The 57,671-nt window shown below is 67.6% G+C and carries 38 protein-coding genes and 1 tRNA gene (2 of these 39 cut by a window edge); 23 read left to right on the top strand and 16 right to left on the bottom strand.

Features of this window, described 5'->3' with window-relative positions; genetic code table 11:
* The 6 genes from glyS to FHW78_RS11110 form a co-directional block, all read left to right on the top strand.
* A protein-coding gene (gene glyS / locus FHW78_RS11135; RefSeq protein ID WP_183640176.1) for a glycine--tRNA ligase subunit beta crosses the window boundary here: on the top strand, positions 1 to 2,008 show its 3' portion. 68 nt of this gene lie to the left of the window's left edge; only the last 2,008 of its 2,076 coding nucleotides appear in the window; the start codon falls outside the window, past its left edge; it ends in the stop codon at positions 2,006 to 2,008.
* Between the two features lie 219 nt (positions 2,009 to 2,227).
* On the top strand, positions 2,228 to 4,012 hold the full coding sequence (locus tag FHW78_RS11130; RefSeq protein ID WP_183640174.1) for an autotransporter assembly complex family protein: 1,785 nt from the start codon (positions 2,228 to 2,230) through the stop codon (positions 4,010 to 4,012).
* Complete coding sequence (locus FHW78_RS11125) at positions 4,009 to 7,812, top strand: translocation/assembly module TamB domain-containing protein (RefSeq protein ID WP_343205556.1); 3,804 nt, start codon at positions 4,009 to 4,011, stop codon at positions 7,810 to 7,812. The genes FHW78_RS11130 and FHW78_RS11125 overlap by 4 nt, the downstream gene beginning before the upstream one ends.
* 36 nt (positions 7,813 to 7,848) lie before the next feature.
* Entirely contained in the window at positions 7,849 to 8,553 is a 705-nt protein-coding gene (locus tag FHW78_RS11120) for an SIMPL domain-containing protein (protein WP_183640171.1), read from the top strand.
* Between the two features lies 1 nt (position 8,554).
* Positions 8,555 to 9,640 carry a winged helix DNA-binding domain-containing protein gene (locus FHW78_RS11115; protein ID WP_183640169.1) on the top strand — a complete coding sequence of 362 codons (1,086 nt, stop codon included), beginning with the start codon at positions 8,555 to 8,557 and terminating at the stop codon, positions 9,638 to 9,640.
* A gap of 82 nt (positions 9,641 to 9,722) precedes the next feature.
* Positions 9,723 to 11,885 carry a S46 family peptidase gene (locus FHW78_RS11110; RefSeq protein ID WP_183640166.1) on the top strand — a complete coding sequence of 721 codons (2,163 nt, stop codon included), beginning with the start codon at positions 9,723 to 9,725 and terminating at the stop codon, positions 11,883 to 11,885.
* A 38-nt stretch (positions 11,886 to 11,923) separates the two neighbouring features.
* Here the strand turns inward: FHW78_RS11110 and FHW78_RS11105 are convergent, their stop codons facing one another.
* The 3 genes from FHW78_RS11105 to FHW78_RS11095 form a co-directional block, all read right to left on the bottom strand.
* Positions 11,924 to 12,754: a nucleotidyltransferase domain-containing protein gene (locus FHW78_RS11105; protein ID WP_183640163.1), complete on the bottom strand. Its 831-nt coding sequence runs from the start codon at positions 12,752 to 12,754 to the stop codon at positions 11,924 to 11,926.
* 43 nt (positions 12,755 to 12,797) lie between these two features.
* Positions 12,798 to 14,687: a tRNA uridine-5-carboxymethylaminomethyl(34) synthesis enzyme MnmG gene (mnmG, locus tag FHW78_RS11100; RefSeq protein WP_183640161.1), complete on the bottom strand. Its 1,890-nt coding sequence runs from the start codon at positions 14,685 to 14,687 to the stop codon at positions 12,798 to 12,800.
* Between the two features lie 415 nt (positions 14,688 to 15,102).
* Entirely contained in the window at positions 15,103 to 15,678 is a 576-nt protein-coding gene (locus tag FHW78_RS11095) for a hypothetical protein (protein ID WP_181444180.1), read from the bottom strand.
* A 149-nt stretch (positions 15,679 to 15,827) separates the two neighbouring features.
* Between FHW78_RS11095 and FHW78_RS11090 the strand changes: the two genes are divergently transcribed.
* The 3 genes from FHW78_RS11090 to FHW78_RS11080 are packed head-to-tail and all read left to right on the top strand — an operon-like array spanning position 15,828 to position 17,891.
* Positions 15,828 to 16,787 carry a pyridoxal-phosphate dependent enzyme gene (locus FHW78_RS11090; protein ID WP_183640158.1) on the top strand — a complete coding sequence of 320 codons (960 nt, stop codon included), beginning with the start codon at positions 15,828 to 15,830 and terminating at the stop codon, positions 16,785 to 16,787.
* Positions 16,772 to 17,404, top strand: a complete 633-nt coding sequence (locus FHW78_RS11085) for a YdcF family protein (protein ID WP_183641350.1) — start codon at positions 16,772 to 16,774, stop codon at positions 17,402 to 17,404. Before FHW78_RS11090 ends, FHW78_RS11085 begins: the two co-directional genes overlap by 16 nt.
* A gap of 58 nt (positions 17,405 to 17,462) precedes the next feature.
* Entirely contained in the window at positions 17,463 to 17,891 is a 429-nt protein-coding gene (locus FHW78_RS11080; protein ID WP_183640155.1) for a ketosteroid isomerase-related protein, read from the top strand.
* Positions 17,892 to 18,174: 283 nt separating this feature from the next.
* Here the strand turns inward: FHW78_RS11080 and bioC are convergent, their stop codons facing one another.
* From bioC to bioB, 4 genes are all read right to left on the bottom strand, one after another.
* Positions 18,175 to 19,059, bottom strand: a complete 885-nt coding sequence (gene bioC / locus FHW78_RS11075) for a malonyl-ACP O-methyltransferase BioC (RefSeq protein WP_183640153.1) — start codon at positions 19,057 to 19,059, stop codon at positions 18,175 to 18,177.
* A gap of 40 nt (positions 19,060 to 19,099) precedes the next feature.
* Positions 19,100 to 19,885: a pimeloyl-ACP methyl ester esterase BioH gene (gene bioH, locus FHW78_RS11070; protein WP_183640150.1), complete on the bottom strand. Its 786-nt coding sequence runs from the start codon at positions 19,883 to 19,885 to the stop codon at positions 19,100 to 19,102.
* 100 nt (positions 19,886 to 19,985) lie between these two features.
* Entirely contained in the window at positions 19,986 to 21,185 is a 1,200-nt protein-coding gene (gene bioF, locus FHW78_RS11065; protein WP_183640147.1) for an 8-amino-7-oxononanoate synthase, read from the bottom strand.
* 134 nt (positions 21,186 to 21,319) lie between these two features.
* The gene (gene bioB, locus FHW78_RS11060) at positions 21,320 to 22,390 is read right to left on the bottom strand and encodes a biotin synthase BioB (RefSeq protein WP_183640145.1); all 1,071 of its coding nucleotides are present in this window, start codon (positions 22,388 to 22,390) and stop codon (positions 21,320 to 21,322) included.
* A 69-nt stretch (positions 22,391 to 22,459) separates the two neighbouring features.
* Here bioB and FHW78_RS11055 point away from each other — a divergent pair, with 69 nt between their 5' ends.
* From FHW78_RS11055 to FHW78_RS11045, 3 genes are all read left to right on the top strand, one after another.
* On the top strand, positions 22,460 to 23,155 hold the full coding sequence (locus FHW78_RS11055; RefSeq protein ID WP_183640142.1) for a ComF family protein: 696 nt from the start codon (positions 22,460 to 22,462) through the stop codon (positions 23,153 to 23,155).
* Positions 23,156 to 23,228: 73 nt separating this feature from the next.
* On the top strand, positions 23,229 to 23,693 hold the full coding sequence (locus FHW78_RS11050; RefSeq protein WP_183640140.1) for a nuclear transport factor 2 family protein: 465 nt from the start codon (positions 23,229 to 23,231) through the stop codon (positions 23,691 to 23,693).
* Between the two features lie 106 nt (positions 23,694 to 23,799).
* On the top strand, positions 23,800 to 24,351 hold the full coding sequence (locus tag FHW78_RS11045; RefSeq protein WP_183640137.1) for an HdeD family acid-resistance protein: 552 nt from the start codon (positions 23,800 to 23,802) through the stop codon (positions 24,349 to 24,351).
* 49 nt (positions 24,352 to 24,400) lie between these two features.
* Here FHW78_RS11045 and ubiA read toward each other — a convergent pair whose 3' ends face one another.
* The gene (gene ubiA, locus FHW78_RS11040) at positions 24,401 to 25,303 is read right to left on the bottom strand and encodes a 4-hydroxybenzoate octaprenyltransferase (protein ID WP_183640135.1); all 903 of its coding nucleotides are present in this window, start codon (positions 25,301 to 25,303) and stop codon (positions 24,401 to 24,403) included.
* Positions 25,304 to 25,487: 184 nt separating this feature from the next.
* Between ubiA and FHW78_RS11035 the strand changes: the two genes are divergently transcribed.
* Positions 25,488 to 25,564: transfer RNA gene (locus FHW78_RS11035), tRNA-Arg, on the top strand.
* Positions 25,565 to 25,756: 192 nt separating this feature from the next.
* Complete coding sequence (locus tag FHW78_RS11030) at positions 25,757 to 27,433, top strand: tetratricopeptide repeat protein (protein ID WP_183640132.1); 1,677 nt, start codon at positions 25,757 to 25,759, stop codon at positions 27,431 to 27,433.
* 49 nt (positions 27,434 to 27,482) lie between these two features.
* On the opposite strand, the gene FHW78_RS11025 is transcribed toward FHW78_RS11030, so the two are convergent.
* The 3 genes from FHW78_RS11025 to smeD are packed head-to-tail and all read right to left on the bottom strand — an operon-like array spanning position 27,483 to position 33,267.
* Positions 27,483 to 28,913 carry an efflux transporter outer membrane subunit gene (locus FHW78_RS11025; RefSeq protein WP_183640130.1) on the bottom strand — a complete coding sequence of 477 codons (1,431 nt, stop codon included), beginning with the start codon at positions 28,911 to 28,913 and terminating at the stop codon, positions 27,483 to 27,485.
* A complete protein-coding gene (gene smeE / locus FHW78_RS11020; RefSeq protein ID WP_183640127.1) occupies positions 28,906 to 32,070 on the bottom strand; it encodes a multidrug efflux RND transporter permease subunit SmeE in 3,165 nt (1,054 codons plus the stop codon). The genes FHW78_RS11025 and smeE overlap by 8 nt, the downstream gene beginning before the upstream one ends.
* Positions 32,071 to 32,082: 12 nt before the next feature.
* The gene (smeD, locus tag FHW78_RS11015; RefSeq protein WP_183640124.1) at positions 32,083 to 33,267 is read right to left on the bottom strand and encodes a multidrug efflux RND transporter periplasmic adaptor subunit SmeD; all 1,185 of its coding nucleotides are present in this window, start codon (positions 33,265 to 33,267) and stop codon (positions 32,083 to 32,085) included.
* 225 nt (positions 33,268 to 33,492) lie between these two features.
* Here smeD and FHW78_RS11010 point away from each other — a divergent pair, with 225 nt between their 5' ends.
* Both FHW78_RS11010 and FHW78_RS11005 read left to right on the top strand, forming a co-directional pair.
* A complete protein-coding gene (locus FHW78_RS11010; RefSeq protein ID WP_183640122.1) occupies positions 33,493 to 34,161 on the top strand; it encodes a TetR family transcriptional regulator in 669 nt (222 codons plus the stop codon).
* A gap of 77 nt (positions 34,162 to 34,238) precedes the next feature.
* The gene (locus FHW78_RS11005) at positions 34,239 to 35,033 is read left to right on the top strand and encodes a transporter (protein WP_183640120.1); all 795 of its coding nucleotides are present in this window, start codon (positions 34,239 to 34,241) and stop codon (positions 35,031 to 35,033) included.
* Between the two features lie 167 nt (positions 35,034 to 35,200).
* On the opposite strand, the gene FHW78_RS11000 is transcribed toward FHW78_RS11005, so the two are convergent.
* The 3 genes from FHW78_RS11000 to FHW78_RS10990 all read right to left on the bottom strand — a co-directional run bounded on the left by FHW78_RS11000 (position 35,201) and on the right by FHW78_RS10990 (position 43,040).
* Positions 35,201 to 36,556 (bottom strand): Gfo/Idh/MocA family oxidoreductase, encoded by a 1,356-nt coding sequence (locus tag FHW78_RS11000; RefSeq protein WP_183640118.1) that lies wholly within the window; start codon positions 36,554 to 36,556, stop codon positions 35,201 to 35,203.
* 53 nt (positions 36,557 to 36,609) lie between these two features.
* Positions 36,610 to 39,588: a TonB-dependent receptor gene (locus FHW78_RS10995; RefSeq protein ID WP_183640115.1), complete on the bottom strand. Its 2,979-nt coding sequence runs from the start codon at positions 39,586 to 39,588 to the stop codon at positions 36,610 to 36,612.
* A 146-nt stretch (positions 39,589 to 39,734) separates the two neighbouring features.
* On the bottom strand, positions 39,735 to 43,040 hold the full coding sequence (locus FHW78_RS10990; RefSeq protein WP_183641348.1) for a TIM-barrel domain-containing protein: 3,306 nt from the start codon (positions 43,038 to 43,040) through the stop codon (positions 39,735 to 39,737).
* A gap of 381 nt (positions 43,041 to 43,421) precedes the next feature.
* Between FHW78_RS10990 and FHW78_RS10985 the strand changes: the two genes are divergently transcribed.
* The 6 genes from FHW78_RS10985 to FHW78_RS10960 all read left to right on the top strand — a co-directional run bounded on the left by FHW78_RS10985 (position 43,422) and on the right by FHW78_RS10960 (position 50,722).
* Positions 43,422 to 44,582 (top strand): SIS domain-containing protein, encoded by a 1,161-nt coding sequence (locus FHW78_RS10985; RefSeq protein ID WP_183640113.1) that lies wholly within the window; start codon positions 43,422 to 43,424, stop codon positions 44,580 to 44,582.
* Between the two features lie 13 nt (positions 44,583 to 44,595).
* Positions 44,596 to 45,519 carry an ROK family protein gene (locus tag FHW78_RS10980; protein ID WP_183640111.1) on the top strand — a complete coding sequence of 308 codons (924 nt, stop codon included), beginning with the start codon at positions 44,596 to 44,598 and terminating at the stop codon, positions 45,517 to 45,519.
* Between the two features lie 20 nt (positions 45,520 to 45,539).
* Positions 45,540 to 46,874 (top strand): D-tagatose-bisphosphate aldolase, class II, non-catalytic subunit, encoded by a 1,335-nt coding sequence (locus FHW78_RS10975; RefSeq protein WP_183640109.1) that lies wholly within the window; start codon positions 45,540 to 45,542, stop codon positions 46,872 to 46,874.
* Between the two features lie 37 nt (positions 46,875 to 46,911).
* A complete protein-coding gene (locus FHW78_RS10970) occupies positions 46,912 to 47,691 on the top strand; it encodes a DeoR family transcriptional regulator (RefSeq protein ID WP_183640106.1) in 780 nt (259 codons plus the stop codon).
* Positions 47,688 to 48,803 (top strand): N-acetylglucosamine-6-phosphate deacetylase, encoded by a 1,116-nt coding sequence (gene nagA, locus FHW78_RS10965; RefSeq protein WP_183640104.1) that lies wholly within the window; start codon positions 47,688 to 47,690, stop codon positions 48,801 to 48,803. The genes FHW78_RS10970 and nagA overlap by 4 nt, the downstream gene beginning before the upstream one ends.
* An 83-nt stretch (positions 48,804 to 48,886) precedes the next feature.
* Positions 48,887 to 50,722 carry an MFS transporter gene (locus tag FHW78_RS10960; RefSeq protein WP_183640102.1) on the top strand — a complete coding sequence of 612 codons (1,836 nt, stop codon included), beginning with the start codon at positions 48,887 to 48,889 and terminating at the stop codon, positions 50,720 to 50,722.
* A gap of 218 nt (positions 50,723 to 50,940) precedes the next feature.
* Here the strand turns inward: FHW78_RS10960 and FHW78_RS10955 are convergent, their stop codons facing one another.
* Both FHW78_RS10955 and FHW78_RS10950 read right to left on the bottom strand, forming a co-directional pair.
* On the bottom strand, positions 50,941 to 53,499 hold the full coding sequence (locus FHW78_RS10955) for an exo 1,3/1,4-beta-D-glucan glucohydrolase (RefSeq protein ID WP_343205555.1): 2,559 nt from the start codon (positions 53,497 to 53,499) through the stop codon (positions 50,941 to 50,943).
* A 106-nt stretch (positions 53,500 to 53,605) separates the two neighbouring features.
* Positions 53,606 to 56,368: a TonB-dependent receptor gene (locus FHW78_RS10950; RefSeq protein ID WP_183640100.1), complete on the bottom strand. Its 2,763-nt coding sequence runs from the start codon at positions 56,366 to 56,368 to the stop codon at positions 53,606 to 53,608.
* A gap of 204 nt (positions 56,369 to 56,572) precedes the next feature.
* Here FHW78_RS10950 and FHW78_RS10945 point away from each other — a divergent pair, with 204 nt between their 5' ends.
* Positions 56,573 to 57,671, top strand: partial view of a glycoside hydrolase family 30 beta sandwich domain-containing protein gene (locus tag FHW78_RS10945; RefSeq protein WP_255443193.1) — the 5' portion only. The gene runs 350 nt beyond the window's last position; the window shows 1,099 of its 1,449 coding nt (coding positions 1-1,099); its start codon is at positions 56,573 to 56,575; its stop codon lies off the right edge, out of view.

The raw sequence follows: 57,671 nt of genomic DNA, 5'->3' as shown, positions 1-57,671 counted from the left end.
ACTGGCGCAGGCCTTCTTCGACGGCGTGCTCGGCGCGCTGGAAAAGCGCGGCATCGACTTCCAGCGCGGCGACGCCAAGCCGCTGTACACGCCGCGCCGCCTGGCCGTGCTGCTGCCGGGCGTGGCGGTGGAGCAGCCGGAACAGAAATCGGAAGTGCTGGGGCCGTATCTCAACATCGCGCTGGACGCCAACGGCGAACCCACCAAGGCGCTGCAGGGCTTCGCCGCCAAGGCCGGGCTCGACTGGACCCAACTGGAACGCACCACCGACGGCAAGGGCGAGCGCTTCGTCCATCGCGCGATCAAGCCGGGCGTGAAGACCGCCGGCCTGCTGCCGGACATCGTGCGCGAAGCCATCGCCGCCATGCCCATTCCCAAGCCGATGCGCTGGAGCGATCACGACTACGCCTTCGCCCGCCCGGTGCACTGGCTGGTGCTGCTGCTCGGGGGCGACGTGGTCGACGCCGAAGTGCTGGGCGTGAAGGCCGACCGCATGAGCCGCGGCCACCGCTTCGAGCATGACAAGCCGGTCTGGATCGGCCAGCCGGGCGACTTCGTGGACGCGCTGCGCGCGGCGCGGGTGCTGGTCGACGCCGGCGAGCGCCGCCAGCGCATCGTCGCCGAGGTGGAAGCGGCGGCGCACCAGGCCGGTGGCGTGGCCCGCGTCACCGACGACAACCTGGAACAGGTGGTCTGCCTGACCGAATGGCCGACCGCGGTGCTGTGCAGCTTCGAACCGGCGTTCCTGGCGGTGCCGCAGGAAGCGCTGATCGAAACCATGGAGATCAACCAGAAGTTCTTCCCGGTGCTCGGCGAGACCGGCAAGCTGACCGAACACTTCATCGGCATCGCCAACATCGAATCGCGCAATCCCGCCGAAGTCCGCAAGGGCTACGAACGCGTGATCCGTCCGCGCTTCTCCGATGCCAGGTTCTTCTTCGACGAGGATCTCAGGCAGGGCCTGGCGTCGATGGGCGAGGGCCTGAAGACGGTCACCTACCAGGCCAAGCTGGGCAGCGTGGCGGACAAGGCCGCGCGCGTGGCGGCGCTGGCCGAGGCGATTGCCCCGCAGGTGGGCGCCGATCCGGCCGAAGCGCGTCGCGCCGCCGGACTGTGCAAGAACGATCTGCAGTCGCGCATGGTCAACGAATTCCCGGAACTGCAGGGCATCGCCGGCCGCCACTATGCGCTGGCGGCGGGTGAACCGAAGGAGATCGCGCTGGCGATCGACGAGGCCTACCAGCCGCGCTTCGCCGGCGACGACATCGCGCTCTCGCCGCTGGGCAAGGTGCTGGCCATCGCCGAGCGCCTGGACACCCTGGCCGGCGGTTTCGCCGCGGGCCTGAAGCCGACCGGCAACAAGGACCCGTTCGCCCTGCGGCGCAATGCGCTGGGCCTGGCGCGCACGGTGATCGAATCCGGCTTCAATCTTGATCTGCCCAGACTGCTCACCCATGCCAACCAGGCATTGGCCGCGCGCGGCGTGCAGGCCGACACATCCGAACTCTATGACTTCATCCTCGATCGCCTGCGCGGCTACTACGCCGACAAGGGCGTGCCGGCCGCGCACTTCAACGCGGTCGCCGAACTGAAGCCTGCCTCGCTGTACGACTTCGACACCCGCCTGGATGCGATCGGCACCTTCGCCAGCCTGCCGGAAGCCGAAGCGCTGGCCGCCGCCAACAAGCGCATCAACAACATCCTGAAGAAGGCCGACATCGCGATTCCGGCGATGGAGGATCGCGCGCTGTTGAAGGAGCCGGCGGAAAGCGCGCTGGCCGAAGCGGTGGAGGCCGCGCTGGGCGACACCGACGACGCCCTGCACCATCACGACTACGTCAGCGTGCTGAACCGGCTGGCGCGCCTGCGTCCGCAGGTGGACGCATTCTTCGACAACGTGATGGTCAATGCGGACGATCCGGCCATCCGCGCCAATCGCCTGGCCCTGCTCAAGCGCCTGGCCGATCGTTTCCGCGCGGTCGCCGCGATCGAACATCTCTCGGTCTGATCCGACGGCCTCCCCGCGCCCGCGGGGAGGCCTGGCATCGCCGCCATGCACGGGCGGCCCTCGATGCAACCGCCGGTGGCGAAGCTTCCCTGATCCACGGCCATCGCCCTTCGCGACGGGCTCCATCATTCAGCATCGGCCCGGACCATGCATCGAGGTCCGAACGAGCCCCTCATGTTCCTTTAACCCGAAAATCCCTTCGCCGGTTATCCTGCCCGCATGCGACGAATCGTCCCCCTCGCCACCCTGATCGCCTTGCTTGCCGCCAGTGGCTCCGCCTGGGCCGCGGCCACCATCGACAAGGTCCGCATCGAAGGGGTCGAGGACGAGGCGATGGTCGAGAACATCAACGTCGCCCTGTCGCTGAACGACACGATCGGCAAGCGCCTGGGCGAATCGCGGCTGGAGTACCTGCTGAACGAAGCCGTGGCGCAGACGCGCGAGGCGCTGGAACCCTTCGGCTACTACTCGCCCGACATCCAGGTGCAGGCCAACCGTACCGGCGATGGAGAAAACGAACGGGTCGAGGTGGTCATCCGCGTATCCAAGGGCGAGCCGGTGCGGGTCCGGCGTTCGAGCCTGAGCATCGACGGCGAAGGCGGCGACGATCGCTACCTGAAGGAGGATCTGGCCGCGTTCGCGCCGCGCACGGGCGAGATTTTCGATCACACCACCTACGAAGCCAGCAAGCTCAAGATCGTGCGGCGCCTGGCCGATCGCGGCTACTTCGACGCCGACTTCACCCAGCGCCGGGTGGAAGTCACCCGCGCCGAGCATGCGGCCGACATCGACCTGGCCTGGGTCAGCGGCATCCGCTACGACATGGGGCCCACCACCTTCCACCAGAGCAAGTTCGAACCCGGACTGCTGGACAAGCTGGTGTACTGGGAGGAAGGCAGCTATTTCCACCAGGGCAAGCTGGATCGCCTGCGCGAGTCGCTGGTGGGGCTCGACTACTTCAGCAACATCGATATCCAGGCCAATCCGGACAAGGCGGAAAACGGCCGCGTGCCGATCGACGTCAACCTCAGCCTGGCCAAGCGCACCATCTACACCGCCGGCGTGAGCTATGGTTCGGAGAGCGGCGCCGGTATCCGCATGGGCGTGGATCGGCGCTACCTCAACTCGCGCGGACACAAGCTGTCCACCCAGCTGGACTACGCGCAGAACCGCAAGACCCTGCTCACCCAGTACCGCATTCCCGCCTTCAAGTGGCTGGACGGCTGGTACACCCTCGCGGTGCAGGCCAGCGACGAGCAGACCGACTACATCGATCTGCGCCACATCGAATTCATCGGTAGCCGCAGCGGCCAGATCAACGAGGACTGGACCGCCGTCGCCTCGATCCACGCGCTGCGCGAGCGCTGGGCGTATTACGAGGACGAGGACGGCAACGATCTTGAATCGCCGGAATACCGCTACGCCACGTTCACCTATCCCTCGCTGCAGGCCGATTACCTCAACGCGCCGGTGGGTTCCAACCGCCCCGACCGTCTGGCCGGCTCGGTCCTGCTGCGCGGCGGCGTGGAAGGCGCCGGCTCCGATGCCAGCTTCCTGCAGGCGCACATCCGCGCGCGCTGGTCGCGCGAGTTCGGCCGCAACAGCGCGCTGATTTTCCGTGGCGAGTATGGCCACACTTTCACCAGCAGCCTGGTCGGGATGCCGCCCTCGCTGCGCTTCTTCGCCGGTGGCGACCGCAGCATCCGCGGCTATGCCTGGCGCGAAGTCGGCCCGCGCATCGGCAAGTACGCGCTGGGCGCCAAGAACGTGGTCACCGCCAGCGCCGAGTACGAGTACTACCCCGGCGGCGGTCCGTGGGGCGGCGCGGTGTTCGTCGATACCGGCAGCGCCTTCGACGGCGGCATGCCGGACCTGAGCACCGGCGTGGGCGTCGGCTTCCGCTGGCGTTCGCCGATCGGCCCGGTGCGGCTGGATCTGGCGCACGGCCTGAACGACCCGGATTCGCAATTCCAGATCTACCTCAACATCGGAACCGACCTGTGAGCCGGCCCGCCGACGACATCACCCCGGAAGAGCGCGAAGCCCGCATCGCCGAACTGCGGGCGCGACGCCGGGCGCGCATGCGCGTGCTCGCCATCCGCAGCGCGATCGGCACCGGCGTGCTGGTCCTGCTGCTGTGCTTCGGCCTGTACTGGTTGCTGCAGACCGTGGCCGGCCGCGATGTGCTGCTGGCGCAGGTGGTGGCACGGCTGCCGGCCAACTCCTCGCTGACCTGGAAGAAGGTCGAAGGTCCGCTGGCCGGACCGCTGACCCTGCACGGTGTCGACTTCCGCTGGGACAAGATCCATTTCACCGCCGAGCGCGTGTACCTGGATCCGGATCTGCGTCCGCTGCTGGGCAAGCGCCTGCGGCTGGACGCGCTGGAGATCCGCAATGCGACCCTGGACGTGCCGGAAAGCGACGAACCGTTCGAACTGCCACGCTGGCCCGAATCGCTGCCGCAGATCCAGATGCCGCTGGCGATCCAGGCCGACACCCTGGTCATCGACGGGTTCAGGATTTCCCAGGCCGGCGAACCGGTGATCGACATCCGTCGCGGGCGTGGCGGCATCGATATCGGCAACGGCTACTTCACCGCCGAGAAGCTCGCGCTCGACACCGACCGCGGCCGCTTCAACGCGAACGGCAGCTATGCACCGGGCAAGGGCTACCGCACCGACCTGATCGCGACCGGCGTGTTCCCCGCACCGGCCGGCAAGGCCCCGGCTCGATTGGGCCTGGTCGCGCGCGGCGACATCAACAAGATGGAGATGGCGCTCGCCGGCAACGCACCCGCGCCGGTGCGGGTGCTGCTCACCCTGCAGGGCGCCGAGAATCCGACCTGGCATTTCACCGGCAAGACCGATCTGCTGGATCTGGCGTCGTTGGCCGTCACCGAGGACAGCCTGCCGCTCGCCTTCGATCTGAAGGCCGATGGCGCGGGCGGCAAGGCAACACTGCAGGGCCGCGTGGTCCAGGATCAGACCACGCTGGTGATCGATCCCTCGCAGGTGGCCATCGCCGACGAGGTACTGACGGTGGAACCGCTGGTCGTGCGCGCGTTCGAAGGCATCACCACCCTGCGCGGGCGCGCCGACTTCAAGGATCCGGCCAATCCGCAATTCCGGTTCGCGGTCAACGCGCGCGGCCTGCGCTGGGGCGACAGCGCCGAGACCGCCATCGGCGCCAACGCCGATCTGGGCGTGGCCGGCCAACTGGAGAATTGGGCGGCGGTCGGCAAGGCCGGCTTCACCCGCGCCGGCGAGAAGGCGCAGGTCGAATTCGATGCGGCCGGCAACGGCGAGCGCGCCACGGTGAAGACGCTGCGCGCGAAGATGCCGACCGGCCAATTGGATGCCGATGGCGAAGTGGCGTGGACGCCGGTCCTGAAGTGGGACATGAAAGCGAAGCTGGCCGGCTTCGATCCCGGCTATTTCCTGGCCGACTGGGACGGCAACCTGTCCGGTGAATTCAGCAGCCAGGGCCAGGCGCGCGAGGCCGGCGGCTTCGACGCCACCCTGGATCTGCCCAAACTGGCGGGCCGGCTGCGTGGGCGGCCGCTGGATGCGCGTGGCAAGTTCGCGCTGCACGGCGAGGACGGCGAGGGCCAGTTGGCGATGACGCTGGGCGGCAGCCGCGTGCAGGCCAAGGGCAAGGTCGGCGATCGGCTCGCGATGGATGCTTCGCTGTCGCCGCTGCACCTGGCCGATCTGCTGCCCACCGGCAGCGGTACCCTGCAGGGCACGGTCAAGCTGACCGGCGCGCGCACGGCGCCGGACATCGAGGCCGATCTGTCCGGCAACCAGCTGCGCTGGAACGACTGGAGCGCCGATACCGTCAGCCTGCGCGGACGTCTGCCCTGGCGCAGCGGCAACGGCGAACTGGCGGTGCGCGCGAACGCGGTGAACGTCGGCATGGTGCTGGACGAGCTGCGCCTGGATGCGCGCGGCGCGGTGGAGGACCTGCGGGTGGACGCCGATGCCCGCAATCCGATGGGCGCGATCGCCCTGACGGGCAGCGCGCAGCGGCGCGGCGAAAACTGGCAGGGCGGACTGGATGCCTTGCGCATCGCTCCGTCCAAGGGCAGCGCATGGCAGTTGCAGCAGCCGGCCCGGTTCGCCCAGCGCGGCGCCAACTGGACGCTGGGCAGTACCTGCCTGGTTTCGAACGACGGTGGCGCGCTGTGCGCCGAGGCCGACTGGCCGCGCCAGGGATTGAGCCTGCATTCGGATTCGCTGCCGCTCACGCTGGTGCATCCGTGGCTGCCGCAGAACAGCGGCCGCCCGCTGGTCCTGCGCGGCAACCTGGCCCTCGACGCCAGCCTGCGGCCACGCGGCAACGCCTGGGAAGGCAAGGTCCACCTGGCTTCGCTGGAAGGCGGCATGAAGCTGGGCAACAACGCGCGCGGCGAGCTGATCAGCTACGACAACTTCACCTTCGACGCCGACTTCAACCCGCAGCGCATCCAGGCGCGGCTGGGCAGCGGCTTCAAGGGCAACGGTTACGTCGACGCGACCGTCAACACCGGCTGGGACGAGTTCTCGCCGCTGCGTGGCGATCTGTATTTCCACAACTCGCGGCTGTTCTGGCTGGAACTGTTCTCGCCGGACCTGGTACGCCCGCGCGGCAAGCTGGCCGGCCACATCGGCCTGGCCGGCACCCGTGGCCGCCCGGCGCTCACCGGCGAAGCGGATTTGACCGAGTTCACCGGCGAACTGCCCGCGCTGGGCATCACCCTCACCGACGGCACCGCCCGCCTGGTCGCGCTGGCCGACGGCAGCGCGCGCATCGACGGCAGCGTGAAGTCCGGCGAAGGCGTGCTGCGGGTCGACGGCAGCCTGGGCTGGAACAACGACACCACGCCGCTGCAATTCAACGTGCGTGGCGACAACGTGCTGGTGTCCGACACCACCGATCTGCGCGCCATCGCCTCGCCCGATATCCAGGTCGGCTTCGCCGACAACACCATCCAGGTACGCGGTGACGTCACCGTGCCGTCGGCAAGCATCGACGTCGAAAAACTCGACGATGGCGTTTCCGCATCCGAGGACGTGGTGGTGCTGGATCCGGCGGATCCGGAACGCACGCCGAGTTCGCGGCTGGATCTGGATCTGGGCATCACCCTCGGCGACAAGGTCGCGCTGAAGGGCTACGGGCTGGAAGGCACGCTGGGCGGCAACATGCGGGTGCGCTCGCGCCTGGGCCGCGAGATGGTCGCGACGGGCCGGCTGGACGTGGACGGACGCTACGAGGCCTACGGACAGAAACTGCAGATCACCCGCGGCGAGCTGACCTGGAGCAACAATGCGGTGAGTGATCCGCGCATCAACATCCGCGCCCAGCGCGAGGTGATCAGCGCGGGTGTCACCGCCGGTATCGACGTCACCGGCCGCGCCAGCCAACCGCGTGCGAAGGTGTGGTCGGATCCGGCCAGCTCCGAATCCGAGGCACTGTCTTACCTGGTGCTGGGTCGCTCGCTCAACAGCGCCAGCAGCGACGAAAGCCAGCGCATCAACGCCGCCTCCTCGGCGCTGTCGGCGGGCGCCGGCCTGCTGGCCTCGCAGCTGGGCGCCAAGATTGGCCTGGACGACGCCGGCGTGCTGGAATCGCGCACGCTGGGCGGTTCGGTGTTCGGCGTCGGCAAGTACCTTTCGCCGCGGCTGTATGTCAGCTACGGCGTTTCGATGGTCGGCTCGGGTTCCGCGGTGACGCTGAAGTACCTGCTGCGCAAGGGCTTCGATATCGAAATCGAGTCCAGCACGATCGAGAGCCGTGGCTCGATCAACTGGCGCAAGGAAAAATAGAACGGGTTCATCCACTTCGCTGGAAAGGGAGATTGCATGCGTCAGGTTTTTCTTGCCCTGTTGTTCGTCCTTGCCGCTCCCACCTTCGCCGGTACTCCGCTTCCCGACACGCCGCACATCGTGGTGTCGGGCGCGGGCGAGGTCACTGCCAAACCCGACAGCGCTCGCCTGAGTTTCCAATTCGAATCCCGTGCCGCGCAGCCGCTCCCCGCCAAAAAGGCCGTGGACCAAGGGGTCAACCGGTTGCTTGAAGCGCTTTCCCGCTTCGGCATCGCGGACGGAGACATCGAGGCGGGAAGCCTGCAGGCTTCCGAGGACGTGGACTACACCGACTCCGGAAAGCGGGTTTCCAATGGTTACGAGGCCAGCCGGACCGTCACCGTGCTGCTGACGCGGATCGACCAGCTCAATGATCTGATTGACACGGGACTCGCTGCGGGTGCCACGAATTTCCGCAACCTTCAGTTCGAGTCCTCGCGTGCGGCCGAGTTTCGCGCCGAGGCCAAGCGCAAGGCCATCCAGAATGCGCACGCGCAGGCACGCGACACTTCCGTAGCGTTCGGTGCTGCACTCGGCCCCATCTACAGTATCGACAGCATCACTTCACAGGTGGAATTCGGATACCAGGGAGGAACGCTGGACACGGTCGTGGTCACCGGAAGCAGCGCATCCGGGCGCTACGTCCAGCCCACCGTGGAATACCGCGAGAACGTCCGGGCGGTCTTCGAGCTCAAGCGCTGAGATGGAAGGCCCTCCCTCGGTTGCCGGATGGCGGCTTCACCGGCAAGGCATCAGCACGCCGCTGGGCGACGATCCCGCCGACACGGTCCGCCACCTGCTGGCGGTGCAGGCGCAGGATTATTATGGGTCGTTGTGGGCGGTGGGCCTGCGCACCAAGGGTGCGCGCGAGGTTGATGTCGAACGGGCCATCGCCGAGCGCCGCATCGTGCGCACCTGGCCGATGCGCGGGACGCTGCACCTGGTGGCGCCGGAGGATGCACGCTGGATGCTGTCGCTCATGGCAATTCGTGCACTCGACCGCGACCGTGCGCGCCAGGAGCGCGAGTTCGGCCTGGATGCGCGCACGACGGGCCGGTGTGCCGAGGTGGTCACGCGACTGCTCGAAGGCGGCAGGCAGCTGACCCGTGGCGCGCTCTACGAAGCATTGGCCGAACGGAAAGTCGACACCGAAGGGCAACGCGGCCTGCACATCCTGGGTCGACTCGCCCATGAGGGCCTGATCTGCCAGGGGCCACGCGAGGGCAAGCAGCCGACGTTCGTGCTGCTGGACGAATGGATTCCACGCACCGCGATCCTCGACCGCGATGCGGCGCTGGCGGAACTGGCGCGGCGCTACTTCGCCGGACACGGTCCGGCCACCGTGCACGATCTGGCCTGGTGGTCGGGCCTGACCGTGCGCGATGCACAGGCGGCGGTGGATGGCGCAAAGCCGACCCTTTCGCACCATGATTACGACGGCGTCCGGCATTGGTTCACCGAATCGCCGTCGGCGCCCGCGCGAGCGGTCCCGGCGGTGCACCTGCTGCCGCCGTTCGACGAATACCTGGTCGGCTACAAGGACCGCAGCGCCGCGCTGGACGCCGCGCACAACCGGCAGGTGGTCGGCATCAACGGGCTGGTCAACCCCAGCCTGATCGTCGACGGGCGCGTCAATGCACTCTGGAAGCGCACGCTGGACCGGCAGGGCGCCACGCTCTCGCTGACGCCGTTGCGGCCCCTGCGCAAGGCGGACCGGCCTGCGCTCGCGCGGGCCGCCAGACGCTACGGGAAGTTCATCGGCCAGCCGGTGGTGCTCGCCGCGGACTGAGGCGCCCATGCGGCGATCGCAATTGCCCCGCGCGGCGCGGGCCGCTATCGTCGCAGGCTGTCTTTTCCGAGGATTCCCGCCCATGAGCGCACGCACGCCCTTCACCGCCCTGGCCCTGGGCATAGCCCTGGCCCTGCCCGCGCAGGCCAACGAGGGCATGTGGATGCCCTCGCAGCTGCCGCAGCTGGCCGCGCCGCTGCGCCAGGCGGGTTTCGAGGGCGATCCGGCCGCGCTGGCCGACCTGACCCGGCCGCCGCTCAACGCGGTGGTCAAGGTCGGCGGCGCCACCGGCGCGTTCGTCTCCGCCGATGGCCTGGTGCTGACCAACCACCACGTCGCCTACGGCGTGATCCAGTACAACTCCAGGCCGGAGAAGAACCTGATCGATCAGGGCTACATCGCCGGCGATCGCGCCGCCGAGCTTCCGGCCAATCCCGACTACCGGGTGTTGGTGACCGTCGGTTTCGATCGCGTGACCGATGACGTGATGCGCGATGCCGCCGGCAAGACCGGTCGCGAGTACTACGACGCGGTGGATCGCGCCAACAAGCGCATCGTCAGCGAGTGCGAGCGCGAGGCGGGCATGCGCTGCAGCGTCGCCACCATGTACTACGGCGCCGATTTCTACCGTATCAAGCAGCTGGAACTGCGCGATATCCGCCTCGTGTACGCACCGCCACGCGCGATCGGCAACTACGGCGACGAGATCGACAACTTCATGTGGCCGCGCCATACCGGCGACTTCACCCTGCTGCGCGCCTACGTCGGCAAGGATGGCAAGCCGGCGGCGTACAGCCCGGACAACGTGCCCTACCGCGCACCCGCGCACCTGCAGGTCGCGCTCGATGGCCCGAAGGAAGGCGATTTCGCGATGCTCGCCGGCTATCCCGGCATCACCTACCGCCACCGCTTCGCCAGCGAATTCAAGGAGCGCATCGAATGGGGCCTGCCGGCCAACGTCGAAGTGCTGGATGCGCTGATCGGCATCGTCCAGCAGCGCGGCAAGGCGGATCCGGAAGCCGGCGTGAAGTACGCCAGCCAGCTGTCCGGCCTGAAGAACAGCAGCAAGCGCTTCAGCGGTGAACTGGAAGGCCTGCGCCGCAGCAACGCCATCCAGGTCCGCGCCGACGCCGAGAAGGCGATGTATGCGTGGCTGGCGAAGTCGGGCGGCGACGCCACGTCGACGCGCGCGCGCATCGATCAGGCGCAGGCGCTGCTCGACCAGGCCAGCGCCATGCGCGAGCGCGACACGCTGGTCGGCATGATCGACGGCCGCACCCAGCTGCTGCGCAGCGCGATTACCCTGCAGCGGCTGGCGCTGGAACGCGGCAAGGCCGACGCGGATCGCGAAGGCGGCTACCAGGATCGCGACCTCGCCCTCATCGAGGGCCAATTGAAGCAGGTCCAGCGCCGCTACGACGCCGGCATGGAGCGTGCCTTCCTGACCGAGCTGGTCGGCCGCTACCAGAAGCTGCCCGATGCGCAGCGCCTGCCGGAATTCGACGCGGCCTTCGGTCGCGACGCCGCCAGCCTGGAAGCCACCCTCGCGCGTGTCTACGGTGGCACCGCGCTGGGCGAGGAAGCAACCCGCGTCGGCCTGCTGAAAGCCGAACCGGCCGCGATCACCGGCTCGACTGATCCGTTGCTGGCGCTCGCCGCGCAGCTGCAGCCGGCGCTGCTGCGCATCGAGAACGAGCGCAAGCAGCGCGACGGCGATCTGCTGCGCCTGCGCCCGGCCTACATGCAGGCGCTGACCGGCTGGTACCGCAGCCAGGGACGTTCGGTCTACCCGGACGCCAACAGCACCCTGCGGGTCAGCTACGGCAAGGTGGAATCGCTGCATCCGCGCGACAGCGTCACCTACTCGCCGGTGACCACCGTGGCCGGCATCGTCGAGAAGAACACCGACACGGTACCGTTCGATGCGCCCAAGCCACTGCTGGCGGCGATCGCCAAGGGCGACTTCGGCAGCACCGCCGATCCCGCGCTGAAGACCCAGACGGTCAACTTCCTGACCAACCTGGACACCACCGGCGGCAACTCGGGCTCACCCGTGCTCAACGCGCGCGGCCAGCTGATCGGCCTGAACTTCGACAGCAACTGGGAGTCGGTCAGCGCCAGCTGGATGTTCGATCCGCGCTACAAGCGCGCCGTGCACGTGGACATGCGCTACATGCGCTGGTTGATGTCCAAGGTCTACGCGGCCCCGCACCTGCTGAAGGAAATGGGGCTGCCGGCGGAGTAAGCCGGCAATGGCGGGTTCGGCCCCGGCCGAGCCCGCCACTAGCGCGCGGAGAAGCCGATTGCCTGGCGGAAAAACCTGTCGAGTGGCTCTTCATCCGCCTCGCGCACGGGCAGGTGCACAGCATCCCGCCCCATTCGTTCCAGTTGCATTTCGATGAAGTCGCTGATCGCCGGAACGCGCGGCCCATCGGCAATCTCGCCGCTGGTCCGCTTCACCACCAACAGCGCATCAATGGCCTCGCGTACCGGCCCATGCGGCAACAGCTGATCCAGCAAGGTCTCGAAGGCCATCGGCGGCGGTTGCTCCGACTTCTCGATCCACAGGCAGGCCAGGATCGGGCGCAGGACGTACAGATACTTCTTCGTGCGGATGCGATCGCCGCTCAAATGGCTACGGAAAGTGGTCTTCGCCATGCTGTGATAGTGATGCCACGCCGCAAGCCGTGAATAGTGGCTCTGCGCCAGTTCGCGGAGTCCTCCGACGATCTTTCCGTCCTCAAGATAGACGATCGGCGAACGCAGCCATTCGGACAGCGTGGGATTGCATTTGGACAGCAGGCGCAGTGCCTTGCGCAGATCCCAGCCGCTGACGTCCAGTTCACCGTCAATCGGAAGCTCGATCACATCCCGCTGGGGAGCCCCCGGACGCGTCCGCTCGTTCACGGTCAGGTACCACTCCGCGCGATGCACATAGATGAAACGCGCGTCGTAGTCGCTGTCCGGCGACGAAAACCCCCAGCCACGGCTGCCGGATTCGCAGGCGAACACGACCCGGACATCGTGTTCTCGTTCGATGTCCGCCAGGGCTGCGAGGATGGCGGCCCGTTTCTCCGGCGCAATGGGGTGGATGTCCGTTTCCGTTTGCGTCACGTGGTTTCCTGTTCGATATCGGCTTGCGTTCAAGCCTCGTGCTTCACGCCACCTGCGCGCGCCGCGCGCGGGTGAGATGCACCAGCAGCAGCGAGATCGCGGCGGGGGTCATGCCGGGGATGCGCTGGGCCTGGCCGACGGTCTGCGGCTGCACGCGCGCCAGTTTCTGCTGCACCTCGGCCGACAGGCCGTGCACGCCGGCGAAGTCGAAACCGGCCGGAATCGGGGTGGACTCGTTGCGCTGCTGGCGTTCGATTTCCTCGCGCTGGCGGTCCAGGTATCCGGCGTACTTGACGCCGATTTCCACTTGCTCGGCGACCTTGGCGTCGTCGACCGCCGGTCCCAGCGCGGGTACCCGCATCAGCTTGGCGTAGTCCAGTTCGGGACGCTTGATCAGATCCAGCGCGTTGGTCTCGCGGCTCACCGCCACGCCCAGCACCGCTTCCAGCTCGCGCCCCAGCGCGTTGTTCGGCGTGGCCCATAGCGCGCGCAGGCGCGCGGTCTCGCGCTCGACCGCTTCCTGCTTGGCGCTGAAGCGCGCCCAGCGCGCGTCGTCGACCAGGCCCAGTTCGCGGCCGACGCCGGTCAGCCGCTGGTCGGCGTTGTCCTCGCGCAGCTGCAGCCGGTATTCGGCGCGGCTGGTGAACATGCGGTAGGGCTCGTTGGTGCCGTGGGTGATCAGATCGTCGATCAGCACGCCGATATAGGCTTCGTCGCGGCGCGGCGACCACGCCTCCCGCTGCTGCACGAAACGGGCGGCATTGAGGCCGGCGATCAGGCCCTGCGCGGCGGCTTCCTCGTAACCGGTGGTGCCGTTGATCTGGCCGGCGAAGAACAGGCCGGCGACGGCCTTGGTCTCCAGCGAGGACTTCAGCCCGCGCGGGTCGAAGAAGTCGTATTCGATGGCATAACCGGCCCGGGTGATGTGGGCCTGCTCGAAGCCACGGATGCTGCGCACCAGATCCAGCTGCACGTCGAACGGCAGCGAGGTGGAAATACCGTTGGGGTAGATCTCCACGACGTCCAGGCCCTCCGGCTCGACGAAGATCTGGTGGCTGGCCTTCTCGGCGAAACGCACCACCTTGTCTTCGATGGACGGGCAGTAGCGCGGACCGATGCCCTCGATCTGGCCGGTGTACAGCGGCGAGCGGTGCAGCGCGTTGCGGATGATCTCGTGGGTGCGCTCGCTGGTGTGGGTGATCCAGCACGACACCTGCGCGGGATGATCGGCGACGTCGCCGATGAAGGACATCACCGGCATCGGATCGTCACCCGGCTGTTCCTCCATCACCGCGTAGTCCAGCGTGCGGCCATCGATGCGCGGCGGCGTGCCGGTCTTCAGCCGATCGACGACGAAGCGGCCTTCGCGCAGCTTGTGCGCCAGCGCGGTGGCCGGCGGGTCGCCGGCGCGGCCGGCGGCGTACTGGGTCTCGCCGACGTGGATCTTGCCGGCCAGGAAGGTGCCGGCGGTCAGCACCACCGCGGGTGCATGGAAACGCAGCCCGGTCTGGGTGACCGCACCCCGCACGCTTTCGTTCTCGATGATCAAATCATCCACCGCCGCCTGGAACACGGTCAGGTTGGGCTGGGCCTCCACCGCGCTGCGGATGGCGCGACGGTACAGCGCGCGGTCGGCCTGGCAGCGGGTCGCCCGCACCGCCGGACCCTTGGACGCGTTGAGGGTGCGCCACTGGATGCCGGCACGGTCGGCGGCCCATGCCATCACCCCGCCCAGCGCGTCGATTTCCTTGACCAGGTGACCCTTGCCGATGCCGCCGATGGCCGGATTGCAGCTCATCGCGCCGACGGTCTCGACGTTGTGGGTCAGCAACAGCGTGCGCGCGCCGGCGCGGGCCGCGGCAAGCGCGGCCTCGGTGCCGGCGTGGCCGCCGCCGATGATGATGACGTCGTAGCGGTAGAAATCGTGGTTCATGGTTCGTGTTCAGCCTGGGAGGCCGGCGTTCGCGGTGGAGTCGCCGGGCCGGGTGGTGCCGGATTGGCACGCTTCCTGCGAAATACCCGTGGCACCCGATGTGGCAAGCGACAGGGGCGTGGGCTGGGATTGGAACAGGGGCCAGCCATGCGCACAGCGGGGATGCCGGGGGCCGGTAGTCGGGGGACTGCCGGCCCTTTTTTGTGCGCGAAGGATACCGCGTCGGCCAATGAAAAACCCGGCCGGAGCCGGGTTTGAAGGGGCGCCGACGCCCGGCAGGGACCGGAACAGGGGGGATCCAGAACTCCCCACCGGACGTCGACATGGAACCTTTATCGCCTGTGACGTCAGAAAGCGACGCAACCGGTCAACTTCGGTTCCAACGGCCCGACGGCCGGCGGCCTGCCCCCCTGGATCAGTTCTCGATGACCCGGACCCGTCCGCCGCGGGGCTGGATTCGCGGCGCCCCGGCCGGACGCTCGTTGATGCTGCGCGGCATCGACTGCGGCCGCGACGGCGCGCCCGGCGAGACCCGGGGCGGAGCCCCTGGCGAGACCCTCGGCGGCATGCCGGGACTCACCCGTCGGGGCGGCTGGCCCGGGACCGCCGGCTGCTGGCCGTGCTCGCGCCAGGCGCCCCGGGTCGGATCGCGCCAAGGCGCCGGACGGTTGCCGCCCGGACCGCTGCCCGGCGGCGGCCGGTAGCCGCCGTGGTCATGGCCCGGACGCGGACGATGCACCGGCGGCGGGTAATAGGGGTAGTACGGACCGTAATAGCCGTAATACGGCTGACGGCCGTAGTAGGAGGGCCGGTTGTAGTAACCGCCGTAATAGCCGCCGTATACCGGATAGCCGTAGGCGTCGTAATAACGGACCACCGGGCGGCCCTGGTAATAGCCTCCGGCCGCGCTGGCGCCGACATGGTCGTACGTCGCGCAACCGCTCAGTGCGGCCGCGGCGAGCGCAGCGATGATCAGCAGTCTTGGTTTCATGTGCGGCCCCTGACTTTTCCAGCGACTGCCAGCATCGGGCCGGCGGATTGAATCCGTGCTTAACCCTGGCCATCGCGGGCCGGGGGCTTTACCTGCCGTTGCCCGTTCCCTCCATCCAGCCGGGCCGGGCGGTGCGTTAACCTGTTGCCATGCCGCACACCCTGCCCACGTTCGACGACATCCTGGCCGCCGCCGCGCGCATCGCGCCCCACGCCCACACCACGCCGGTCCTGCACTCGCGCGAACTCGACGAACTGGCCGGCTGCTCCCTGTTCTTCAAGGCCGAACCGTTGCAGCGCAGCGGCGCGTTCAAGTTCCGCGGCGCCTGCAATGCCGTGTGGTCGCTGCCCGAAGCCGACGCCCGGCGCGGTGTGGTCACCCATTCTTCCGGCAACCACGGCGGCGCCCTCGCGCTGGCCGCGCGCACCCGCGGCATCCCCTGCCATGTGGTCGTGCCCGAGGGCGCCGTGGCCGCCAAGCTGGCTTCCATCCAGCGCTATGGCGCGACCATCCATCGCTGCGCGCCCACCCAGGCCGCGCGCGAGGCGGCCTGCGCGCGGGTGCAGGCCGAAACCGGCGCACAGCTGATCCATCCGTTCACCCATCCGGCGGTGATTGCGGGGCAGGGCACCGCCATCCTGGAATTGCACAACAGCCACGGCGCGTTCGACGCGGTGATGACTCCGGTGGGCGGCGGCGGCCTGAGCACCGGCACCGCGATCGCCACCGCGCGGGTCGCACCGGATTGCCGGATCTATGCGGCCGAACCGACCGGCGCCGACGACACCGCGCGCTCGCTGGTGGCCGGTCGGCGCGTGGACGCTTTCACGCCGGACACCATCTGCGACGGCCTGCGCACCCTCGTCGGCGAACCCAATTTCGCCGCCCTGCGCCAGCACGGGGTGCAGGTGCTGGTGGCCGACGATGCGGAAACGATCTCGGCGATGCGCCTGCTCTGGCAGTGTCTCAAGCTGGTCGTCGAACCCTCCTCGGCGCTGGTCTTGGCGGCGCTGCTGAAACATCGCGGACGCTTCGCCGGGCAACGGGTCGGGCTGGTGTTGTCCGGCGGCAATGTCGATCTCGACGCCCTGCCCTGGGGGCCGGCGTGAGCATGGGCGGGGCGCGCCGCAAGCGGCGCAGGGGATTCTGGGGCTGGACGTGGCGCCTGCTGATGTTGCTGCTGCTGTGGCTGGCCGGCGTGGCCGGCTACATCAGCTGGGTGGGCCAGCGCGATCAGGCCGCCCCGGCCGACGCCATCATCGTGCTGGGCGCGGCCGCCTACGACGCCAAGCCTTCTCCGGTGTTCGAAGAGCGCATCCGCCACGGCATCGATCTGTACAAGCGGGGCATGGCCAGGACCCTAATCTTCACCGGCGGCTACGGCGGCTCCGGTGCGCGTTTTTCCGAATCGCAGGTCGGTCGCCGCTACGCCATTCGCCAGGGCGTGCCGGCCAGGGCCATCCTGATCGAATCGGTGTCCCGCAATACCCATGAGAACCTGCGCCAGGCCGCGGCGCTGATGCAGACCCATGATCTGCGCAGCGCGATCGTGGTCAGCGATCCGCTGCACATGGCGCGCGCTTTGCGCATCAGCCACGAACAGGGCATCGACGCGCTGGGATCGCCCACGCCGACCACCCGCTTCCGCAGCTTCACCACCCGCTGGCGTTTCCTGCTGGCCGAGGTGTACTTCTTCCACCGCGATCGGCTGCCGCAATCACGATGAGCGCCGTGGACGCATGCCGGGAGTATCATCCGGGTTTGCTCCGGACGAGGCCACGCCCATGAAGATCGACGGCAACCGCAGGCAGGATCGCGCCACCGAACTGGTGCTGACTTACTACGCGGCCTTCAACCGGGGCGACTGGGACGGCATGCTGGCGCTGCTTGCCGACGATGTCGTGCACGACCTCAACCAGGGCGCGCGCGAAACCGGACGCGAAGCCTTCGCGGCGTTCCTGGGCCGGATGAACGCCAGCTACCGCGAGAAGTTACGCGACATCGTGGTACTTGCTTCGCTGGACGGCGATCGTGCCGCCGCCGAGTACGTGGTGCATGGCGAATACCTCAACACCGACGAAGGCCTGCCACCGGCCAAGGGACAGGCCTACGTGCTGCCCGGCGGCGCGTTCTTCGATATCCGCGATGACCGGATTGCCCGGGTCACCAATTACTACAACCTGCAGGACTGGATAGCGCAGGTGAGCCGGTAGTACGCGGCTGGTTTCGGCGAGAGCGAACAGCAAATCCCCCTCGGTCCCCCTTCGCAGAAGGGGGAGGAACGGCGGGTACTTCGGTTCGGACGCAATCTTGGAGAGCCCCCTTGATCAGCCATTCGGCTGTTGAAAGCAAAAAAGGGGGCGGGCGCCCGCGCCAGCGGGCGACGGGGATTTGCGCGGGATCAGGGAAGGCGCCGCATCTCCATGCCGTGCATGACGGCAAAAACCGGCATCCGCCATGCGCCTCACCCGACACCGTGGGCGCAATCCGCCAGCGCTACTCCCCGCGTCGGCGGATCGGAATCCGCGACACCGGCACGCTGGCGATTTCCTCGCCCTGCCCGCGGATCGGCGCTCCGGGTTCCGGTGCCCAGGCGTGGGCGTAGATGACTTCCCAGGTGCTGGGCAGCTTGCCGTCGGCGCCACGCAGCGGTTCGTACGCCGCGCTGGCGGCGGCGAAGCGGCGGCGGCCGGTCAGGGTGTGGCGGCGCGCACTCATCGCGTTGGTCGCGCCCATCGCGCGCAGTTCGCGCATCAACGCCGGCAGGTCCGCATAGGTCAGGGTGAAGCGATCCCGATCCAGCACCGGATCGCGGAAGCCCGACATCATCAAGGCGTCACCGAACTGCGCGATCGGGGTGAAGCGGCTGACGTGCGGCGTGTCGTCGGCGTGGGCGAAGGCGTCGCGCAGTTCCTGCAACGTATCCGGACCGAACGTCGAGCACAACAGCAACCCGCCCGGCCTGAGCACGCGGCGGAATCCGGCGAACACCGCCGGCAGATCCTCCACCCATTGCAGGCACAGGTTGGAGAACAGCACGTCGACGCTGCCCTCGGCCAGCGGCAGCGCGCGCGCGTCGGCGCATACGCGCGCGAAAGGTTTCCACCAGCCCGCCTGCTTCTTCGCCTCGCGCAGCATCGGCAGCGCCAGGTCCAGTGCCACCACCTGCGCCTTCGGCCAGCGCTTGTGCATCGCCGCGGCAGCATGGCCCGGCCCACTGCCCACGTCGACCGCCAGCTTCGGCGCGCGCTCGCCCAGATAGTCCAGCGATTCCAGCAGGCGTTTCTCGACTTCGTGCTGGAGCACGGCGACGGCGTCGTAGCCGGCGGCCGAGCGCGAGAAGGCGCGACGGATGTGGCGGTGATCGAACTGGGAACTCATCTTCGGATTGTAATCGGGTGCGGGGAATGACCTGGACGGGTCATGTCCTGGAGCCGGCGGACGCGTGGCCGACGGCGGAGAGGAAGTCGATCAACTCGCGGGCGACCTGATCGGCATGGCCGAGGAAGGGCGCATGCCCCCCACCGGCGATGTCCACGTGCAGGCCCCACGGCGCCAGCGCCGCGGCGTCGCGCATGCCCGCCGCCGACACCAGCCGGTCGCGGCGGCCGGAGATCCACAGGCTGGGCATCGCCAGGCCGGCAAGCGCATCGCGCAGATCGACCTGTTCGAGCAACCGCAGGCCCTGCTGCAACGCTTCCGGCGCGGGCTCGCCGCGCGCGTACAAGGTCTGCTTGAGCGTGCGCAGTTCCTCGCGCGCATGTTCGGAACCGATCGTGTCCAGCGCCAGGAAGCGTTCCAGCGTGCCGCGATAGTCGCGCCGCAGTTCCTCGCCGAACTGGTGGAACACCGTGGACTCGACCGCGTGCGGCCAGTCCGCGTCACGCACGAAGCGCGGGGTCGCGGCGATCAGCGCCAGCCCCAGCACCTGCGGCGACGATACCGCCGCCTGCATCGCGAACAGGCCACCCAGCGACCAGCCCAGCCAGATCGCCGGCGGCGTGCGCGCGAGGATTTCCGTCGCGCATGCCTGCAGTTCCAGCGGCGTGGCCGACTCCCGGCTGTGGCCGTGGCCCGGCAGATCGACCAGATGCAGGGTGCAGCGATCCGCCAGGCGTTCGACCAGCGGCGCGAACACGCCGCCGTGCAGGGCCCAGCCATGAATCAGAACCAGCGAAGGGCCGTGGCCCACGACTTCGATATGCATGCGTTACGGAGCTGGAAGCCGCCGGCGCAACCGACGGGAAAAGACGGCGCCCATTGTCGCCGATTCGGGAACGGCGGCCGCGCGGGCGGCCACCGCGGGTTCAGGTGCCGACGTTGCGGATGCGGCGCACCGCTTCCCACGAACGCGCCAGCACATCGACCAGTTGGTCCACGTCCTGCGGCGCGTGCAGCGCCGACAGGGTGACACGCAAGCGCGCCTTGCCTTCCGGCACGGTCGGCGGCCGGATCGCCGGCACCCAGAAGCCGGCGCTTTCCAGCGCCGAGGACAGTGCCAGCGCATTGGCCTCGTTGCCGCACAGCACCGGCTGGATCGGCGTGTCCGAAGCCATCAGCTCCAGCCCGCGCCCCTGCGCGGCGGTGCGGAAACGGTCCACCAGGCCTTGCAGCTTCTCCCGGCGCCAGTGATCCCGGCGCGCATGCCGCACCGCCACCCGGGCGGCGGCGGCCAGCGCCGGCGGCAGCGCCGTGGTGTAGATGTACGGTCGCGCGGTTTCCGCGAGGTGCTGGATCAACGTTTCGCTGCCCACCACCACCGCGCCGTAGCCGCCCAGCGCCTTGCCCAGCGTCACCAGTTGCAGCGGCACCTCGTCCACGCCCATCCGCGCCTCGGCGACGCTGCCGCGCCCATCCGGGCCGCGCACGCCCACGCCGTGCGCGTCGTCCACGTACAGCAGGGCCTGCTGCATCCGCGCCACCAAACTCAATGCGCGCAGCGGTGCGACATCGCCATCCATGCTGAAGACGCCATCGGTAACCAGCATCGCCGCGCCTTCCGGCGCCTGCCGCAGCTGGCGCATCGCGCCTTCCGGATCCAGGTGCGGGTAGCGGCGCAGCTTGCAGCCCGCCAGGCGGGTCGCGTCGATCAGGCTGGCGTGGTTGAGCCGGTCCTGCACGCACACGTCACCATCCTCCAACAAGGCCTGCTGGACGGCGAGGTTGGCCAGGAAGCCGCTGCCGAACAGCAATCCGCGCGGATAGCCCAGCCAGTCGGCGACGTCCTGTTCCAGTGCCTCGTGGGCGAGGTGGTGCCCGGTGATCAGATGGGAAGCACCGGCGCCCGCGCCTTCGCGGCCGGCCGCGTCCTGCAGTGCGCTCTGCACCTCGAACTGCCGCGACAGGCCCAGATAGTCGTTGCCGGCGAATTCGGTCAGCCAGCGGCCATTGACCTCCACCCGCACGCCGTCGCGGCGGGTGACGGTACGGCGCACGCGCGAGCGTCCCTGCGCGGCGCGGAGCTTGCGCTGGTTCTGGACGCGTTCAAGCAGATCGGGACGGGTCATGGCGGACGGCAGCCTGGCATCGGAGCGGCGAAGGGATTTCCTCAATTGCGCCGCACGGCCGGAAACACGACGCACGCCGACGACGCCGTTGCGGCGCCGTGCCTGTTTGCCAGATTCCCCCTGAGCACAACCGACTACGCCGCGTGGTCGCAGCAGGCGGCCGGCGCGGTGATGTCGGCGTGCACCGTAGCGCCGCCGGTAACATTACTTCTGTGACTGTCGTCAAAATTTTCCACCTGTACCGCCATCGGCCGCAGGCCCAGCCGGGCAAACAGGGCAAGGTCGCGCTCCGTATCGGGGTTGCCGGTGGTCAGCAGTTTCTCGCCGTAGAAGATCGAGTTGGCGCCAGCGCTGAAGCACAGCGCCTGCAACTCGTCGCTCATCGCCTCGCGACCCGCCGACAGCCGCACCATCGAACGCGGCATCACGATGCGCGCGACCGCGATCGTGCGCACGAACTCGAACGGGTCCAGTTCCGCCGTGCCGTGCAGCGGCGTACCCGCCACCTGCACCAGCCGGTTGATAGGCACCGAATCCGGATGCGCCGGCAGGTTGGCCAGCGCCTGCAGCAGGCCGGCGCGCTGGTCGCGCGATTCGCCCATGCCGACGATGCCGCCGCAGCAGGTCTTCATGCCGGCATCGCGCACGTGCGCCAGGGTGTCCAGGCGATCCTGGTATTCGCGGGTGCGGATGATGTCGCCGTAGAACTCCGGCGCGGTATCCAGGTTGTGGTTGTAGTAGTCCAGCCCGGCGTCCCTCAGCGCGCTGGCCTGCGGGCCGCTGAGCATGCCCAGGGTCGCGCAGGTCTCCAGTCCCAGCGCTTTCACCTCGCGGATCATCTCGGCGACCTTCGGGATGTCGCGATCCTTCGGCGAACGCCAGGCCGCGCCCATGCAGAACCGCGAGGCGCCGGCGGCCTTGGCCTGGCGCGCCCTGGCCAGCACCTCATCGGTTTCCATCAGCTTCTGCGCGTTCACGCCGGTGTCGTAGCGCTGCGCCTGCGGACAGTAGGCGCAGTCCTCCGGGCAACCGCCGGTCTTCACCGACAGCAGGGTCGAGACCTGCACCTCGGCCGGGTCGAAATGGGCGCGATGCGCCGTCGCCGCCCGGAACAGCAATTCCGGAAAGGGCAGATCGAACAGGGCCAGCAGCTCCTCGCGCTGCCAGTCATGGCGGAGTTCGGGCGTTTCAATGTGAGCGGACATCGCAGGCTCGCGGGGATAAAGTCGGTCAGTCTGGAAATCCCGCCCCACCCTGTCAACCGCAAGGACGCGATGAAAGTTGACAACTGGCTGACCTCGCTGGGCCATGCCCTGCTCCCTCCTCGCTGCCTCGTTTGCCGCGAAAATGGCGGCAACGGCGTTGATTTGTGCCCCATCTGCCTCGATTCCCTTCCATGGAACCAAACCGCCTGCGACCGTTGCGCGCTGCCGCTGCCGACACCCGGCCGGTGCGGCCAATGCCTGCGTCGGCCACCGCCGCTGGAAGCGACCCACGCGGTATTCCTGTACGCGGCTCCGCTCGACCGGCTGCTGCCCCGGCTGAAATTCCACCGCGATCTGGCGGCGGGGCGACTGCTGGCCGGGCTGATGGCCGCGTCGCTGGCCGCACAGCCCAGGCCGGACGCGCTGGTGCCGGTGCCACTGCACCGCGATCGCCTGCGCCAACGGGGCTATGACCAGGCGCTGGAGCTGGCCCGGCCGCTGGCGCGGCGGCTGGATCTGCCGCTGCTGCCCGGAGCGCTGCGGCGGGTTCGCAATACCGCGCCGCAGTCCGAATTGGATGTCCACGGACGTTGCCGCAACCTGCGCGGGGCCTTCCAGGCGGCAGACGCCGCGAAGCTGCCGGACCACGTGGCCCTGGTCGATGACGTGATGACGACCGGACAGACCCTGCATGCCGCCGCCACCGCGCTGCGGCGAGCCGGGGTCGCGCGGGTCGATGCCTGGGTCTGCGCGCGCGTGCCGTGACCGGACTTCCGGCAGGTGCGCGGACGCACGCGGTGGCGCACATTCCGCGGGACATCCCCGGGAGTTTCCCTCCATGAAGGTTCGCCCGCTGTTGCTTGGCCTGTCGCTGTGCGTGACGTCCACCGCCACCTTCGCCGCCGATGACGACGCCACGTTGCGCGCATTGGCCCAGTCGGTGCTCGATGCCCAGATTCGTTTCGACGTTCCCGCGCTGGACAGGGTGCTGGCATCGGACTACGTGGAGGTCTCGCCGGTGGGCGATGTCGATACGCGCGACGAGGTACTGGGCTTCTATGCGCCGCAGGCCCGCGAACAGATGCTGACCAAGGGCGTGGAGCCGGTGTCGGCGAGCCTGGGCGAACCACAGGTCCACGTCGACGGCGATCACGCGCGACTCATCGCCTTGAACACCGCGAAGCTGCGCATCCAGGGCGCCGAGCAGCAGAAGCAGTTGCGCACGGTATTCGAATTCCGCCGCGACGGCGGCCACTGGAAGCTCGCCAGCGCAACCTACGTGCCGTATCGCGCCAAGCCCTGATCCGGACCGGGCCGCCCACAGTTTCCCTGCGGGACGGAAGCCACGACTTGACGCCTTCCCGCACCGGGCGTATTCGTGGCCCGGCTTTCCCGGAAAGGAGAAGGAAATGGGCAGCAATCTGTTGGCGAATGCCGCACGTGGCTGGTGGGTGTTCCTGCTCTATGGCGTGCTGGCGCTGGTATTCGGCGTGGTCACCTTGTTGTGGCCCGGCCGCTCGGTGCTGGCATTGGTGCTGGCGTTCGGCGTGCTGTCGCTGGCCGATGGCATCGTCAGCCTGCTCAGCATTTTCCGCAAGGACATCGCATTGCCGAACTGGCTGCTGATTCTCTATGCATTGATATCCATCGGCTTCGGCGTGCTGGCCATCACCCAGCCGGCGCAGATGGCCGAAACGATGCTGTGGCTGCTGGCCATCTGGCTGATCATCGCCGGCATCGCCCGCATCGTGTTCGCCATCCAGGTACGCAAGCTGATCAATGGCGAGTGGTTGCTGGCGCTCAGCGGCGTGCTGGCGATGCTGCTGGGCGTGCTTTTCCTGGCGCGGCCGGGCATCGGAATGATCACCATCGCGGTGTGGATCGCCGTGGGTGCGTTGATCTACGGCGTATTGCAGCTGATCGTCGCGTTCCGGCTCAAGCGCCTCCAATCCGTGGGCTGATCCCGCCCGCCCGCGCCGGAGGCGGTGACCCCACCTTCGACGCGTCGCCCTAGCCGCTGCCTAGCGCGAAGTGCAGCGCGATGCCCGCGAACACCGCCGCGCCCACCCAATTGTTGTGCAGGAATGCGCGGAAACACGGCCCGCGCTCGCGGTGGCGCGCGATGAAGAATTCGTAGGCCACCAGCAGGACCGCCACGCCCAGCCCGGCCCAGTACCAGAGTCCCAGATCCGCCTGTCGACCGACCAGCGCCAATGCCAGGAACACCAGCGCGTACAGCACGCCCTGGATGACCAGATCCAGATCGCCGAACAGGATCGCGGTGGATCTGGAACCCATGCGGATGTCGTCGTCGCGATCGACCATCGCGTACCAGGTGTCGTAGGCGGTCGACCACAGGATGTTCGCGCCATACAGCACCCAGCCAATCGGCGGCACTTCGCCCTGTACGGCCGCGAACGCCATCGGGATGCCCCAGCCGAACGCCATGCCCAGGTACACCTGCGGCAGATGCGTGTAGCGCTTGAGATAGGGATAGCTGGCCGCCAGGAACAGCCCGACGACGCTCATGCCGATGGTCAGCGCGTTCATCGTCAGCACCAGCGCGAATGCGGCGATCATCAGCACCGCGAACACCATCAGCGCCTCGCGACCGCTCACCGCGCCGGTCGCCAGCGGTCGCCCCTTGGTGCGCTCGACATGCGGATCCAGCCAGCGGTCGGCGTAGTCGTTGATCACGCAACCGGCCGAACGGGTGAGCCAGACGCCGGCGGTGAACACGAACAGGATCCACCACGGCGGCGTGCCGCCGGCCGCCAGCCACAGCGCCCACCAGGTCGGCCACAGCAGCAACAGCACGCCGATCGGCCGATCGCCGCGGGTCAGTTTCCAGTATTGGCCCAGACGCTCGCGCCAGCGCGGCGTCGGGGAAGCTTCAAAACGTTCGTAGCCCATCTTCGGCGCATGTCGGTGGAGGCGATGGCGCCCGCCTGCATCCTGGCCGGCGGGGCCATCGGCCGATCTTACCGCCCCGGGGACAGCGGACCGCCGTCCCCGCGTTGCACGGCCCCGGGATTTCACGCGTTCCGCCACCGGCCATTGGGCTGCGCGCTGGGTTCGGGTAAGCTATGCCGTCTGCGCGCCCGTAGCTCAGCCGGATAGAGTAGTGGCTTCCGAAGCCATTGGTCGGGGGTTCGAATCCCTCCGGGCGCGCCATTTTCTCCCAGCCCTCGGCGGCAGGGACGCCGACCGGACGCAAACGCCCAGCCTGTGGCAATGCCTGCGGACTCTGGCAGCACCCTTGGCGCAACCCATCTTCTCCTGGTTCCCCCGACCTGCCTGGCTGTCCTGTCCGCTTTCGGCTCACTGACGCCGTTGGTGACTTGTACACCGCCTGGGGAGACCGCGATGATCCGTCGTTCCTTGCTCCTGCCGCTGCTGGCGACGCTGTTGCTGGCCGGCTGCGATTCAACCCGCGAGGCGGCCACCGAGGCCGCGCCCGCGCCCCGCGCCTCCGCAGCCCTGCCCCTGTTCGACACCTTCGGCGATCTGCATCGCGACGTGGCCACCCGCGTGCCCGCGGCGCAACGCTACTTCGACCAGGGTCTGCGCATGGCCTACGGCTTCAACCATGAGGCGGCCGGACGCGCATTCGCCGAGGCGGCGCGGCTCGATCCGCAATGCGCGATGTGCGTGTGGGGCCAGGCGCTGGTGCTGGGGCCGAACATCAACCTGCCGATGGCTCCCGAGCAGGCGAAGGACGCCACGGCCCTCGCCGCGCGCGCCGCGCACCTCGCCGGTTCGGCACGCCCGGCCGATCGCGCGCTGATCCAAGCCTTGCAGGCACGTTACGCCGATCCGGCGCCGGAGGATCGCAAGCCGCTGGATCGCGCCTATGCCGACGCGATGGCGCGGGTGGTCGCGCAGTTTCCCGACGACGACGACGCGGCGACCCTGTACGCGGAAGCGCTGATGGATCTGTCGCCCTGGGCATACTGGAACACCGACGGCACACCCACGGAATTCACCCCGCGCCTGCTCGGCGAACTGGAACGGGTACTGGCGCGCAATCCGCGCCATATCGGCGCGATGCACTACTACATCCATGCCGTCGAAGCCTCGCCCGCGCCGCAGCGTGCCGAACGCTACGCCGATGCGCTGGCCGCGCTGGCGCCCGGCTCGGGCCACCTGGTGCACATGCCCGCACACATCTACATCCGCGTCGGCCGCTACCAAGATGCGACCCTGACCAATTTCGCCGCGACCACCGCGGACAAGGATTTCCTGGCGGTGTGCCGCGGCAGCAACGGCGTCTACCCGTTGGGCTATGTGCCGCACAACTGGCATTTCGCCACCATGACCACGGGCCTGACCGGATCCCGCACCTTGGCGCTGCAGGCGGCGGAACAAACCGCCAGTCGCGCGGATCGCGCCGCGATGGGACAGGCGCCGATGGAGTTCATGCAGCAGTTCGTGGCCACGCCCCTGCTCACGCGGGTCCGTTTTGGTGACTGGGATGCGATCCTGGCCGACGCCAGCACATCGCCGGAGCCACCCTACCTGGCCGCCATCCGGCACTTCGCGCGCGGCATGGCGCACCTGCGCAAGGGCGCGCCGGCCGATGCCGTGCGCGAGGCCGATGCCCTGCACGCGCTCGCCATCGATCCGGCAATGACGAAGGTGAGCTTCTTCGACATCAACCACGCCGATGGCGTGTTGCGGGTCGCTGACGCCCTGCTGCGCGGGGAGCTGCTGCGTGCACAGGGCAAGACCGCGGATAGCATCGCCGCGTTGCGCGAGGCTGTCGCCGCCGAGGACGCCCTGGCCTACAACGAACCTGCCGACTGGCCACTGCCGGCACGGCTCTATCTGGGCGCCGCACTGCTCGAAACCGGCGACGCCCAAGGTGCCGCGGAAGCCTTCGGCCAGGATCTGAAGACCTATCCCGATAATGGCTGGTCGCTGTTCGGCCTGGCACAGGCGCAGGCCAAACTCGGCCAGGCCGATGCCGCGCGCGAGACTTCGCGCCGGCAAGCCGCGGCCTGGCAGTGGGCGGATGCGCCGCTGACCGCGGCGCGCTACTGAACGCCTTCCGCGGGAGGATCAGGCTGGCGCCTGTCAGGCCGCTTTCGACTCACTGCTGCGGTCGGATGTGCGCCAGGCCGCCCTCGCGCCAGCCACCACCCAGCACCTTGTACAGCGCGACCTGATTGGATTGCTGGGCCAGCCGGGTGTTCACCAGCGTCTGGCGGGCGCCGTAGGCGGCGCGGCGCGCGTCGAGCAGGGTGAGGAAGCTGTCCAGGCCGGCGTCGTAGCGCGCCTGCGACAGGCGCTCGGCCTGTTCGGTGGCGGATACCAATGCGCGCTGCGAGGCCAGTTGCCCGTCCAGGCTTTCGCTCAGCGCCAGCGCGTCGGCGACTTCGCGGAAACCGGACTGGATCGCCTTTTCGTACTGGGCCAGGGCGATGTCCTGATCGGCGGTAGCCATGCCCAGGTTCGCGCGCAGCCGCCCGCCCTGGAAGATCGGCAGGGTGATCCGGGGGATGAAACTCCACGCGCGGGTGCCGCCGTCGAACAGGCCGGACAATTCGGTCGAGGCCGAGCCGATGGCGCCGGTCAGCTGGATGGAAGGAAAGAACGCCGCGCGCGCGGCGCCGACATTCGCATTCGCCGACAGCAACACATGCTCGGCGGCCATCACGTCCGGGCGTCGCAGCAGCACATCGCCCGGCAGGCCGGCCGGCAGCGGCCGCAGTGCGGCGATGTCGGCGAGGTTGTCCTGCGGCAGCAGATCTTCCTCGACCGGGCCCCCCGCCAGCAGCACCAGCGCGTTGCGATCCTGCGCGACCTGGCCGGTGAAGCGCGCCACGTCGGTGCGCGCGGTTTCGACCAGGGTGCGGGCCTGGCTCACGTCGAGCGCGGACGAGCCGCCGCGCTGGTGGCGTGCCTCGATCAGGCGCAACGAGTCCTCATGCGCGGCCAGGGTGGCCTGGGCGATCCGCAGTTGTTCCCGATCCGCGCCCAGGGTCAGCCAGGCGTTGGCGACTTCCGCCACCAGCGTCAGCTGCGCCCCGCGCCGGTTCTCGGTCTCGGCGAAATACTTCTGCAGCGCGGCGTCGCTCAGATTGCGCACGCGGCCGAACAGATCCAGCTCGAACTCGGCCACGCCGAGATTGGCGCTGAACTGTTCGCTGACCGGGACGTCGCCGCCGCTGCGGGTCATCTGTCCCTGCACGTTGAACGAAGGCATGCGGTCGGCGCGCTGGATGCGGTACTGCGCGCGGGCGCGCACCACGTTCAACGCGGCCACGCGCAGGTCGCGGTTGTTGTCCAGCGACTGGGTGATCAGCGTTTGCAGGCGCGGATCCGGGAAGAACTCGCGCCAGCCGATGTCGGCGACATCGGCCACGGCCCGGGCCGGCGAGGCATCGCCGGCCGCGAGCGACGCCGGCCATTGCGCCGGAATCGACGGGGTCACTTCGCTGCCGCGCGGCGCGAGCGTCGCGCAGCCGGACAGCACCAGGACCATCGCCAGCGCCAGGCCGGCGGTCGAATGCTTATGCATGGGTTTCTCCCTGGATCTCCGCGTTTCCGACATTCGCGGCGGCCTTCTTGCGACTGAAGACGCGCTGCACCACCACGAAGAACAGCGGCACGAAGAACACGCCCAGCACGGTGCCCACGATCATGCCGCCGAGCACGCCGGTGCCGATCGCCCGCTGTGCGCCGGAGCCCGCGCCCGCCGCGATGGCCAGCGGCAGCACGCCAAGGCCGAACGCCAGCGAAGTCATGATGATCGGGCGCAGGCGATCGCGGACCGCGTTCATGGTGGCTTCGATGAGGCCGATGCCCCGCTCCAGGTTCTCCTTGGCGAACTCCACGATCAGGATGGCGTTCTTGCTGGTCAGGCCCACCGTGGTCAGCATCGCCACCTGGAAGTAGACGTCGCGCTCCATGCCACGGAAGGTGTTGGCCAGCACCGCGCCGAGGATGCCCAGCGGCGCGACCAGCAACACCGCGGTCGGCACGCTCCAGCTCTCATACATCGCGGCCAGGCACAGGAACACGATCATCAGCGACAGCGTGTACAGCAGTGGCGTCTGCGCGCCGGCCTGGCGCTCCTGGTACGACAGCGCGGTCCATTCGATGCCGAAGCCCGGTGGCAATTGCGCGGCCAGGCGTTCTATTTCGGCCATCGCGTCGCCCGAGGCCACGCCGGGCGCCGGTTCACCCTGGATTTCCATCGCCGACACGCCGTTGTAGCGTTCCAGGCGCGGCGAGCCGTAGTCCCAGTGCTTGGAGGCGAACGCGCTGAACGGCACCATCCGGCCCTCTGCATTCTTCACCGACCACAGATCGAAATCCTCCGGCACCATGCGGAACGGCTGGTCGGCCTGCACGAACACGCGCTTGACCCGGCCGCGGTCGACGAAGTCGTCGATGTACTGGCTGCCCCAGGCGGTCGCCAGGGTGCTGTTGATCTGCTCGATCGACAGGCCCTGCGCGCTGGCCTTGGCCACATCGATGTCGATGCGGAACTGCGGCGTGTCCTCCTGTCCGTTCGGACGCACGTTGGCCAGCTTGCCGCTTTCGGCGGCCATGCCGAGCAATTGGTTGCGCGCGGCCAGCAGGGCTTCGTGGCCCTGCCCGCCGTTGTCCTTCAGGAAGAAGGTGTAACCCGAGGCGGTGCCCAGTTCCGGAATCGCTGGCGGCGGGAACGCGAAGATGAAGGCGTCCTTGATCCCGCCGAGCGCGGCCATCGCACGGCCGGTCACCGGCATCACGCCCTCCTCGGTGCCGCGCTCGCCCCAATCCTTGAGCTTGACGAAGGCCATGCCCGCGTTCTGGCCCATGCCGGCGAAGCTGAAGCCCTGCACCGAGAACACCGACTCCACCGCGCCCTTCTCGTTTTCCAGGAAGTGGTTCTCCAGCGCCTGGATCGATTCCATCGTGCGCTCCTGGGTGGCGCCCACCGGCGCCTGCACCAGCGCCATCAGCACGCCCTGGTCCTCGTTGGGCAGGAACGCGCTGGGCAGGCGCACGAACAGCACGCCCATCAGCACGAACATGCCCAGCACGATGCCCATGAAGCGCCACGGCCGCGCCAGGATGCCACGCACGCCGCGCTGGTAGCTTTCGCTGGAACGATCGAAGCCGCGGTTGAATGCGTTGAAGAAGCGACCGGCCAGGCCGCGGTGGGCGACATGATGCTCGCCCTTCTTCAGCGGCTTGAGCAGGGTCGCGCACAGCGCCGGGGTCAGCACGATCGCGACCAGCACCGACAGCGCCATCGCCGACACGATGGTGGCGGAGAACTGGCGGTAGATCACGCCGGTGGAGCCGCTCATGAACGCCATCGGCACGAACACCGCCGACAGCACCAGGCCGATGCCGACCAGCGCGCCGGTGATCTGGCCCATCGACTTGCGGGTGGCCTCCAGCGGCGACAGTCCTTCCTCGGACATGATGCGCTCGACGTTCTCCACCACCACGATGGCATCGTCGACCAGCAGGCCGATTGCCAGCACCATCGCGAACATCGTCAGCATGTTCACCGAGAAGCCCAGCGCGGCCAGCACGCCGAAGGTACCCAGCAGCACCACCGGCACGGCGATGGTGGGAATCAGGGTGGCGCGGAAGTTCTGCAGGAACAGGTACATCACCACGAACACCAGCACGATCGCTTCGAGCAGGGTCTTCACCACGCCCTTGATGGACACCCGCACGAACGGGGTGGTGTCGTACGGCGTCTCGGCCTTCAGGCCCGCCGGGAAGAACGGGGTGAGTTCGTCGAGGGTCTTCTGCACGCCGGCGGCGGTGTCCAGCGCGTTGGCGCCGGTAGCCAGGGTGATCGCCAGACCGCTGGCCGGCTGGCCGTTGTAGCGGGTGATGAAGTCGTAGGACTCGGCACCCAGCTCGACCCGGGCCACGTCGCTCAGGCGCAGTTCCGATCCGTCCTGCGCGCTGCGCACGACGATGTCGCGGAACTGCTCGGGCGTCTGCAGGCGCGACTGCGCGTTGATAGTGGCGTTTAGCTGCTGGCCCTTCACCGCCGGCGCGCCGCCTAGCTGGCCGATGGCGACCTGCGCGTTCTGCGCCCGGATCGCGGCGACCACCTCCGGTACCGAGAGGTTGTAGGTGTGCAGCTTGTTCGGATCCAGCCAGATGCGCATGGCGTACTTGCCGCCGAACACCTGGATGTTGCCGACGCCCGGCACGCGGCTGAGCTGGTCGACGACATTGGAGCCGACATAGTCGGCGATGTCGTTCTCGTCCATGCTGCCGTCTTCGGAGACGAAGGCGAGTACGTTGAGGAAGCCCGAGCTGGACTTGGCCACGTTGATGCCCTGCCGCTGCACTTCCTGCGGCAGCAGCGGCATCGCCAGCTGCAGCTTGTTCTGCACCTGCACCTGGGCGATGTCCGGGTTGGTCCCGCTCTCGAAGGTCAGGGTAATCGTCGCCATGCCGTTGGCGGAGCTGTTGGACGAGAAATAGATCAGCCCGTCCAGGCCCTTCATGTTCTGCTCGATGATCTGGGTCACCGAATCCTCGACCACCTTGGCCGAGGCGCCCGGATAGGTCGCGCTGATTTCCACCGCCGGCGGCGCGACGTTGGGATACATCGAGACCGGCAGCTTGAACAGGGCCAGGCCGCCGGCGAGCATGATGATGATGGCGATGACCCACGCGAAGATGGGTCGGTCGATGAAGAAGCGTGCCATGGGATTCTCCGCTTACCGCGCGCCGTGGGCGGCGGCCGGCGCCGTGGACGTCGCGGTCCTTGCCGGCCTGGCATCCCGCTCGGTGGCGTGCACGGGCATGCCGGGGCCGATCTTCTGCAGGCCTTCGACGATGACCTTGTCCCCGGCCTTGAGGCCGTCCTCGACCAGCCACTTGTCGCCCAGCGCGCGGCTGACCTTGACCGGCCGCACTTCGACCTTGCCGTCCTTGCCGACCACCATCGCGGTGGTATCGCCCTTCGGGTCGCGGGCGATGCCCTGCATCGGCACCAGCAGCGCGTCGTTGCGCACGCCACCGCCGATCACCGCGCGCACATACATGCCGGGCATCAGCACGCCCTCGGGATTGTCGACCTTCACCCGCAGGCCGAAGCTGCCGGTGCCGGGATCGACGCTGACTTCGGAGAACTCCAGCGTGCCCTTGTGATCGAAGGTGCTGCCGTCTTCGAGCAGGATGCTCACCGGCAGTTGCTGGTTGTCCTGCAATCGCCCGGCCACCAGTTCGCGGCGCAGTTGCAGCAATTCGGCCGAGGACTGGCTGAGGTCGACGTAGATCGGATCCAGTTGCTGCACCGTGGCCAGCGCTTCGGCCTGGCCGGCATTGACCAGCGCGCCCTGGGTGACCGTGGACTTGCCGATGCGGCCGCTGATGGGCGCGGTGATCCGCGCATAGCCCAGGGTCACGTTGGCCGCGTCCAGCGAGGCGCGGGCGGCACCGACATCGGCGTCGGCCTGCTGCTGCGCGGCGACGGCGTTTTCCAGATCCTGCTGGCTGACCGCGTCGATCTTCGCCAGCTCGCCGATGCGGCGCGCGCTCAGGCGGGCGGCGTGGGCGGTGGCCTCGGCGCGCGCCAGCTGCGCGCGGGCGGTGTTGGCCTGGGCGCGATAGCTGGCGTCGTCGAGCTGGTACAGCGCCTGCCCGGCCTTGACCACGCCGCCTTCGGTGAACAGCCGGCGGGCAACGATGCCGTTGACCTGCGGGCGGACTTCGGCGACCAGGAACGCCTGGGTGCGGCCGGGGAGTTCCCGGGTCAGGCCGACCTGTTCGGTCTTCAAGGTGGTCACGGTGACCTGGCCGGGGCCGCCCTGGGGCGCCTCCGGTTCACCACCGCCACAGGCGGACAGGGACAGGCCGATCGCCAGCGACAGGGCGAGGAAGGGGAGCGGGATTCGGGACATGGCGGTGGGGTCGAAGTAGGGATTCGGGCGCCAATTGGCGGCTAAAAGGCGCCTTATCGGCGCCAAGTGGCTGTCAAAGAGCGGGAAACGAAGCACCGGCCTGGCTACTCGCGGAGCGCGGCATCCGGCTGGGTCCAGTGCAGGGCGCGAAATATACATGCATGAATGTTTGTTTGTAAACCGGTACAATTCAGCCCGGTTTCACCCAGCGAATGCGCAAGGCAGATGGCCAGAAAAACCAAAGAAGAAGCGCAGGCGACGCGGGAAGGCATCCTCGACGCCGCCCAGGCCTGTTTCCACGAACACGGGGTCGCCGGCACCACCCTGGCGATGATCGGCGCCCGCGCGGGCTATACCCGCGGCGCGGTCTACTGGCATTTCAAGAACAAGACCGAGGTGCTCGAGGCGATGATCAACCGCGAGCGCGTCACCTTCATCCAGCGCCTGCGCCGCACCTACTCTCCCAAGCGCACCACGCCGGTGCTGGATCTGCGTTCGGCATTGCTGGTGTCCATCCAGGAACTGGCGGAGGACGAGCGCGCACGCAACATGATGGAGATCATGTTGCGCAATGACCTGTCGGCCGAAAGCCAGGCCATGCAGGACCTGCAGCACGAAAGCACGCTCGAGGAACTGGAGATCATCACCCTCGCCTTCCAGCGCGCCCGGGATCTGGGCCAGCTCCGCGACGACGCGAATGCGGCCACGGCATCGCGCGTCCTGCACGCCAGCCTGTCCGGCGTGCTCTACAGCGCGATGCTGGAACCGGAGCTGTTCGATCTGATGCGCGATGGCGCAGAAGTCATCGACATCGTCTTCGCCGCATACGTCAAACCAGGCGAGTTCACGCCAGGCGCTCCTGCATCGCCGTTGCCCGATCACGACGACGAGTGATGGCGCGATCGCCGCGGCATTGATTCTCGTCGCCCGCCCCGGTTCAATGCCTGGACCGGAGATCGAGGGAGAGAAGGATGCGTGGTTTTCTTTTCGCCGCCGCATGGCTGGCGACCGCGCCTGTACTGGCGTCGGAACCCCGTGACCTGTGTCCCGATCGTCCGGGCCTTGGCACGCCGGCCTGCACGGTGGAACGCGGCGACACGGTGTTCGAGATCGGCCTGGCCGACTGGACCCGCGACAGTTCACCCGGCCTGCGCAGCGAACAATTCCTGATCGGCGACGCGCTGTTGCGCTTCGGCCTGAACGACACGCTGGAGGCGCAGGTGGGCTGGACCGCCTACGGCCGTGTGCGCGAACGCGACACGTTGTCCGGCGCGACCACGCGGGCCTCGCGTTTCGGCGATGTCAGCCTCGCCCTGCGCCAGAACCTGCGCAATCCCGACGGCGGCGGCTTCTCGCTGGCGCTGATGCCCTACGTGAACCTGCCCAGCGGCCGCACGCCGGTGGGCGCGGAAGACTGGAGCGCCGGCCTGCGGCTGCCAATGAGCATCGAACTGGGCGCGGTCTCGCTGGGTTTCACCCCACAGATCGAGGCCGCCGTGGACGGCGACGGCGATGGCCGCCACCTGAGCTATGGATCCGTGGCCGGGCTGGGATTCGGGGTGAGCGATACGGTGTCCGGCTCGTTCGAAGTCTCGCTGATCCGGGATCGCGATCGCGCAGGCCACGTTACCGAGGCGCTGGCCGGGTTGTCGTTCGGCTGGCAGCACGGCGAAGACACCCAATGGGACGCGGGCGTCAACGCCGGACTCAACGACGACAGTCCCGACGTACAGATCTACGTCGGTTACGCGCGGCGCTTCCGCTGATCGTAGAGCCGAGCTTGCTCGGCTGCGCGCGATCCATCTTTCCCGGGGAGCCGAGCAAGCTCGGCCCCACCTGCGCGCGATCCATCTTTCCTGGGGGGCCGAGCGAGCTCGGCTCTACCTGCGCGCGATCCATCTTTCCCGGGGAGCCGAGCGAGCTCGGCTCTACATCAATACTTCGCGTCGAAGGCGAAGATCGGCTTGCGGGACTTCCACAGGCCCTGGGTGAAATCCGGGAATTCCAGGGTCTTGAAGCCTTCGGCGATGGACTGCTCCGACAACGGCGTGATCGCGCTCCAGGCAAGCGCGTCGTAGATGTCGATCGGCATCGGCGCCTCGGCCTTCACCGCCTCGACGAAGGCGTGGATGACGAAGTAGTCCATGCCGCCGTGGCCGGCACCTTCCGCATCCTGCGCGTACTTGCGCCACAACGGATGGTCGAACTCGTCCTGGTAGGCCTGGAACGGTTCCCACTTGTGCCCCGGACTGCGGCCCTCGATGTGGATGGACTGGTTGAGATCCATCCACAGGCCCCTGGTGCCCTGCACGCGGAACCCCAGCGAGTACGGACGCGGCAGCGAGGTGTCGTGCTGGAGGAGGATGGTCTCGCCGTTCTCGCAGGCCAGGGTGGTGGTGACCACGTCGCCGAGCTTGAATTTCGCCTGCGTGCTGGGATGGGTCGTGCCGCCGCTCTTGGCCACGGTGTACTCGTGCAGGCCACGCGCCTTGGTGGCGAAACTGTTGATGTGGGTGAAGCGGTTGCCGCGGTTGATGCCGGTGTACATGGCGCACGGGCCGATACCATGGCTGGGATACAGCTCGCCGTTGCGGCGGACCGAATGCTCGGTGCGCCAGCGTGCCTCCGACCAGCCCTTGGGACCGAATTCCACGCCGCTGCCATAGGGTTCGGCCGGATTACCGGAGTTGAATTTCACCGCGCGCAGATCGTGCTGGTAGCCGCCCTGCAGGTGGACCAGTTCGCCGAACAGGCCGGCCCGCACCATCTGCAGTGCCGCCATCACATCGCGGCGGTAGCACACGTTTTCCAGCAGCATGTAGGGCGTGCCGGTGCGCTGCTGCGCGGCCAGCACGTCCCAGTGATCCTGCAGGGTGATGCCGGCGACGACTTCGCAGCCGACCGCCACCTTGGCTTCCATCGCCTCGATCGCCATCGGTGCGTGCCATTCCCACGGCGTGGCGATGATCACGCCGTCCAGGCCGCGCTGCTGGAGCAGGCGACGGTAGGCATGCGTGTCGCCGTCCTGTCCGTATGCCTTCGGCGCCGGCTTGCCCGCCTTGGCGGCCATGTCCAGCGCCTGCTTGAGCATGATCGGCTCGATGTCGCACAGCGCGGCCACTTCCACGTCCTCGCGGCGCAGCAGCTCCTTCAGCAGGACCTGGCCGCGCATGCCGGTGCCGATCATGCCCAGCCGGATCTTGCGCTTGCTGGCCCAGGCCGGCGTGCTCGGCAGCAGGGTGGCCGCGCCGAGCGCGGCTCCCGCGAGGATGAACTCTCTACGTTTCATTTGCAGTGGGACTCCCTGTGACAGGGCGCCGGCGGACCGGCGCGTTTGTTTCGTCAGAACTTGTAGCCTACGGTAAAGCTGTAGCTGCGGCCGAAGATGCTGGCATAGTCGCTGGAATCACCCAGGAAGCTGTTCGGATCGTAGAACGGCATCCGGTTGAACAGGTTCTTGATGGTGAAGCCGGCGTGCCAGTGGTCATCCGGACGCCAGGACAGGCCCAGGTTGGCGGTCCACCAGGCCGGCACGCCATTGCAGTTGTCCGGATCCACCGGCAACGATCCGGCGGTGCAGGTTTCCGGCGAGTTGTCCTGCGCGTCGACCCGGTCCCATGCCCACTTGGTCTTGCCGACGTAGTTGACGAAGAAGCTGGTGGTCACCTCGCCGTAGGTCCAGTCGGCATTCAAGGTGGCGCGAAGACGCGGGTTGCCGTAGTAGCCGATCGTGTTGCCGTAGTACCAGCGGGTTTCATCGTCCAGATACGCCTCGTTGCGGCGCGCGATGGTCGCGGCCACGCCGACATTCAGCTCGCCCCACTGGCCCAGCGGGAAATGACCGCGCGCATCGACATCGAAACCATCGATCAGGGTGCGGCCCTGGTTCTTGTACTGGCCTACCACGCTGGCCACGTTGCCCACGCTGTAGGTGGGCAGCGTGCCCGGGCAGGTCACTCCGCTGGCCGGATCCGCGCACATCGCCGCCACCGCGGCTTCCGCGGCGCGGTCGCTATCGGTGATCGGATTGCGGGTCATCGACACGATGTCGGTTTCCTTGCTGTAGTCCGGCGCGGCGATCTGGTTGCGGCGGTAGATGAACCAGTAGTCGGCCGACACCGACAGCCAGTCGAACGGCTCCAGCACCACGCCCAGGGTGGCGATCTTGGCTTTCTCCGGCTGCAGGTTCTGGTTCGGCTGGGTCATGCGCGCCACGGTGCGACTGCAGTCGGCGTTGAGCAGCGAATTGCCGAGATCGACGTCGCCCGGGCGATTCGACTGCAACAGCAGGTTGGCGATCGCGTTGGTCTCGTCGCAGCGGATGTCGTCCTCGAATCCGCCCAGCTGGGCGAACACGCCGCCGGTGCCGGCTTCAGCCAGGCTCGGTGCGCGGAAGCCTTCCGAGTAGGTGCCGCGCAGCATCACCGTCGGCAGCGCCTGGTACTTCAGGCCGATCTTCGGCGCGATGTTGGCGTCGAAGTTCGGGTACTTGTCCACGCGCAGCGCCGCGTCCAGTTCCAGCTTCTCGGTGAGCGGGGCCACGACTTCGGCGAACAGCGCGCTGGTGGTGCGCTTGCCGTCGAACCACGAACCGCCCTGCTGGGTGATCTTGCCGTTGGCCGCATCCGTATTGCCCGGCGTATAGAAGGTCTCGCGGCTGACGTTGAAGCCGAAGGCCGCGCGTACTTCGCCGGCGGGCAGGTTGAACAGCGGGCCTTCGACCTTGCCGTCCAGGGTGTGCAGGCGGGTCCAGGACTGGATGTCGAAGGTCGGGTAGGCCTCACGCAGCAGCTTCGCGTTGGCCTCGCTGATCTCGCCGAACCGGTAGGCGGGATTGTCCGAGATGATCACGCGGCCGGTGCCCGGATCGACGGTGAACGGACCGAACGCCCGGGCGAAGCCGTCCAGGTTGACGTTGACGGTCTGGTAGGTGACCGAATGCGTGCCGGCGGTGGCGAACGCGGTTTCCCAATTCCAGTCGCCGAAGCTGCCGCGCAGGCCGGCCAGGCCTCGGTAGCTCTTGTCGGTATTGCGCTGGCCGAAGTGGTTCTTGCCCACGTCCTGCATCAGGTACTGCAGGCCGACCACGCCGCCCATCAGCGCGCGCAGTTCGGGACTGGCATGGTTGTAGACGTTGTTCGGGCCCAGGTAGGGGTAGAAGAACTGGTTGACGTTGGTGCCGGTATTGCGGGCGAACCAGCTGGTCGGATTGCCGGTGGTGGTGCCGAACGCGCGCGGCGTGCCGCCGTTGGCGCGCAGATCGATGTCGGTGTAGGTCGCCTCGGCGAAGGCCTCGGTGGTTTCGCCGATCAGGAAGTGGGCATTGACGTAGGCGGTGATGCGCTCGGACTTCGCGCCCGCGTCAATCTCGTTGTTCATCCAGGTCTGCCAGATGCAACGGGGACCGGCGGCCTCGACGACCACGTTCTGGCAACCCGGCGCGGCTTCCTGCACGCGCCGGCCGGTGACCGGATCGAAGGCGAAGTAGCTGCCGGGATTGAACGTGCCCGGCGCACTGCCGGTACCCAGGCGGAAATTGTTGATGTAGTTCGGATTGTTGACGTAGTACTGGCCGGGCTTCTTGTCGTACCAGTCGCTCAGCGGGATCGGGTCGCGGCGATACAGGTTCAGCGAGGCGTAGACGTTGTAGCGATCCTCGTCGAGGTTGCCGAAGCCGCCGGTGATGCTGGCCTGGTGCTCGCCGTAGCTGGTGATGCGCGAGGAGCTGTCGGTGGTCAGGTTGACCTCGAGGCCCTGGTAGGACTTCTTGGTGATGACGTTGATCACGCCGGCGATCGCATCGGTGCCGTACACGGCCGAGGCGCCGTCGGTCAGCACTTCCATCCGCTCGATCGCCGCGGCGGGAATCGCGTCGATGTTGACGAACTGGGTCTGGAAACCCGCCGGTGCGCCGTAGTACGACAGGCGGCGGCCATTGAGCAGCACCAGCGTGCCCTGCGCCCCCATGCCGCGCAGGTTGGCCTGCGATGCGCCGTCGGAACCGGTGAACAGCGACTTGAAGTCCTGCTGCGCCGGGCGCGCGGCCGGCAGGTTGTCCAGCACCTGCAACAGGGTGCGCGCACCCATGTTCTCGATGTCCTGGCGGCTGATGATCTGCACCGGCGAAGCGGTCTCGACGTCGGTGCGCTTGATGTTGGAACCGGTGACCTCGATGCGGGCCAGTTCGGTGGCCTTGCCGTCTTCCTTCGGCGTCTCGGCGGTCTGCGCCGCGACCGTGCCGGTCATGGCGAGCGCCGTGCCCAGCGCTAGGGCCAGTGGCGTGATGGATATACAGCGTTGGCGGCGGCTTGCGGACGACATCGGGTTCTCTCCTCGTTTCGGGGGTGCAGCGCGCGGCGCTGCTGTGGTGGATGGGCTTGCGTGAGGCAACAGCGGTCCCGGGCCACGGCCAACGGGCCGCAGTCACTAGGCGGGGGAGACGACGTGAAACTTTTTTGTGGAGCGGGTTATGGCGGGGAAATGGTGGCGGTATCGCCCTCCTGTCCCATCAGGACAGCATTGGCCCAGTTGCCGCAGACCTGCGCCGGCCGCGCACCCTGCGCGCCGAGGGTGCGCAGGCTCAGGCGGTGCAGGCCGCGGATGTCGAGTTCGGGTTTGACCACGCCCGGCGCGCGCACCATCCCGCTGTCGTACAGCAGGCGATCGTCACCCCAGACCTGGAACTGCATGCCGCCGGCCTCGCGGCAGCTGTCGTCGATGCCGAGGTCGGCGCGCAGCAGGCGCCAGCCGCCTTTCAGTTCGATATCGATGCGGCTTTCCGCGCCCACGCCCAGGCCGCGGCGGAAATGCAGACCGTTCATGCGCATCTCGGCCTGGCCGCCGAAGGCGCGATCCCGCGCGACGCCGGCCGGCGATTCGAGTTCGGACAGATAACGCTGCTGCGCCGGACGCTCGGCATCCTGGTGTTCGAGCACGCGGAAGGTGGACAGGGTGATCGGCCCGACCTCGCGCGGCTGCAAGGCATCGAATGCGCGCGCGGTGCCGGCCTGCGCCGCCGTCACCATCGGATCGCTGCCGGCGGCGCCGTCACCGTCGGGATTCTGCGTGCTCAGCACGCGGAAACGCAGCAGGCGGCCGGCGCGCGGCGCGAAACTGATCGTCTGCGTGCCCTGTTCCAGCTTCAGGCGGCCACGCGCGATCGGCTCACCCCATTCGCCGTTGCTGTCGGCCAGGTAGATTTCGTAGTCGCGCACCTGGCCGTGTTTCCAGTGCTGATCGGTACGCGGCGCCAGTTCAATGCCGTCGATCAGGCGGCGTTCGCCGAAACCGAGCGTCCACTCGTGCGCACCGGTGCGCACGGCCTGGTTGCGCACGGTGCGGAACCAGGTAGCCGGATCGTCGTCGAAGGCGTTCTCAAGCGGATGCCCGGGTTCCTCGGCGGGACGATTGACCACCAGCAGGCTGTCGGCCGGCAACGCGCGGCCCAGTTCCGGCGCGGCCGGGAAGGCATCGTCGGCCGGCGCCGCGGCGACCGGGATGTCCAGCCGGAACGCCAGCGCGCGGCGGATGTCGGTGGGCGCGCTACGCACATGCACGGTGCCGCGACGCTCCTTCGCATCGAAGTACCAACCTTCGGCGCCGACGTCGAAGGCGGCGCGATCGGCCAGTGGCGGCAGCGCGCGGCCGTCCAGTTCCACCGCGTTCGGCTTTGTCCGGCTCAGCACGCGCAGCGCATAGCGGCGCTGCGGCAGTTGGCCGGCGTACTGGCCACGCACCGGATCGATTTCGACGCGCACCTCGCCGCTGCCCTGCGCGGGCGCGCGCATGCGGATGGCCTGTTCGCTGAACTCGCCCTTGGCGTAGCGGCGGGTGTTGCCGTCGTCCTCGTACAAGGTGTAGCTCGACTCGCCCTGCGGATACAGATCCAGGGTCAGTTCGTCCAGCGGCTTCTCGCCGTCGTACAGCATCTCCGGATACATCGGCAGGATCGCGCCGGCGCGCACGAACAGCGGCAGGGTCGCCAGTTCCACCTGGCGATCGATGCGTCGGCCGTTCGCGTCGGCTTGCAGTTGGCGGCCATCCCAGTAGTCGATCCAGCGGCCCTGCGGCAGATGGATGTCGCGGCGCCAGCCGCGGCTGGCGGCCTGGCTGCGATAGACCGGCGCGACCAGCAGTTCGCGGCCGAGCAGGAACTGGTACTTGTGCGCCTCGGTCCACGCTTGCGGATCGGCCGGGTAATCCCACATCAGGCCGCGCACGATCGGCGCGCCGGTGGTTTCCGCGTCGCGCGCCAGCCCGTACATGTAGGGGGTCAGGCGCATCTTCAACTTGAGGTAGTCGCGATTGATGCTGCGATACGGCTCGTCGAACCACCACGGATGCTTGCGCGCGCCGGAGGACCAGCCGGACATGCCCATCAGCACCGGGGTGAAGCTCTTCCATTGCAGATCGCGGGTGTAGGTCTCGGCGCTGCCGCCGAAGATCGCGTCCACATCGCCGGTGGCGTAGGCCATGCCCGACAGGCCGGAACCGATCAGGGTCGGGATGTGCCAGCGGATGTAGTCCCAGCTGGCGCTCTGGTCGCCGGTCCAGGCCACCGCATAGCGCTGGATGCCGGCCCACCCCATCACCGTCCACAGGAACGGGCGCGAGTCGGAGTTGTCCAGGATGCCGTTGTAGGCGGACTGGTTGGCGTCCATCGCGAACTGGTAGCCCTTGCCGGTCCAGGCGACGTCCAGCTTCTGCACGCGGCTGCCGGCCTTGCCGACTTCCCATGCAATCTTGTCGACACCGTTCTCGGTCCACAGCCCGGTCCGGAAGCCGTAGCGCGCCAGGCCCTGCACGACCTTGGGCAGATCGGTGTAGCCGCAGCCGTAGCCATCGTTGGGCAGGATCCAGCCGCCGGGCATGTCGTGCTCGCGGTATTTGCGGGCGACGCTGTCGATCACGTCCGGCGTGGTACCGGTCGGGCCATCGCTCCAGCCTTCGGGCACGGTACCGGGTTTCTTCCTGTTGTCGCCGTCGTTGTAGCAATCGGCGTCGCCGTAGGAGAGCGCCCAGCGCGGCAGCAATCCGGGACGACCGGTCAGCGCGGTGTAGCGATCCAGCAGTTCGTGCAGGCCGGCGCCGACAAAGTAGTAGGCATCGAAACGGTCCTCGCGGTGCAGCAGGGTGGCCTGGTCCGGTTGGCGCAGATCGTAATTGCCGTCGCTCCAGGTATTGCGCAGCATGCCCCAGCCGCGCGAGCTCAACAGCATCGGCGCGGGACTCGGGCGATCGCCTTCCTCCCAGCCACCGGAGTAGGCGATTTCCAGTTCGCGACCCTTGAATTCAAAGCGGCCGTTCTGTTGCCCGCCGCCGTAGAAGTGTTCGCCTGCCTCGCTGGACAGCACCTGCACGCTCTGCTGTGCGTCCAGATCCAGCGGCTGCAACTCGCGCCACAGCGGCGTGACCTGATCGCCGGCCACGCGCCCAAGCGACAGGCGCAGCGGCTGGCGCTGGATACGCAGCACCAGCTCACCGGTGCGGATGCGCGCTTCCTGCGCGTCTTCCTCGAAAGCGAAATCGACCTTGCCCGCCGGTTGCGGCAACACGATCGGCGCGGCCTTGTCGCCGGCGGGCGTCAGCTTGCCCTGGCGGCCGGCCTGCACGCGCAGGGTGTCGGCACGCAGCAGGTCCACGCGTACCCGTGCGCCGCTGTCGGTGGTGATATCCCAGCCGGGCGTGCCATCACGTGCCGGTGCGGCCTGCAGGGTGCGCACGTTGCCGACGTTTTCGGCAAAGGCGGGCGCACTCGCGGCGAACGCCAGCAAGGCGAGGGCGACGAAGCGGTTGCAGCGATGCCAAACGTGGGTTTCCAACTTGCTCCCCAGGCCCGCGTGAGCGGGAGTACGAAACCATTGCGGCCGACTCTAGGGCAGCGTCTCGAAATATGTCAACAAATTGCAAAGAAAAAAGAAGGATATTTACTGGATATCGAAAGTTGTTGCGAAGCAATACTTTCAGAACCCGCTATTCATTTTCGCCACAACCCCTTCAAGACGCTTAACAGGACAATCTCCGATCGCACCCGTAGGGCGATTTCGATCCCGAAAGTGGAAAAATGCTAGCCGCATCTAACTTTCTAATATCTTTCGATATTTGACATTTCGAAAGAAAACGCAGATCGTGCGCATGCCCAACAGGAACGATGAATGGACGCTCCTCTGCTTTCCGACTTGTCCGCCTGGCAGCCCCTCGGCGGACACCACACCGCCGAAGAAATCGCCCAGCAACCCGCGTTGTGGGATGCGCTGGCGGAAGCCCTGGCCGACCGGCAGGCCGCCATCGATGCGTTCCTCGGCGACTGGCTGCGCCAACCCGGCCATCGCGTGATCTTCACCGGCGCCGGCAGTTCCGGTTTCATCGCCGAAATGGTCGCCGACATCATCAACGCGCAGTGGCCCGCCGACGTGCGCGCACTGCATACGACCAATCTGCTGACCCATCCGGATCTGTACCTGGAACGCGAACGCCCCACCCTGCTGGTGTCGTTCGGCCGCAGCGGTTCCAGTCCGGAAAGCATCGCCGCCGTGGATCTGGTGCGCGAACGCGTGGCCCTGAGCCGTTTCCTCGACATCACCTGCAACAGCGAAGGCGAACTCGCGCGCCGCGGACGTGGCCGCGACGACACGCTGACCCTGCTGATGCCGCCGGCCAGCTGCGATCGCGCGTTCGCGATGACCAGCAGCCTGACCTGCATGCAACTGGCGGCGCTGGCGGTGTTCGATCGTGCTCCCTGGGAGCAACGCCTGGAACAACTGCACACGGTGGCCGCGCTGGGCCGGCGCGCGCTCGCCGACTGGGAACGCGCGGTCACCGCGCTGGCCGGTGACGGCGCCTTCTCGCGCGTGATCTACCTGGGCAGCGGCCCGCTGGAAGCACTCGCCCGCGAAGCGGCGCTGAAAGTACTGGAACTGACCGCGGGCCGCGTGCTGGCGCTGGCCAATACGCCGCTCGGTTTCCGCCACGGACCGAAATCGACGCTGGACGCCGACACGCTGGTGGTCATGATGCGCAGCGCGCAGCCGGTGGCCCGCCGCTACGAACAGGATCTGCTGGACGAACTGCGTCGCGACGGCGTGGCCGGACGCGTGCTGTCGGTCGGTCCACGCGCGGAGGACGGCGCGGCGGACGATTTCCCGCTCGCGGTGCCGTCGCTGCCGGATCCCTGGCTGGCGCCGGTATGGCTGACCCTGGCGCAGCGCTACGCATTGCGCCGGTCGGCCGCGCTCGGCCTGACCCCCGACAACCCCTTCCCCGACGGCACGGTCAACCGTGTCGTGCAGGGCGTGGTCATCCACGCTCACGGCTGATCCGGAGCTGGCCATGCAGCACTACTACGGCATCGACATCGGCGGTACCAAGATCGAACTGGTTGCCTGCGATGCGCACCTGCAGGTGTTGCACCGCCGCCGCATCGACACGCCCACGCGCGACTATCCGGCCTTCCTGCACGCCGTCGCCAGCCTGATTGGCGAAGTCGGGACGGAACTCGGCCAGCCGGCGCAGGCGATCGGCATCGGCCTGCCCGGCGTGGTCGATCGCGCCAGCGGCCGCCAGCTCAGCGCCAACGTGCCGGCGCTGAGCGGCCAGACCGTCGGCCGCGATCTGCAGGCGCGAATCGCGCAGCCGCTGCACTTCGGCAACGACCTGCAATGCTTCGCCCTGTCCGAGGCCCATGGCGGCGCGGCCGATGGCCAGCCCAGCATGTTCGGCGCCATCCTCGGTACCGGCGCAGGCGGCGGTTATTGCGTGCAAGGCCGGCTGATCGATGGCTACAACGGCATCGCCGGCGAATGGGGTCACTGGAGCGTCGCCGCACACCTGCTGGCGAAACACGGCCTGCCGGTGATCGATTGCGCCTGCGGCCTGCGCGGCTGCGTGGAGCGCTACGTCTCCGGCGGCGGACTGGCGATGATCCATCGCCACCTCGGCGGCGATGGCGACGCCGCTGCCGTCATCGCGCGCGCCGGCCAGGGCGATGCGCTCGCCACGCAGGCGCTCGACGTGCACCGGGATCTGCTCGGCCACGCGCTGGCCAGCCTGATCCTGGCCATCGACCCGCACGTCATCGTGCTGGGCGGCGGCCTGTCCAAGGACGAGCGCCTGTACCGCGAACTGCCGGCGGCGATCGTCGCCCATCTGTTCACCGGCGTGCGGGTGCCACCGATCCTGCCGCCGGTGTTCGGCGATGCCGGCGGCGCGCGCGGCGCGGCGCTGCTGGCGCGCCAGCACCACCCGATTTCCTGATATTTCCCGGAGGCTGTTCCGTGTCCGCTGTCCAATCCCTGATTGCCGCGCATCGCAAAGGCGAAAACGTCGGCCTGTACAGCATCTGCTCCAGCAACGAGCAGGTATTGCTGGCGTCGATGCAGGTCGCGCGGCGGTACGACACGGTGCTGCTGGTCGAAGCCACCTCCAACCAGGTTGATCAGTTCGGCGGCTACACCGGCATGAATCCGGTGCAGTTCCGCGCCTATGTCGAAACGCTGGCACGCCAGCAGGGCTTTCCCGCCGATCGCCTGATCCTCGGCGGCGATCACCTGGGGCCCAACGCCTGGCAGAAGCTCCCGGCCGAACAGGCGATGGCGCACGCGCGCGATCTGATCGCCGCCTACGTTGCCGCCGGTTTCCACAAGATCCATCTGGACTGCAGCATGTCCTGCGCCGGCGATCCGCATCCGCTGCCGGACGAAATCGTCGCCGCGCGCTCGGCCGAGCTGGCCGTCATCGCCGAGCGCACCGCCGCCGACGCCGGGCTGCCGCCGCCGGTCTACGTGATCGGCACGGAAGTGCCGGTGCCCGGCGGCGAGGCTTCGCTGGAAGGCGGTCTGGCGGTCACCACGCCGGCCGCCGCCGCGAGCACGCTGGAAATCCACCGCCAGGCATTTTCCACGCTGGAACTGATCCCGGCCTGGGGACGGGTCATCGCGATGGTGGTGCAGCCGGGCGTGGATTTCGATCACAGCCAGGTGCATGGCTACGACCCGGTCGCCGCCACCGCATTGTCGGATTTCGTCCAGACCCAGCCGCGCATCGTGTTCGAGGCGCACTCCACCGACTACCAGACCGAAGCCGCGCTGCATGCGCTGGTGCGGGATCACTTCGCCATCCTCAAGGTCGGCCCGGCCGCCACCTTCGCCTATCGCGAGGCGTTGTTCGCGCTGGCGGCGATCGAGGACGAACTGCTGCCGGAAGCCGAACGCTCGCATCTGCCCGAGGTGCTGGATCGCTGCATGGTGGAGAAGCCGAAGCATTGGCAGAACCACTACAGCGGCGACCCGGCCGAACTGCGCCTGCTGCGCCGCTACGCGCTCAGCGATCGCTGCCGCTACTACTGGGGCGAGCCGGAGGTAAGGGCGGCGGTGGATCGCCTGGTTGCCAACCTGCGCCGGCACGCGCCGCCGATGATCCTGCTCAGCCAGTTCCTGCCCGAACAGCAGCGCGCCATCGAAGCCGGCACCCTCACCGCCGATCCACTGGCGCTGATCCAGCACCGGATTGCCCTGCGGCTGGGCGAGTACGCCCGTGCCTGCGCCCGCAACCAGGCGGGTTCGCGGTCCGGAAACGAAACTTCCGCAGCCAGCGCGCTTTCGGAACGGTAAGCTTCCGGTTCCGCTTCCGAACGTCCACAGGTCCGTCATGCGCAATACCCGCCAACGCCGGCAACAGATCCTCCAGCTGCTGGTCCAGCACGGCAACGTGCAGGTCGCGGATCTGGTGGATCGCTTCGAGGTGTCGTCGGTGACCATCCGCGCCGACCTGACCCACATCGAATCGCAGGGCCTGGCCACCCGCAACCACGGCGGCGCCACCCTGGTGCGCACACCGCCGACCGAGCAGGACATACACGAGAAGGACGCGCTCAACCATCCGCTGAAGGAGTCCATCGGCACGCACGCCGCGCGCCTGGTCAAGCCCGGCGACAACATCATCATCGACTCCGGCTCGACCACGATGACCCTGGCGCGACACCTGCGCGATCATCGCGACGTCACCGTGATGACCAACGGCCTGAACATCGCCTGGGAACTGGCCAACGCGCCCGGCGTGGAGCTGCTGCTGACCGGCGGATTGCTGCGCAAGCAGTCGCTGTCGCTGCACGGCAGCCAGGCCGAGGCCAGCCTCAACACCTACAGCTTCGATACCGTGTTCCTCGGCGTGGACGGCCTGGACCTGCAATTCGGCCTGACCACCCACCACGAGGCCGAAGCCAGCCTCAACCACCGCATGGTCGAGCGTGCACGCCGCATCGTGGTGCTGACCGACGCCTCCAAGTTCGGCCGGGTCAGCCTGCATCGCATCGCCCGCCTGGATCAGATCCACACCATCATCACCGACGAAGGCATCAGCGCCGAGTACCGCGAAGGACTGCAGCGACTGGGCATCGAAGTGATCATCGCCGAGCCACCACCGCCATGACCGCGACACGCGCGTTGCAGGGCCGCATCCTCACCGCCGACGGCTGGATGCGCGGAACCATCGAGTTCGACCAGCGCGTGCGTGCGCTCCATCCCGCGCCGGATGCCGGCGAAGGCGACGGCGACGAGCCGCTGATCCTGCCCGGCTTCGTCGACCTGCACGTGCACGGCGGCGACGGCGTGGACATCATGCAGGGCGGCGACGCCGCGCGCACCGTGGCCCGCGCGCATGCGCGCCACGGCACCACCGCGCTGCTGGGCACCACCATGACCGCGCACGAGGACGACATCGTGCAGGCGCTGGAAGGCCTCGCGCCGGCCATCGCCAAGCGCGACGAAGGCATGGCGCGGGTGCTGGGCGTGCACCTGGAAGGCCCCTACATCAGCATCGAGCGGCTGGGCGCGCAGCCGCCGCTGGTGGTCGAGGCAACGCTCGACCAGGTCCGCCGCCTGCACACGCTGGCGCCCATCCGGGTACTGACCCTCGCACCGGAAATCGGCGCGCACCAGGCGCTGATTCCGCAGCTCAACCAACTCGGCATCCGCGTGCAGCTGGGCCACAGCGCCGGCAGCTACGAGGATGGCGTGGCCGCGCTGCAAGCCGGCGCCGCCGGTTTCACCCATCTGTTCAACGGCATGACCGGCGTGGACCACTATCATCCGGGCATCGCCACCGCCGCGCTCGCGCATGCCGAGTACGCGGAACTGATTCCGGACCTGAAGCACGTGCATCCCGGTGCGATCCGCACCGCACTGCGGGCGATTCCACGCCTGTACTGCGTCACCGACGCCACCGCCGCCACCGGCATGCCCGATGGCGAATACGCGCTGGGTTCGCAGCGCGTGTTCAAGTGCCTAGGTTGCGTGCGGCTGGCGGCCGGTTCGCTGGCCGGCAGCGCGCTGACCATGGATCAGGCGCTGCGCAACCTGGTCTCGCTGGGACTCGATGTCGCCGATGCCTCCAACCGCCTCTCGCGTTATCCGGCCGACTACCTGGGCCTGATCGATCGCGGCCGCGTGCAGGCCGGTGCGTGGGCGGATCTGGTGGTCCTGGATCCGCAACTTCAGGTGCGGCAGGTGTTCGTCGAAGGCGACGCGATTCCGCTGGGCTGATCCGCTTTCGTTCTCCGCACCGGTACGCCCGTGCCGGTGTTTCCCGCGCCTTGCGCGCATGAATCGACAGGACCGGCATCCGAATGAACGATCCCTCCGCCACCCTGGCCGCACCCGCACATGACGCCTCTCCGCGCTGGCAGGTACGCTACCTGCTGTTCATCGCCGGCATGGGCGGCCTGCTCTATGGCATCGACATCGGCATCATCGCCGGCGCGTTGCCGTACCTGGAGGCCACGGCCACGATCAGCTGGCATCTCACCAGCCAGCAGCTCGGCTTCGTGGTGGCGGCGGTGCTGCTGGGCAGCGTGCTTTCGTCGCTGTTCGCCGGCGCCATCGCGGATCTGATCGGCCGGCGCGGCGCGATGTTCCTGGCCGGCCTGCTGTTCACCCTCAGCATTCCGATCATGGCGCTGGCCTCCGGCTATACACCACTGCTGCTCGGCCGGTTGCTGCAAGGCGTGAGCGGCGGCCTGATCGGCGTGGTGGTGCCGCTGTACCTGGCCGAAGTGCTCGCGCCGGAACGGCGCGGGCGCGGCGCGGCGATGTTCCAGCTGCTGCTGACCATCGGACTGGTGCTGGCGGCGGTCATCGGCCTGTACCACGCGCACGCGGTGGATGCGGCGGAAGCCTCGGTAAGCGGACTGGCCGCCGCCGAACAGCAACGCGTGCTGTTCGCCGCGAAGGATCACGCGTGGCGGACGATTTTCTGGAGCTGCCTGCTGCCTGGCCTGGTGTTCACCACCGGCGTGCTGCTGCTGAGCGAATCGCCGCGCTGGCTGGTACGGCGTGGACGGATCCAACGCGCACGCGACGCGCTGTGCCGGACCGTTCCCGCCAGCGAGGTCGAGATGACACTGGCACGGATGCAGGCGCCGGAAGACGCCGGCGGCCCGCAGGCGCGCGACCGCCTGCTCAGCCGTCGCTATGTGTGGCCGTTCCTGTTGGCCTGCACGGTGCTCGCCTTCACCCAGGCCACCGGCATCAACTCCGTGCTGGCCTACGCGGTCAACATCCTCAACCAGGCCGGTCTGCCCGGCGCGGTCGCCAACGGCGCCGACGTGGCGATCAAGGTGCTCAACGCGGTGATGACGGTGGTGGCGCTGGTGCTGGTGGATCGCAAGGGACGCAAGTTCCTGCTGATGCTCGGCAGCGGCGGCATCGCGGTGGCGCTGCTGGCCGCCGCCTTGCTGTTCGTCCGCGCCGAAGGCGGCCAGCGCGATGTCTCGCCGGTGCTGCAATCGCAGATTGCCGGCGATGCGCTGAAGCTGGAACTGGACGCCGCGCAATGGCGCCGCCTCGGCGTGGACGGCGCGACCGGACCGCAGCAGCTGACCATCGCCTACGCCTACGGAGGTTTCAGCAACGTGCGGTCGCTGCGCAGCGATGCGCCCGGCGTGCCCGAGGTGGTCCTGCGTCGCGACCAGACCGTGCAGGCCGACAGCGTCATCGGCGCCTTCTTCCGCCGGCTGCACCTGAATCCGTTCCCGGATCCGGCCGAAGCGGCACACGCGTCGCTGGTGATCGAGCGTGCCAGCCTCGGCGCGGTGCCATCGCCGGCACACGGCTGGGCGGTCGCCGCCTGCATCCTGGTGTTCGTGGCCTTCTTCGCGGTCGGCCCCGGCGTGTGCGTGTGGCTGGCGCTGTCGGAACTCATGCCCACCCGCATCCGCTCCAACGGCATGAGCATCGCCCTGCTGATCAACCAGTTCGTCTCCACCACCATCGCGGCGATCTTCCTGCCCACCGTCGGCCACTACGGCTACGCCAGCATGTTCTTCTTCTGGGCTGCCTGCACCGTGCTGTACTTCCTGGTGGCGGCATTCCTGCTGCCGGAGACCAAGGGGCGGACGCTGGAGCAGATCGAGGCGCATTTCCGGGGTGCCGGGAAGGTATCGCCGGGCGGTCCCGGACGCTGACGTATCACCATCCCAACCCCAAGGCCGTCATTCCAGCGGGAGCTGGAATCCACCTTCGCGCGGTGCTTCAGTCCTCAAGGGCCATTCACCATCGCGGCAAATGGATCCCGGCTTGACCGACCAGCGGATCGTCAAAGGCCGCCGGAATGACCACGGTCGGTGACGGAAACGAGGGGTCGGTTTAACGACCCCTCATCCTTCGGAACGATTCGTGGCAATTACTTGCCGCACTTCACCGCATCGGCATCCGCCGCCGCACCGGCCACCACCTTGATGTTGGTGAAGGCGGCCGAGAACGGGGCGTCGGCGTCGATGGCGAACGGCATGTCGATGCCGCCCAGGTTGGCGCCGCGATCGGCGAAGCAGGACAGCGGCACCTTCACGGTGTGCTTGTCGCCGGGCTTGTAGCCGGCCAGCTGCGGAGCCAGATCGATGCCGTCGCCACAACCCTGCGTGCAACCGAAGCGCAGCGTGACCTTGCCCTTCGGTGCCTGCACGAGCTTGATGTCGAACAGCAGCGCGCCCTTGTCCTGCGCGATCGACGCCATGCTGGTGCCGCCCGGGCTGCGCGCATAGAAGCGCGCCGGTGCCAGCCAGGTGACTTCCTTGGCGTCCTGCTGGGTATTGACCTGCACCGTGCGCACGCGCAGCGCCGGCTTGTCCTGCGGCCACTCGACGGTCTGGTTGAGATCTGCACCGAGCGCGCGCTCCTGGCCCGCCGCCGACAGGTGCAGCGCGTAGGGCGCGGCATCGGCGAGGTTGAACACCGCCACCGTGGTGGCTTCGCCACAGGTCGCGGGCGCGGCTTCCGCCAGCTTGGCAACCTGGCCGGGCTTGGCGTACGACAGACCGTAGCCGAGTCCGAATTGCGCGGGCTTCTTCGGATCCGGATGGTTCGACGGCGCCGGGCACGCATCACCCGGCCACGGGAAGGTCAGGCGGCCACGGAAGTCATGCGCCGGCTTGCCGTCCGCACCGGCGAACAGCACGTCGGCCACGCCCTTGCCTTCGGTGCCCGGCAGCCACGCGGCGACGAACGCGCTCGACAGGTTGATCAGATCGTTGACATACAGCGGACGCCCGGACAGGAACACTGTCACGACCGGCTTGCCGGTGGCTGCGGCGGACTTCAACACCGCCAGATCCTCGGGGCTGCGCTGGCTGTGGGCGACGGTCTGGTACGGCAGGATGTCGCCCATCATCTCGGCGTACGGCGTTTCGCCGATCACCGCAATGACGGTGTCGAAGCTGGCCGGATCCACGCCTTCGGCCGATTCGCGCACGGTCACGTTGCCTTCGCCGACCGCTTCGCGGATGCCGGCCAGCAGCGTGTCCGCGTTCGGGTAGTCGGCGTTGGTGTTGTCGGTGCCCTGCCAGGTCAGCGACCAGCCACCGGCCTGGTTCGGCACGCTGTCAGCGTTCTTGCCGACGACCAGCACGCGCTGGTTGCGCTTGAGCGGCAGCGCGGTGTTCTCGTTCTTCAGCAGCACCAGCGACTCGCGTACCGCCTGGCGGGCCAGTTCGCGGTGCTGCAGCGATTCCGGCTTGCCGGCATGCGGGCTGTCGGACGGCTTGCGCTCGAACAGGCCGGCACGCAATTTGACCCGCAGGATGCGGGTGACCGCGTCGTCGATGCGGGCCAGCGGAATCTCGCCGCTCTCGACCTGCCGGAGGGTGTTGGCGATGAAAGCCTTCCAGTCGTCCGGCACCATGATCATGTCCATGCCGGCGTTGATCGAAGCGGCGCAGCTGGCGTTGCTGCAGCCCGGCACCTGGCCGATGCCGTTCCAGTCGGACACGACGAAACCGTCGAAGTCCATCTTCTCCTTCAGCGCGCCGGTCAGCAGGTCCTTCGTTCCATGCATCTTGCCGTAGTCCTTGCCGGCGGCGACGTCATTCCAGCTGTTGTAGGACGCCATCACCGTCTGCACACCGGCTTCGATGGCGCCGTAGTAACCCTGGCCGTGGACGTTGATCATGTCGGCCAGCGGCACGGTCGAATTGCCCTGGTCCTTGCCGTTGTCGGTGGCACCGTCGCCGATGAAATGCTTGGCGGTGGCGACCACGTCGCCGTCGCCCTTGAGCGTGCCCTGCATGCCCTTGACGTAGGCCGCGCCGTATTCGCGGATCAGCGCCGGCTCGGAGGAGTAACTCTCGTAGGTGCGGCCCCAGCGCGCGTTCTGCGCGACCGCCACGGTCGGCGCGAATGCCCAGCCGATGCCGGTGGCACGGGTGGACTGCGCGGTGGCCGCGCCGATCTTCTCGATCAGCGCCGGGTCATGCGCCGCGCCCAGGCCGATGTTGTGCGGGAAGATGGTCGCGCCGAACACGTTGCTGTGACCGTGCACGGCGTCGGTACCCCAGATGATCGGCACCGGGATCTTTGCATCCGTGCTCATCGAAGCCGCGTAGTAGGCATCGGCCAGCGCCAGCCAATCCTTCACGTCGGCATGCTTGTTCTTGCCCGGCCAGGAACCGCCGCCATTGAGCACCGAGCCGATGTAGTACTTGCGGACTTCCTCCGGCGTAATCGACTTGATCTCCGCCTGGGTCATCTGGCCGACCTTCTGGGCCAGGGTCATCGACGCCAGGATTTCCTTGATACGCGCTTCCAGGGCCGGATCCTGCGCCACGGCGCTGGTCAGGCGTGGCCAGTCGGCCAGCTTCGCCGGCTCGGCGGGTTTCTGATCGGCAGTGGCCGGCTCCTGCTTGGCGCAAGCCGCCAGTCCCATGGCCAGGCAGATCCCGCTCAGGAGTGCGATATCACGGATTCTCACGTCTTTACCTCCGGATGTTTCGAAGAAGAAAACGGCGGATCGCTCCGCCGTGCACAACATCGGCGGCCGGCAGCGCCCTTTCGGGACACCGCCGGCCGGATTTGCATCAGTTGAACTTGTAGCTCACACCCATCAAGTACTGGCGTCCATACTCGTTGTATTCCTGCGGCGCCATTGCACCGCCGGGGAAATTACTATCTTGCACCGTGCGATAAGGCGAGTTGTTGAGATTGTTGACCTGGAACAACAACGACAGGCCATTGAGCGCTGACGATTCACCGAATTCATAACTCAATTGAAGATCGAGCTGACGTTCGCTCATCGAGCGCATGATTGCGCGGTTTCCATGGATATAAGCGTACTCACCTCGATAGGAATCGCGGTATCTCTGGCTGATTCGCGCACCAAACCCATTCTTTTCGTAGTAAACGGTTGCGTTCGCGACGATTTTTGACAGCCCTGGCAACGTTGTGGTTTCCGAGGTACCGGGGCCGTTGGGTTTGATGGATGTTTCCGTGTACGAGACATTCAACTGGGCGCCAAACCCATCCAGGGCCGAATGGAACAACTCGCCCTCCAGCGCAGTACTCAGCTCCGCGCCGCGCATGTAGCCGCCTTTGCCATTGCCCCAGGTGGTGAAAACACCCACATTGGATATCGGAGTGACGCCAGAATCATTGGGATAATCACTGAAGTCCCAGCCTTGGATCGCTTGCTGATATACGTAGCTTTCAAGATGCTTGTAGAACACAGCGAGGCCGACGTAGCTTGCTGTTCCGAAGTATTTCTCCACAGAGAGGTCCCCGGCGCGGGCGCGGTAGGGCTCAAGCAAGGGATTGCCGCCGCCGCCGGACCATTCTCGGGTCGTGGGATCCACACCTGCGCCACTGGCCGCATTGAGCCAGTTGATGGGTGCACGCATCAGAGTCTTGGCACCGCCAAGACGCACCATCCAGCCGCCCCCAAAGTCCGCAACCAGATTCATGCTCGGCAGCAGATCGTCGTACTCTGTTCCACGCGTGAAGCGGTCCGCATTCCCGTTTTGTACGTTGAATGCCGTGGATGACTGTTTGGATTCGATCCATTGCATGCCAAAGTTTCCGCGGAGGCGAATCCGATCGGTAAGGTCAGTGTCGATATCCATCTTCATGTAGAAGGTATCCACATCCTCCTCTACGACGAAATCCTTGCGAACGTCGTCGTCGCTCATCTGTCGCGTGACATCGTAATAGCGACCAAGCAGAGCACGTGGGTCATAGGAAAGCACGCCGCCGACTCCCGAAAAACCGAGCGATGTCGGGCTTCTCAGCAGACCTGGATCGACAAGTACTGGCGCGCGGCCGTTCTTGAGATCCGCGAAGAATACTTCGGCCGTTTTTTCTTTCTCGCGGCGGTTGAAGTTTGCGCCCACTTGGAACTTGCTGAAAAAGTCAGAGTCGAGGTCACGGGAAAGGTCGAATCTCGCCGCGCGGATGCGATCGACCTGCTTGGAGTTCTCCATGCGGCCGTCATGATTCCAGCCAGCCGGGTCGCTGAGATAGACGGTATTCGGATCGGCGAAATTTGGAGCGGAGAACCACGCGAAATCTGGTGTTGTCGGCAGTGAGAATTCGATACTCTGATTGCCCAAGGGGCCCGCGTAGGTCTCGAGATTCGATTGTTCCCGTTCGGCGCGCGAATAGTTGAGGTCCGCCGATAGCACCCATCCTCCAATGTTGAAGGCGTTGTTCCACCCCGCAGCCACAATCTTGTCGTCGCGCAAGTTGCTGTCGTTGCGCACAACCGGACGGACGTTGTTCATGGTGCCACTGGTAACCAACGTGTCACCGCCCACCTGGCTGGTGCCCACGCCGGTGTAGTTGACGGTGCCATTATTGGCCCAAGGACTGTTGTCCCACATGACACCACGCATGGTCTCATCCTGGTCGAACTTGGAATAGTAGACATCCAGGACGCTGTGATACGTATCGTTTGGCTTGAACTCGAATACACCCATGACGCCGTCGCGGGTGAGATTGCGTGACTTGATCCAGTTCTCGGCGCCGTTAAGGCCGATGGCGCCGGCGGGACGCCCAGCCTGCGCGTCAGCCGACCACCACCACGCCTTGTAGTGCTTTTCCTGGAATGGCGAGTCGAGGCGGGCGACACCGATGGCGATGCCAACCGTGTCGTTGGCGAACTGGTCGACGTAAGAAGCACTTGCACGATAGCCCTTGTCGTCCGCACCGGCAGTCAGCTTACCTAGAGTGTTGTACTCGCCATTGGCATTGAGCACGATGCGGCGCTGCCCGTAGCTGAGAGGCCGGATGGCCTGCAGGTCCACAGTGCCGGCAATACCTTGCCCAATCAGGGCAGCATCTGGTGTCTTGTAAACCGTCACCGCGTTGATTAGTTCGGCTGGATATTGGTCGAACTCCACGCCGCGGCTATCGCCGGTGCTGACCTGTTCGCGGCCATTGAGCAGCGTCGAGGAGAATTGCTCCGACATGCCGCGGATGTTGATGACCTGCGAGCGACCGTCCACACGCTGCGCGGCCAAGCCCGGCAGGCGCGAGATGGAATCCGCGATGCTGATGTCGGGCAGCTTGCCAATGTCCTCCGCTGAGATGGCCTCGACTATGGAGGTGGATTCGTTCTTTACCTCGACGGCTTTGGCGACAGCGGCGCGGATGCCGGTCACCTGTACGGTGCCCAAGGTGCTGACATCCTGATTCTGCTGCTCGGAAACCTGACCCTGCTGCGCATCCTGGGCATGGACCGCGAAGGTGGACACGAGCGCCAGCGCGCAGGCGGAGGCAAGCAGTTGCTTGCGGGGGACGAAGCGAAGTTGGGAGCCGGCGGCTCCCCGAGCGTGTGCCTGGTGTGTCATGCGGCCCTCTCCAGCCTGTATTGACAGCGCTGTCATACTGTCGCTCAATGCGACTTGTCAATATCGCGTTACGCGACTTGGCGGCAACTGCCGTCGTTGTTGGCGCATGGCGCGGGATACGTGGCGGCATCGCTGCAGCGCAGCATTGAAAATGCGCGGAAACATGGCGTTTTTTTCGCCACCGCGAACCGAGGGAGAGTTCCATTGAAAACGACCATCCGCTGGCGCATGCCGTTCACCTTGTCCGTTCTGTTCGCGGCGATGTTCGCCGGTGCGGCCGGCACCGCGCACGCAGGGCCACGGGCGCAGGTGTGGATCACCACCTCCGACCATCGGCAGGCGATGCAGGCGCAGGCGCCGGTGGAGTTCGGCGACGACTCCGATCGGCGGATCCACATCGAAGTGGATCCGGAGCAGCGCTTCCAGCGCATGGTCGGTTTCGGCGCCTCCATCACCGATTCCTCCGCCTGGTTGATCCAGCACCGCATGTCGCCGGATCAACGCGATGCGCTGCTGCGCGAGCTGTTTGGCCGGGACAACGGCGGGCTCGGCCTGAGTTTCACCCGCCTGACCATTGGCGCCTCCGACTTCTCGCGCCACCACTACAGCCTGGACGATCCGCCGGGCAACCAGCCGGACCCGGAGCTCAAGCACTTCAGCATCGAACCGAATCGCGGCGACGTGGTGCCGGTGACCCGCGCCGCCCTGGCGATCAATCCGCAGTTGCAGGTGATGGCCTCGCCCTGGAGCGCGCCGGCGTGGATGAAATCCAGCAACAGCCTGATCCAGGGCACGCTGCGGCCGGAGTACTACGATGCCTTCGCCCGCTACCTGCTCAAGTTCGTCGACGCCTACGCGGCCGAGGGCATCCCGATCTTCGCCCTCACCGTGCAGAACGAGCCGGATTTCGAACCCAAGGACTACCCCGGCATGCGCCTCAATGCGCCGGCGCGGGCGCGCTTCATCGGCGATCACCTGGGACCGTTGCTGGCGAAGCGCAGGAACGCGCCGCAGATCTTCGACTGGGACCACAACTGGGACAAGCCGCAGGAGCCGCTGGGCGTGCTGAACGATCCGGCCGCCGGCAAGTACGTGTCGGCGGTCGCCTGGCATTGCTACGGCGGCGCGGTGGAGGCGCAGACCCCGGTCCATGAAGCCTTTCCCGACAAGGACGCCTACCTGACCGAATGCTCCGGCGGCGACTGGGAACCGATCATCAGCGGTGGCCTGACCCTGCAGGCGCGTGGACAGGTCATCGGCGCGACGCGCAACTGGGCCCGTGGCGTGCTGTTCTGGAACCTGG

This window comes from Pseudoxanthomonas sp. OG2 (assembly GCF_014192765.1).
In the GTDB taxonomy this organism is placed as follows: Bacteria; Pseudomonadota; Gammaproteobacteria; order Xanthomonadales; family Xanthomonadaceae; genus Pseudoxanthomonas_A; species Pseudoxanthomonas_A beigongshangi.
The sequence above is the reverse complement of the archived record's forward strand: the minus strand, read 5'-3'. Positions and strand labels throughout refer to the sequence as shown.

What these genes read in the sequence shown, in the direction of transcription:
- FHW78_RS10950 (WP_183640100.1), bottom strand. Translation starts at nt 56,368, where the DNA reads ATGACACACCAGGCACACGCTCGGGGAGCCGCCGGCTCCCAACTTCGC.
- FHW78_RS11030 (WP_183640132.1), top strand. Translation starts at nt 25,757, where the DNA reads ATGATCCGTCGTTCCTTGCTCCTGCCGCTGCTGGCGACGCTGTTGCTG.
- FHW78_RS11115 (WP_183640169.1), top strand. Translation starts at nt 8,555, where the DNA reads ATGGAAGGCCCTCCCTCGGTTGCCGGATGGCGGCTTCACCGGCAAGGC.
- FHW78_RS11045 (WP_183640137.1), top strand. Translation starts at nt 23,800, where the DNA reads ATGGGCAGCAATCTGTTGGCGAATGCCGCACGTGGCTGGTGGGTGTTC.
- FHW78_RS11090 (WP_183640158.1), top strand. Translation starts at nt 15,828, where the DNA reads ATGCCGCACACCCTGCCCACGTTCGACGACATCCTGGCCGCCGCCGCG.
- smeE (WP_183640127.1), bottom strand. Translation starts at nt 32,070, where the DNA reads ATGGCACGCTTCTTCATCGACCGACCCATCTTCGCGTGGGTCATCGCC.
- mnmG (WP_183640161.1), bottom strand. Translation starts at nt 14,687, where the DNA reads ATGAACCACGATTTCTACCGCTACGACGTCATCATCATCGGCGGCGGC.
- FHW78_RS11055 (WP_183640142.1), top strand. Translation starts at nt 22,460, where the DNA reads ATGAAAGTTGACAACTGGCTGACCTCGCTGGGCCATGCCCTGCTCCCT.
- FHW78_RS11095 (WP_181444180.1), bottom strand. Translation starts at nt 15,678, where the DNA reads ATGAAACCAAGACTGCTGATCATCGCTGCGCTCGCCGCGGCCGCACTG.
- FHW78_RS10995 (WP_183640115.1), bottom strand. Translation starts at nt 39,588, where the DNA reads ATGTCGTCCGCAAGCCGCCGCCAACGCTGTATATCCATCACGCCACTG.
- FHW78_RS11080 (WP_183640155.1), top strand. Translation starts at nt 17,463, where the DNA reads ATGAAGATCGACGGCAACCGCAGGCAGGATCGCGCCACCGAACTGGTG.
- bioC (WP_183640153.1), bottom strand. Translation starts at nt 19,059, where the DNA reads ATGAGTTCCCAGTTCGATCACCGCCACATCCGTCGCGCCTTCTCGCGC.
- bioF (WP_183640147.1), bottom strand. Translation starts at nt 21,185, where the DNA reads ATGACCCGTCCCGATCTGCTTGAACGCGTCCAGAACCAGCGCAAGCTC.
- FHW78_RS10970 (WP_183640106.1), top strand. Translation starts at nt 46,912, where the DNA reads ATGCGCAATACCCGCCAACGCCGGCAACAGATCCTCCAGCTGCTGGTC.
- FHW78_RS11025 (WP_183640130.1), bottom strand. Translation starts at nt 28,913, where the DNA reads ATGCATAAGCATTCGACCGCCGGCCTGGCGCTGGCGATGGTCCTGGTG.
- FHW78_RS11130 (WP_183640174.1), top strand. Translation starts at nt 2,228, where the DNA reads ATGCGACGAATCGTCCCCCTCGCCACCCTGATCGCCTTGCTTGCCGCC.
- FHW78_RS10985 (WP_183640113.1), top strand. Translation starts at nt 43,422, where the DNA reads ATGGACGCTCCTCTGCTTTCCGACTTGTCCGCCTGGCAGCCCCTCGGC.
- FHW78_RS11120 (WP_183640171.1), top strand. Translation starts at nt 7,849, where the DNA reads ATGCGTCAGGTTTTTCTTGCCCTGTTGTTCGTCCTTGCCGCTCCCACC.
- bioH (WP_183640150.1), bottom strand. Translation starts at nt 19,885, where the DNA reads ATGCATATCGAAGTCGTGGGCCACGGCCCTTCGCTGGTTCTGATTCAT.
- FHW78_RS11010 (WP_183640122.1), top strand. Translation starts at nt 33,493, where the DNA reads ATGGCCAGAAAAACCAAAGAAGAAGCGCAGGCGACGCGGGAAGGCATC.
- FHW78_RS11050 (WP_183640140.1), top strand. Translation starts at nt 23,229, where the DNA reads ATGAAGGTTCGCCCGCTGTTGCTTGGCCTGTCGCTGTGCGTGACGTCC.
- nagA (WP_183640104.1), top strand. Translation starts at nt 47,688, where the DNA reads ATGACCGCGACACGCGCGTTGCAGGGCCGCATCCTCACCGCCGACGGC.
- FHW78_RS11110 (WP_183640166.1), top strand. Translation starts at nt 9,723, where the DNA reads ATGAGCGCACGCACGCCCTTCACCGCCCTGGCCCTGGGCATAGCCCTG.
- FHW78_RS10960 (WP_183640102.1), top strand. Translation starts at nt 48,887, where the DNA reads ATGAACGATCCCTCCGCCACCCTGGCCGCACCCGCACATGACGCCTCT.
- FHW78_RS11005 (WP_183640120.1), top strand. Translation starts at nt 34,239, where the DNA reads ATGCGTGGTTTTCTTTTCGCCGCCGCATGGCTGGCGACCGCGCCTGTA.
- bioB (WP_183640145.1), bottom strand. Translation starts at nt 22,390, where the DNA reads ATGTCCGCTCACATTGAAACGCCCGAACTCCGCCATGACTGGCAGCGC.
- smeD (WP_183640124.1), bottom strand. Translation starts at nt 33,267, where the DNA reads ATGTCCCGAATCCCGCTCCCCTTCCTCGCCCTGTCGCTGGCGATCGGC.
- FHW78_RS10980 (WP_183640111.1), top strand. Translation starts at nt 44,596, where the DNA reads ATGCAGCACTACTACGGCATCGACATCGGCGGTACCAAGATCGAACTG.
- FHW78_RS11000 (WP_183640118.1), bottom strand. Translation starts at nt 36,556, where the DNA reads ATGAAACGTAGAGAGTTCATCCTCGCGGGAGCCGCGCTCGGCGCGGCC.
- ubiA (WP_183640135.1), bottom strand. Translation starts at nt 25,303, where the DNA reads ATGGGCTACGAACGTTTTGAAGCTTCCCCGACGCCGCGCTGGCGCGAG.